The 56,987-nt window shown below is 52.2% G+C and carries 62 protein-coding genes and 1 riboswitch (1 of these 63 running past the window's edge); of the genes, 21 read left to right on the top strand and 41 right to left on the bottom strand.

Annotation, left to right across the window (positions count from 1 at the left end):
* On the top strand, nt 1-46 hold the 3' portion of the coding sequence (locus tag AB1598_14190; GenBank protein MEW6146158.1) for a hypothetical protein. The gene continues 644 nt to the left of window position 1, outside the view; 46 of the gene's 690 nt are visible here — the last part of the coding sequence; the start codon falls outside the window, past its left edge; it ends in the stop codon at nt 44-46.
* Nucleotides 47-120: 74 nt separating this feature from the next.
* On the opposite strand, the gene AB1598_14185 is transcribed toward AB1598_14190, so the two are convergent.
* Together AB1598_14185 and AB1598_14180 are read right to left on the bottom strand one after the other, a co-directional pair.
* Nucleotides 121-840: a GH25 family lysozyme gene (locus AB1598_14185; protein ID MEW6146157.1), complete on the bottom strand. Its 720-nt coding sequence runs from the start codon at nt 838-840 to the stop codon at nt 121-123.
* 132 nt (nt 841-972) lie between these two features.
* Nucleotides 973-1,548, bottom strand: a complete 576-nt coding sequence (locus AB1598_14180; protein MEW6146156.1) for a TMEM175 family protein — start codon at nt 1,546-1,548, stop codon at nt 973-975.
* A gap of 1,017 nt (nt 1,549-2,565) precedes the next feature.
* Between AB1598_14180 and AB1598_14175 the strand changes: the two genes are divergently transcribed.
* Nucleotides 2,566-2,901 (top strand): DUF1801 domain-containing protein, encoded by a 336-nt coding sequence (locus AB1598_14175; protein MEW6146155.1) that lies wholly within the window; start codon nt 2,566-2,568, stop codon nt 2,899-2,901.
* A 77-nt stretch (nt 2,902-2,978) separates the two neighbouring features.
* Here AB1598_14175 and AB1598_14170 read toward each other — a convergent pair whose 3' ends face one another.
* From AB1598_14170 to AB1598_14160, 3 genes are all read right to left on the bottom strand, one after another.
* Nucleotides 2,979-3,641 (bottom strand): response regulator transcription factor, encoded by a 663-nt coding sequence (locus AB1598_14170; protein MEW6146154.1) that lies wholly within the window; start codon nt 3,639-3,641, stop codon nt 2,979-2,981.
* A 94-nt stretch (nt 3,642-3,735) separates the two neighbouring features.
* A riboswitch (cyclic di-GMP riboswitch) is annotated at nt 3,736-3,821 on the bottom strand.
* A gap of 305 nt (nt 3,822-4,126) precedes the next feature.
* Nucleotides 4,127-4,858 carry a hypothetical protein gene (locus AB1598_14165; GenBank protein ID MEW6146153.1) on the bottom strand — a complete coding sequence of 244 codons (732 nt, stop codon included), beginning with the start codon at nt 4,856-4,858 and terminating at the stop codon, nt 4,127-4,129.
* A 32-nt stretch (nt 4,859-4,890) separates the two neighbouring features.
* A complete protein-coding gene (locus AB1598_14160) occupies nt 4,891-5,241 on the bottom strand; it encodes a hypothetical protein (protein MEW6146152.1) in 351 nt (116 codons plus the stop codon).
* Between the two features lie 497 nt (nt 5,242-5,738).
* Here AB1598_14160 and AB1598_14155 point away from each other — a divergent pair, with 497 nt between their 5' ends.
* Together AB1598_14155 and AB1598_14150 are read left to right on the top strand one after the other, a co-directional pair.
* A complete protein-coding gene (locus AB1598_14155) occupies nt 5,739-6,008 on the top strand; it encodes a hypothetical protein (GenBank protein MEW6146151.1) in 270 nt (89 codons plus the stop codon).
* A gap of 10 nt (nt 6,009-6,018) precedes the next feature.
* Nucleotides 6,019-6,612 (top strand): hypothetical protein, encoded by a 594-nt coding sequence (locus tag AB1598_14150; GenBank protein ID MEW6146150.1) that lies wholly within the window; start codon nt 6,019-6,021, stop codon nt 6,610-6,612.
* Nucleotides 6,613-6,673: 61 nt separating this feature from the next.
* Here the strand turns inward: AB1598_14150 and pafA are convergent, their stop codons facing one another.
* Nucleotides 6,674-8,545 (bottom strand): alkaline phosphatase PafA, encoded by a 1,872-nt coding sequence (gene pafA, locus AB1598_14145; GenBank protein MEW6146149.1) that lies wholly within the window; start codon nt 8,543-8,545, stop codon nt 6,674-6,676.
* Nucleotides 8,546-8,757: 212 nt separating this feature from the next.
* Here pafA and AB1598_14140 point away from each other — a divergent pair, with 212 nt between their 5' ends.
* The 3 genes from AB1598_14140 to AB1598_14130 all read left to right on the top strand — a co-directional run bounded on the left by AB1598_14140 (nt 8,758) and on the right by AB1598_14130 (nt 10,567).
* Nucleotides 8,758-9,228 (top strand): IPTL-CTERM sorting domain-containing protein, encoded by a 471-nt coding sequence (locus tag AB1598_14140; GenBank protein MEW6146148.1) that lies wholly within the window; start codon nt 8,758-8,760, stop codon nt 9,226-9,228.
* Between the two features lie 148 nt (nt 9,229-9,376).
* The gene (locus tag AB1598_14135; protein ID MEW6146147.1) at nt 9,377-9,943 is read left to right on the top strand and encodes an OmpA family protein; all 567 of its coding nucleotides are present in this window, start codon (nt 9,377-9,379) and stop codon (nt 9,941-9,943) included.
* Between the two features lie 246 nt (nt 9,944-10,189).
* Complete coding sequence (locus AB1598_14130) at nt 10,190-10,567, top strand: hypothetical protein (GenBank protein MEW6146146.1); 378 nt, start codon at nt 10,190-10,192, stop codon at nt 10,565-10,567.
* Nucleotides 10,568-10,579: 12 nt separating this feature from the next.
* Here the strand turns inward: AB1598_14130 and AB1598_14125 are convergent, their stop codons facing one another.
* Nucleotides 10,580-11,095, bottom strand: coding sequence for a hypothetical protein (locus AB1598_14125; protein ID MEW6146145.1), 516 nt, complete (start codon nt 11,093-11,095; stop codon nt 10,580-10,582).
* 180 nt (nt 11,096-11,275) lie between these two features.
* Between AB1598_14125 and AB1598_14120 the strand changes: the two genes are divergently transcribed.
* Complete coding sequence (locus AB1598_14120; protein ID MEW6146144.1) at nt 11,276-13,135, top strand: bifunctional metallophosphatase/5'-nucleotidase; 1,860 nt, start codon at nt 11,276-11,278, stop codon at nt 13,133-13,135.
* 240 nt (nt 13,136-13,375) lie between these two features.
* Here AB1598_14120 and AB1598_14115 read toward each other — a convergent pair whose 3' ends face one another.
* The 3 genes from AB1598_14115 to AB1598_14105 are packed head-to-tail and all read right to left on the bottom strand — an operon-like array spanning nt 13,376 to nt 15,235.
* Entirely contained in the window at nt 13,376-14,161 is a 786-nt protein-coding gene (locus AB1598_14115; protein ID MEW6146143.1) for a DNA-binding domain-containing protein, read from the bottom strand.
* Entirely contained in the window at nt 14,149-15,054 is a 906-nt protein-coding gene (locus AB1598_14110; GenBank protein MEW6146142.1) for a DUF692 domain-containing protein, read from the bottom strand. The genes AB1598_14115 and AB1598_14110 overlap by 13 nt, the downstream gene beginning before the upstream one ends.
* On the bottom strand, nt 15,005-15,235 hold the full coding sequence (locus AB1598_14105; protein ID MEW6146141.1) for a DUF2282 domain-containing protein: 231 nt from the start codon (nt 15,233-15,235) through the stop codon (nt 15,005-15,007). The genes AB1598_14110 and AB1598_14105 overlap by 50 nt, the downstream gene beginning before the upstream one ends.
* A 263-nt stretch (nt 15,236-15,498) precedes the next feature.
* On the opposite strand from AB1598_14105, the gene AB1598_14100 reads away from it, so the two are divergent.
* The 4 genes from AB1598_14100 (at nt 15,499) to AB1598_14085 (ending at nt 18,187) form a co-directional block, all read left to right on the top strand.
* Entirely contained in the window at nt 15,499-15,918 is a 420-nt protein-coding gene (locus tag AB1598_14100) for a hypothetical protein (protein ID MEW6146140.1), read from the top strand.
* A gap of 166 nt (nt 15,919-16,084) precedes the next feature.
* Complete coding sequence (locus AB1598_14095; protein MEW6146139.1) at nt 16,085-16,846, top strand: SDR family oxidoreductase; 762 nt, start codon at nt 16,085-16,087, stop codon at nt 16,844-16,846.
* Nucleotides 16,847-16,883: 37 nt separating this feature from the next.
* A complete protein-coding gene (locus tag AB1598_14090) occupies nt 16,884-17,279 on the top strand; it encodes a PPOX class F420-dependent oxidoreductase (GenBank protein ID MEW6146138.1) in 396 nt (131 codons plus the stop codon).
* Between the two features lie 143 nt (nt 17,280-17,422).
* Nucleotides 17,423-18,187 carry an SDR family oxidoreductase gene (locus AB1598_14085; protein ID MEW6146137.1) on the top strand — a complete coding sequence of 255 codons (765 nt, stop codon included), beginning with the start codon at nt 17,423-17,425 and terminating at the stop codon, nt 18,185-18,187.
* Nucleotides 18,188-18,425: 238 nt separating this feature from the next.
* Here AB1598_14085 and AB1598_14080 read toward each other — a convergent pair whose 3' ends face one another.
* The 17 genes from AB1598_14080 to AB1598_14000 form a co-directional block, all read right to left on the bottom strand.
* Nucleotides 18,426-19,679, bottom strand: coding sequence for a nucleotidyltransferase family protein (locus tag AB1598_14080; protein ID MEW6146136.1), 1,254 nt, complete (start codon nt 19,677-19,679; stop codon nt 18,426-18,428).
* 194 nt (nt 19,680-19,873) lie between these two features.
* Nucleotides 19,874-20,047, bottom strand: a complete 174-nt coding sequence (locus AB1598_14075; protein MEW6146135.1) for a hypothetical protein — start codon at nt 20,045-20,047, stop codon at nt 19,874-19,876.
* A 76-nt stretch (nt 20,048-20,123) separates the two neighbouring features.
* Nucleotides 20,124-20,303, bottom strand: coding sequence for a hypothetical protein (locus AB1598_14070; GenBank protein MEW6146134.1), 180 nt, complete (start codon nt 20,301-20,303; stop codon nt 20,124-20,126).
* 75 nt (nt 20,304-20,378) lie between these two features.
* Complete coding sequence (locus tag AB1598_14065; GenBank protein ID MEW6146133.1) at nt 20,379-20,573, bottom strand: hypothetical protein; 195 nt, start codon at nt 20,571-20,573, stop codon at nt 20,379-20,381.
* 110 nt (nt 20,574-20,683) lie between these two features.
* Nucleotides 20,684-21,796: a glycosyltransferase gene (locus AB1598_14060; GenBank protein ID MEW6146132.1), complete on the bottom strand. Its 1,113-nt coding sequence runs from the start codon at nt 21,794-21,796 to the stop codon at nt 20,684-20,686.
* Nucleotides 21,797-22,040: 244 nt separating this feature from the next.
* Nucleotides 22,041-22,229 carry a hypothetical protein gene (locus AB1598_14055; protein MEW6146131.1) on the bottom strand — a complete coding sequence of 63 codons (189 nt, stop codon included), beginning with the start codon at nt 22,227-22,229 and terminating at the stop codon, nt 22,041-22,043.
* 231 nt (nt 22,230-22,460) lie between these two features.
* Nucleotides 22,461-22,622 (bottom strand): hypothetical protein, encoded by a 162-nt coding sequence (locus tag AB1598_14050; protein ID MEW6146130.1) that lies wholly within the window; start codon nt 22,620-22,622, stop codon nt 22,461-22,463.
* An 87-nt stretch (nt 22,623-22,709) separates the two neighbouring features.
* On the bottom strand, nt 22,710-22,877 hold the full coding sequence (locus tag AB1598_14045; GenBank protein ID MEW6146129.1) for a hypothetical protein: 168 nt from the start codon (nt 22,875-22,877) through the stop codon (nt 22,710-22,712).
* Between the two features lie 85 nt (nt 22,878-22,962).
* Nucleotides 22,963-23,139 (bottom strand): hypothetical protein, encoded by a 177-nt coding sequence (locus AB1598_14040; protein MEW6146128.1) that lies wholly within the window; start codon nt 23,137-23,139, stop codon nt 22,963-22,965.
* A 121-nt stretch (nt 23,140-23,260) separates the two neighbouring features.
* A complete protein-coding gene (locus tag AB1598_14035; protein MEW6146127.1) occupies nt 23,261-25,006 on the bottom strand; it encodes a glycosyltransferase in 1,746 nt (581 codons plus the stop codon).
* Nucleotides 25,007-25,029: 23 nt separating this feature from the next.
* Nucleotides 25,030-25,761, bottom strand: coding sequence for a glycosyltransferase family A protein (locus AB1598_14030; protein MEW6146126.1), 732 nt, complete (start codon nt 25,759-25,761; stop codon nt 25,030-25,032).
* Nucleotides 25,754-26,875 carry a glycosyltransferase gene (locus tag AB1598_14025; protein ID MEW6146125.1) on the bottom strand — a complete coding sequence of 374 codons (1,122 nt, stop codon included), beginning with the start codon at nt 26,873-26,875 and terminating at the stop codon, nt 25,754-25,756. The genes AB1598_14030 and AB1598_14025 overlap by 8 nt, the downstream gene beginning before the upstream one ends.
* 170 nt (nt 26,876-27,045) lie before the next feature.
* Complete coding sequence (locus AB1598_14020; protein MEW6146124.1) at nt 27,046-27,669, bottom strand: Hint domain-containing protein; 624 nt, start codon at nt 27,667-27,669, stop codon at nt 27,046-27,048.
* 39 nt (nt 27,670-27,708) lie between these two features.
* Nucleotides 27,709-28,455 (bottom strand): hypothetical protein, encoded by a 747-nt coding sequence (locus tag AB1598_14015; GenBank protein MEW6146123.1) that lies wholly within the window; start codon nt 28,453-28,455, stop codon nt 27,709-27,711.
* Nucleotides 28,456-28,541: 86 nt separating this feature from the next.
* Complete coding sequence (locus tag AB1598_14010; GenBank protein ID MEW6146122.1) at nt 28,542-28,799, bottom strand: PqqD family protein; 258 nt, start codon at nt 28,797-28,799, stop codon at nt 28,542-28,544.
* 207 nt (nt 28,800-29,006) lie between these two features.
* Nucleotides 29,007-29,159, bottom strand: a complete 153-nt coding sequence (locus AB1598_14005; GenBank protein MEW6146121.1) for a hypothetical protein — start codon at nt 29,157-29,159, stop codon at nt 29,007-29,009.
* Nucleotides 29,160-29,275: 116 nt separating this feature from the next.
* A complete protein-coding gene (locus tag AB1598_14000) occupies nt 29,276-30,112 on the bottom strand; it encodes a class I SAM-dependent methyltransferase (protein MEW6146120.1) in 837 nt (278 codons plus the stop codon).
* 478 nt (nt 30,113-30,590) lie between these two features.
* Between AB1598_14000 and AB1598_13995 the strand changes: the two genes are divergently transcribed.
* From AB1598_13995 to AB1598_13975, 5 genes are all read left to right on the top strand, one after another.
* A complete protein-coding gene (locus AB1598_13995; protein MEW6146119.1) occupies nt 30,591-31,160 on the top strand; it encodes a sigma-70 family RNA polymerase sigma factor in 570 nt (189 codons plus the stop codon).
* A 391-nt stretch (nt 31,161-31,551) separates the two neighbouring features.
* Nucleotides 31,552-31,980 (top strand): hypothetical protein, encoded by a 429-nt coding sequence (locus tag AB1598_13990; GenBank protein MEW6146118.1) that lies wholly within the window; start codon nt 31,552-31,554, stop codon nt 31,978-31,980.
* A gap of 331 nt (nt 31,981-32,311) precedes the next feature.
* Nucleotides 32,312-33,619 (top strand): M64 family metallopeptidase, encoded by a 1,308-nt coding sequence (locus tag AB1598_13985; GenBank protein ID MEW6146117.1) that lies wholly within the window; start codon nt 32,312-32,314, stop codon nt 33,617-33,619.
* 354 nt (nt 33,620-33,973) lie between these two features.
* Nucleotides 33,974-34,579 carry an HXXEE domain-containing protein gene (locus AB1598_13980; GenBank protein ID MEW6146116.1) on the top strand — a complete coding sequence of 202 codons (606 nt, stop codon included), beginning with the start codon at nt 33,974-33,976 and terminating at the stop codon, nt 34,577-34,579.
* A 364-nt stretch (nt 34,580-34,943) separates the two neighbouring features.
* Nucleotides 34,944-35,309: a hypothetical protein gene (locus tag AB1598_13975; GenBank protein MEW6146115.1), complete on the top strand. Its 366-nt coding sequence runs from the start codon at nt 34,944-34,946 to the stop codon at nt 35,307-35,309.
* 384 nt (nt 35,310-35,693) lie between these two features.
* Here the strand turns inward: AB1598_13975 and AB1598_13970 are convergent, their stop codons facing one another.
* The 13 genes from AB1598_13970 to AB1598_13910 all read right to left on the bottom strand — a co-directional run bounded on the left by AB1598_13970 (nt 35,694) and on the right by AB1598_13910 (nt 48,768).
* The gene (locus AB1598_13970; GenBank protein ID MEW6146114.1) at nt 35,694-35,894 is read right to left on the bottom strand and encodes a hypothetical protein; all 201 of its coding nucleotides are present in this window, start codon (nt 35,892-35,894) and stop codon (nt 35,694-35,696) included.
* The gene (locus AB1598_13965; GenBank protein ID MEW6146113.1) at nt 35,863-36,267 is read right to left on the bottom strand and encodes a hypothetical protein; all 405 of its coding nucleotides are present in this window, start codon (nt 36,265-36,267) and stop codon (nt 35,863-35,865) included. Before AB1598_13965 ends, AB1598_13970 begins: the two co-directional genes overlap by 32 nt.
* Complete coding sequence (locus tag AB1598_13960; GenBank protein ID MEW6146112.1) at nt 36,264-36,599, bottom strand: hypothetical protein; 336 nt, start codon at nt 36,597-36,599, stop codon at nt 36,264-36,266. The genes AB1598_13965 and AB1598_13960 overlap by 4 nt, the downstream gene beginning before the upstream one ends.
* The gene (locus AB1598_13955) at nt 36,544-36,810 is read right to left on the bottom strand and encodes a hypothetical protein (protein ID MEW6146111.1); all 267 of its coding nucleotides are present in this window, start codon (nt 36,808-36,810) and stop codon (nt 36,544-36,546) included. Before AB1598_13955 ends, AB1598_13960 begins: the two co-directional genes overlap by 56 nt.
* The gene (locus AB1598_13950) at nt 36,807-37,277 is read right to left on the bottom strand and encodes a hypothetical protein (protein ID MEW6146110.1); all 471 of its coding nucleotides are present in this window, start codon (nt 37,275-37,277) and stop codon (nt 36,807-36,809) included. Before AB1598_13950 ends, AB1598_13955 begins: the two co-directional genes overlap by 4 nt.
* Nucleotides 37,264-37,590, bottom strand: coding sequence for a hypothetical protein (locus AB1598_13945; protein MEW6146109.1), 327 nt, complete (start codon nt 37,588-37,590; stop codon nt 37,264-37,266). Before AB1598_13945 ends, AB1598_13950 begins: the two co-directional genes overlap by 14 nt.
* Before the next feature lie 284 nt (nt 37,591-37,874).
* Nucleotides 37,875-38,108, bottom strand: coding sequence for a hypothetical protein (locus AB1598_13940; protein ID MEW6146108.1), 234 nt, complete (start codon nt 38,106-38,108; stop codon nt 37,875-37,877).
* Nucleotides 38,095-38,643: a hypothetical protein gene (locus AB1598_13935; GenBank protein ID MEW6146107.1), complete on the bottom strand. Its 549-nt coding sequence runs from the start codon at nt 38,641-38,643 to the stop codon at nt 38,095-38,097. Before AB1598_13935 ends, AB1598_13940 begins: the two co-directional genes overlap by 14 nt.
* A 149-nt stretch (nt 38,644-38,792) precedes the next feature.
* Nucleotides 38,793-39,095, bottom strand: a complete 303-nt coding sequence (locus AB1598_13930) for a hypothetical protein (protein MEW6146106.1) — start codon at nt 39,093-39,095, stop codon at nt 38,793-38,795.
* Between the two features lie 86 nt (nt 39,096-39,181).
* Nucleotides 39,182-42,751 carry a fibronectin type III domain-containing protein gene (locus tag AB1598_13925; protein ID MEW6146105.1) on the bottom strand — a complete coding sequence of 1,190 codons (3,570 nt, stop codon included), beginning with the start codon at nt 42,749-42,751 and terminating at the stop codon, nt 39,182-39,184.
* Between the two features lie 165 nt (nt 42,752-42,916).
* Nucleotides 42,917-43,576: a hypothetical protein gene (locus tag AB1598_13920; protein ID MEW6146104.1), complete on the bottom strand. Its 660-nt coding sequence runs from the start codon at nt 43,574-43,576 to the stop codon at nt 42,917-42,919.
* Nucleotides 43,577-43,745: 169 nt separating this feature from the next.
* On the bottom strand, nt 43,746-44,528 hold the full coding sequence (locus tag AB1598_13915; GenBank protein MEW6146103.1) for a hypothetical protein: 783 nt from the start codon (nt 44,526-44,528) through the stop codon (nt 43,746-43,748).
* 1,159 nt (nt 44,529-45,687) lie between these two features.
* Entirely contained in the window at nt 45,688-48,768 is a 3,081-nt protein-coding gene (locus AB1598_13910; protein MEW6146102.1) for a hypothetical protein, read from the bottom strand.
* Nucleotides 48,769-49,912: 1,144 nt separating this feature from the next.
* On the opposite strand from AB1598_13910, the gene AB1598_13905 reads away from it, so the two are divergent.
* A complete protein-coding gene (locus AB1598_13905) occupies nt 49,913-50,299 on the top strand; it encodes a hypothetical protein (GenBank protein ID MEW6146101.1) in 387 nt (128 codons plus the stop codon).
* Between the two features lie 442 nt (nt 50,300-50,741).
* Here the strand turns inward: AB1598_13905 and AB1598_13900 are convergent, their stop codons facing one another.
* The gene (locus AB1598_13900; protein ID MEW6146100.1) at nt 50,742-52,994 is read right to left on the bottom strand and encodes a hypothetical protein; all 2,253 of its coding nucleotides are present in this window, start codon (nt 52,992-52,994) and stop codon (nt 50,742-50,744) included.
* A gap of 1,668 nt (nt 52,995-54,662) precedes the next feature.
* Here AB1598_13900 and AB1598_13895 point away from each other — a divergent pair.
* The 3 genes from AB1598_13895 (at nt 54,663) to AB1598_13885 (ending at nt 56,459) form a co-directional block, all read left to right on the top strand.
* Nucleotides 54,663-54,911: a hypothetical protein gene (locus tag AB1598_13895; GenBank protein MEW6146099.1), complete on the top strand. Its 249-nt coding sequence runs from the start codon at nt 54,663-54,665 to the stop codon at nt 54,909-54,911.
* 463 nt (nt 54,912-55,374) lie between these two features.
* Complete coding sequence (locus tag AB1598_13890; protein ID MEW6146098.1) at nt 55,375-55,701, top strand: hypothetical protein; 327 nt, start codon at nt 55,375-55,377, stop codon at nt 55,699-55,701.
* A 218-nt stretch (nt 55,702-55,919) separates the two neighbouring features.
* Nucleotides 55,920-56,459: a hypothetical protein gene (locus AB1598_13885; protein MEW6146097.1), complete on the top strand. Its 540-nt coding sequence runs from the start codon at nt 55,920-55,922 to the stop codon at nt 56,457-56,459.
* The last annotated feature ends 528 nt before the right edge of the window (nt 56,460-56,987 follow it).

The following is a 56,987-nucleotide window of genomic DNA, read 5'->3' as shown; positions in this document are numbered from 1 at the left end:
ACTGGCCGCTTCCGGGAAATCTGCGGGCGAGAACCTGGCGGTCTGATCCTTACCGGGCGCGACATAGCTACCGGCAGCCCGATTTTTCCTGAAGATACCCTGCGCATCACTTGTAATACCCTAGTTGCGAGAGAGGAGAACAGAGAACTCCTCGCGGGTGCCGCCGAAGACGTCGAGATCGACGAACCCCTTTATACCCCAGAGCCTCCCCCTGTCGGTATACTGCCAGAAGGTCCATTCCCTGCCGTCGGGGAGATGCGGCGTCCTGTATATGTCCCTTATCCATATCCTGTAGCCCGGAAGCCCGCCCGAGATAAAATCCCTGTAGGACTGGTTCGTCGTATAGATGAGCGGGCGGCTGCCGTATTTCCGCTCGACGATGTCCGAGAACTCGACGATCTCCCTGATCAGATCTTCCTTTGCGGGACGGGCGCTGCAGTTGCCGCCGTATTCGACGTCGATCACGGGGGGAAGGAGCCCGGCTCCGGCCGGAACGGCCGCGATATAATTCTCCGCCTGCTCCCTGCCCGACTTGCAGAAAGTGAAGAAGTGGTATGCGCCTCTCGTGAGCCCGAGCTCCCCCGCCCTCTTCCAGTACTCGCCGAACTTCGTGTCCTTGTGGTCCCCGCCCTCGGTCGCCTTTATGAACACGAAATCGAGGCCGGCTCGCTCCAGTATCCCCCAGTCTATCTCCGTCTGGTGGTGTGAAATGTCTATCCCGCGGACAGGATATTTCTCTTCGCTCGGATAGTTGAAGCGGATGTATCCCTCTTCGAAGAATATGAGTAGGAAGACTGCAAGGAGAAGGACGAATCCCAGTGTGGCGATGAGGCGGTTCATAATGCGGGCGCTTGCCCGGATAATATTATACCGAGCAGGTCGGGACAATCCCATCTTTTATTAAGTCGTCGCGGTATATTCCGCGCGCGCGGGGAAAGTACGGTATCTTACGGGGTTTGCCGGAGTAGTTTCTTATCCGGCGAGCGCTTTCTCGATGCGGCGGTCAGGGATCAGCCACATGGCAGCGACCAGGACGTACAGGGCACAGGCAAGCCACGAATTCACAAAGGAAAGCGATATTGCCGCAGCGTATAGCACAAGAGATGCTTTTCCCTTGAAGTCCCGGCCGACCGCTGTCGCTAAAATGGAGTCCGCGCCCTGGTAGATTATGAGAATGCGGGTGAGGATAACATATGCGATCGCAGCTGATAACAAGACCGCGCCATAAAGTGCGACCGGCCAGGCTGCGAAGCGGTTTTCACCCATCCACCCGGTAGCGAAAGGGATCAGCGACAGCCAGAATAACAGGTTCATATTAGCCCACAGGATACGGCCGTTAACCTGCCGGACCGCCTGCAGAAGATGATGGTGGTTGTTCCAGTATATCCCGATGAAAATAAAACTGAGCACGTAACTCAGGAATTTCGGTATCAGCGGGCGGAGCGCACCCAGACCGGCCTCATGCGGTATCGTCAGTTCCAGCACCATGATGGTGATTATTATAGCGATGACGCCATCGCTGAACGCTTCCAATCTCCCTTTACTCATTCGCAGTTACTATATTACCTAAACGGCGCGCTTTTAAGCTAGATTCTTCATAATTTTCTATGAGCCGACACGGATCGCGGGAATTCCTGCCCGGATAAAATTATACCGTCCAGGTACGTATTATCACTTTTTATATCATTTATGGAACTTTAAGCAAGCACTGGCAGGCGAGGATATTCCCGATCGTCGATCTCACGTCCGCGCGCTCGGTTCACGCGGAGCCTCTCGCGAAGGAGCTCGAATCGCGGGGGTAATGAGTTGATGAGGGTGACTAGATATCAGCCGGATTGATTACAGTGATTTAAATCCTCCCTACCCCTCCTTTACAAAGGAGGGAATGAAAACACAAAGATGAGACTCTGAAACAAGTTCGAAATGACAAGGTAGGGTGAGGGCCTTCGGATGGTCGCGGCTGGCCTGTCCTGAACCATGTCCTGAACGCCGTCCTGAACTTGTTTCAGGATTTATTTCAGGATCTATTCAGGAAAGCCGCTCCTACGAATAGGATACAGGACGCAGGATTGAAGAAGAAAAGACAAAATAAAAATCCCTCCTAACCTCCCTTTGCCAAAGGGAGGAATGAGAATGGAAAGACGAGATTCCCGATCGGTGCCTGCCCTGAACCATGTCCCGTATTACAATTTCGAGCGAGCAACTGATTCGAACAAGCAACAGTTGCGAACGAGTGAGCAACTGGTCACTGCTGGTTGATTGCAACAATGCCAATACCTGAGAGCAACCTGACGAAGCCATAACAATCCGGTCACTGCCGGCTGAATACTAGGACGTTTATGCGCTCGGGATGCTCTATCGAAGTCAAAATAAATTGGTCGCCCTTCACCAAGTGCAACAATGAATCTATTCCTCGGTCAATTGTCGTTAATCCTCAAAATACGGGATCTATTCAGGGTCGGGAATGACAGAAATAATAAGGTACACCCCCACCCTAACCCTCCCCCCCTCTAGGGGGAGGGAATTAAATAGTTATAATATATTTATTTCCGAAGGGGCATAAAAATGACCATCGACGAATACATGGCGAAGGTCCCGGCCAAGAGGCGGGGGAGGATGGAAGAAATACTGGGGAGCATACGGTCGTGGTTCCCCGGCGCCAGAATATCCATGAAATATAACATGCCCACCTTCGAGGTAGGGGACAGGTGGGTCGCGGTCGCGAACCAGAAGAGCTACGTCTCCCTGTACACGTGCTCGGAGGAGCACATAGCCCCATACGCCGAGAAACATCCCGCGGTAAGGAGCGGGAAGGGGTGCCTCAACTTCAGGGACAGGGAAGTTATCTATTTCAAGGACCTGAGGGAGGTCGTGAGCCGCGCGTTTAACGCGGAGAAGTAAACAGCGCCTCACCCGCGAAGCGCGCCCGGCTCAAGCCTCCGGGTATACCGATGACTTACCGTTCCTCTATTCAGGGTTTATTGATCGAGAAAGCTGTAAAGCGGTTTGACCTTCGTATTTATCTCCGATCTGCCGCGAATATGAAGTTTTTTATAAATATGAGTCAAATAATTCTTAACGGTTTTTTCAGTCAGGAACAAGCTAACGGCTATCTCTATGTTCGTTAAACCTACGGACGCCAGCCTTAATATCTCGATTTCTTTTGCAGACAGCCGGCTGAAGCGATTTTCAAATAATTCAAAACAGAATTCCTCGAAATACAGCGTTTTCTCGACAAATCGTTCAAGGATTTTTCTCCTGATCCACATATTCCCCTCAAGAACTTCCAGCACGGCCTTGTTAAAGAGATTAAACCCTGTATTTTCCGTTATTATTCCCCTTGCGCCTATTGAAAGCAGTTTAAGCTCCGTATCAGGATTCTCCGCTTCGATAATCGACAAGATTTTAGCACCCGGGATTTTTTCCTTGATAACCGTAATTATTTCGAGGTAATCCCGGGGTTTTCCCGTACAATCCACGATAAACAGCGATATATCCGGCTTCTTGAGAGTATTTAACAGGCATAAATAATCTTCCGCCCAGACGATATCAAGATTGATTATTTCAGGATCAAGAGTGCTTCTGATCCCGCTGTAGGTAATCTTATGCGGCGTTATAACCAGTAAGAAAGCGTTAGTCATGATCCAGTCGCCCGGGCAGACCGGTTCGGGTGACGGGGAGCAAAGGGGTAATTCAGGGAAGGCGAGAGCAGTCGTTCGACTTATTCAGGTTCACTATAGCAATCCAGCCGCCGTAAACGGGAAGTTCTTAGGCCTGTGACTTTGCGTCCCATTCTTTCAAATGGTTTGCCCTTCTAGCTAATTACCATTCTACAATACCACTTTATGTTGTCAACATTTTTCAGGGGAATATAAGATTCGCATTCTATGATTAATACTAATCATTATTAATCAGATTGGATATATCATGAGTTAAATAGATGATAATAACCGGGTAACTACCGAGTTGACCCGGCCCCGTAACAGGTCCGTGAGCCGGATTTTCGGCAAATAACACATGCGGGGTGGGGTCAGAGAAACGGGCGGGAAACGCCCCACCCCCTGAGCGGATAACCGGGCATTCAGGACATGAAGAGCAGACCAGGTTACTTTGCCGCTTCCCTCCCTTAATCACAAGTAAGCGTCAGATCAAAGGGGAAATTCACAAACGGATCGCACTTGATTACAAATCCGTTGCAATTGGCTTTCCAAACGAACTGCCAGTTCCCCACCGCTTTTAATTTTCTCGAAAAAGCTTCGGTTATGAATGGCTGTGAAATTGGAAATCCGAATACTTCTTCCACATGGAACCCGTCTAAAAACGGCGGAGTAGAACATGTGAAAGTACCTCCTCCATCTAAGTTCAAGACCGGCGCCCATAAGGCGGTGATATCCTTGGCTTTGATGCTTTCACTGATAAATTCCTTGTTTATCTCGAACTCGATTTTACTACATTTAGAATCGAATTTGCCGTCCCAGGTGCTCGGAGTATCTTCCGTAACGACATTAACCGTAACACTGGCCGAAGAGGCGCAGCTGCCGCTAGGAGGCTTGGCTACAAAATCAGTATCGGAGGTCACTGTCTGATGGGAGATTCCCGGGGAGCTCACCGAGCCTATGCCGGGCTCGATTGACGAGACAGTCCCTCCCCAGCATAGGGTCACTTCATCCCCTTTGCAGGTGAAGACTATGTCGTCGGCGTTGTCGTTGACGGAGCCTTGCAATTCCTTGCATTCGCGCTCCGAGAGATTCCCTACATATACATTCAGTACAGCCGGTTCTTCGTCGCAGCACGAGGCCAGAAACATTAATGGAGAAAGGACCACAGGAACAATTACTAACCGTATAATATATCTCATAACCCACCCCCGTTAAACGAGTCGTAATTTTATTATTGTTTTTTGTTTGCCTGTACAGTCCCCGCTATGCCCGGAGTAATCGAGAGTTCAGGACGCGAAGCGAACTCTACCGTGGATATGTAAACAGAATCAAAATATCTGGAGAACCGGTTGAGGAGAGCGGACGCTTCCTGCGGTGTCTTGCCGGCGGTTAAAACCTTTGCGCCCGAATTGGAGGATACGGCGAAACCCTGCTTCAATTCCAGAAGAACGATGTAAGTTGAATTTTTATCGTCTTTGCTGCTGAATACCTTCATGCTTCTGACTTCTTTACTATTCGCTATTACAGGCATCATCTCCTGCCTGAAGAATTTTTCGAGCTCCGCGGCCGACCCGTTTTTCACGCTTCCTTTCAGGAATAAAAACCCGGAGGGACCTTTGGGAGAAGGAAACTTCATTTTTCCGGGAGAATACGGTTTTTGTTCGACTACCTGAGCTTGACCCGGTAAAAAAATAATCGACAGCAATAACACGCCAAAGACTAAACATTGAAAAATTACTTTCATGTTACACCCCCCGTAACCAGAATGTTTTATCGCCGGTTTAAGTATCAATAACCCCTTATCGGCATATTGGGGCGATCCCTCGCGCGGCACGGGCATCCCGGGCCGCAATCCTCTATCGCGCTTAAAAATCAATGAGAAAAACCTACCTAAAACAGAGTTTTGCATTTCTCAATATGCCTAGATAGTCCTTATTTTTTATTAATTCTGTGTTAAATTTTGGGACTATACAGGGACTCCGTAATCAAGTTTCAGAAATTAAGAGGATTGATTCGAGCCGGAGCCGAAGCAGCTGCTTTACAAGCGCGCAATGACTGGAGGGGAAGACCGGTTATAACATGCTCAGGATAGAGATATGGTCGAAGGGGGCGATCGAGTGGTCGCTCGAAGGGGAAGGTGACTGGCTCCAGTACCGGCAGGCCGCGATAAAGCTGCGCTCGCTCTTCCCGGAAGCGGACGAGGTGGAGATCGTGCTCGACAAGGACAACGTCAGGACGGTCCCCATCAAGGACGCGATAGAAGAGGTGAAATCTCTGGGGGGCGGACGAAACCTGATGCTTTGCGACAAGAAATATGAGAAAATGATGATGTTCGTCTACGGCGGGTGAGCGTGGTAACATGAGGGACCTCAAATACGTGCTTATCTTCGGCGCGCTTCTCATTTTGCCCGCAGTCCTGTGCCCGGCCGCCGGCGAGGACGAGGGCGCGAAGAAGCCTCCGCAGAACGAGACCTACAAGAGCAGGCACGGGTTTTCGATCGAGTACCCGGAGGGCTGGCAGCTCGTGACGTACATGGAGGAATACGAGACCCTCGGGGAGTCGGAGAAGGACGCGGGGAACTACTTTTCGATCCAGAGTTACAGGGACGACGACCCGCGCATAAGGAGCTACCACTACTTCCCGGCGGACACGCTCAAGATAGAGGCCAGGATATTTCCCGGTTACGGCGGCACGCTCGCAGAGCTCATCACGCGGACCAAGGACATAACGAAGATCGACGACTTCACGATAGGCGGCAAGAAGGCGAAGAAGGTATGGCAGAAGGTCGGGGAAGGGATGGACGAGGGGGACGAGATATACTCGATCTATTTCGTCGACGACGGCAAGAGGGCTATATTCACGTGCTATCCCGTGTATTCGAGCTTAACAAACAAGTTCGAGGAGATAGTCGGGAGCTTCAGGTTCGACGGGAGCGAGGCGAGGAAGAAATAATCCGGGCAACCGCCATACCGCCTCACTTTTTTATTGATAGCGACATCGGACAAGGGGTTTTCTACTCGAACAACTCAGTGAGCGGGTTCCCGGTCGCGCCGTTCGGGTAGGGTATTTTGAGGAGCGCCGAGACAGTGGGCGCGATGTCGGTTACGTACACGGGCCTCATCGACTCCCCAGTCTTTATGTGACGCCCGTAGAATATTATCGGCACGTGCGTGTCGTAATCGTAAGGCGCGCCGTGCGTAGCGCCTTTCTTCCCGAACCTTTCCTTGTATTCGATCCACGCGGGCTCCATTATAACAATGACGTCGCCCGACCGCTTCCTGTTGTAGCCGTTCTCGACGAGCATCCTCGCGCCTGAAGTAAAGTCCTCGGAGTTAAGCTCTGAAGACGTCACGACATCCGCGACCCCGTCGAGCTTCATGAGATAGGACGCGGCCTTGCTTTCGACGTCCGCGAGAGGGAGCCCGAGCTTCTCTTCTATCAGGTCGCGGTCGAGGTAGACCTGCTGGTTGCTGTACGAGAGGACGAACCTGATGCCTCCCAGCCTGAACTCTTTCCCGAGGTAGCTGTTGAGCCTGTCCCTTACCTGGTCGTCGTCGATGAAATATCCGGCGGGGATCCCGGCATCCTCCAGATAAAGGGGCACGTCCCCTACCCCGTGGTCGGCTGTGAGGAAGACGAGGTAGTTGTCCTCGCCGACCTCGGTGTCGAGAGTATTCAGGAGGTCCGCGATGTCGAGATCGAGCCTGAGATACGCGTCCTCGACCTCCACGGACCTCGGGCCGTAGTAATGCCCGATTATATCGGTCGACGAGAAGCTCACCGCGAGAAAATCAGTGACGTCGTCCTGTCCGAGCTGTTCCCCCTTTATCGCGGCCGCGGCGAAGTCCTTGGTGATCGAGTTCCCGAAAGGCGTCGCCTTTATGAGCCTCCCGTACTGTCCCTTCGTCTCGTCAGGATTCTCGGCGAGCACGTCCTCCAATACGTACGGGAAGACGGGCTTCCTGTACTCCCCCGTTTTTTCGTCCCTGCCTCTTAATGATTTCTCGTATGCGTTGTCGTCGGGCAGGCTCTCGGTGTATGTCGATATATCGTAGAGGGTGTTCCAGACGCCGTCCCTGCCGGGCATGTCCGCGTATTTCCCGGCCGGATATTTTTCATTGAAATCGGCGACCCAGCCGGGGAGCTCGGGCTTCGCGCCCCGGGACATTTTTTCATCGCGGTAATAATAAGTGCTCGTGACCCACCCGCCGCTCTCGTCGTCGAGCCAGTAAGCGGCGTTCCCGAGATGCCCTGCGGGCATTATGGCAGCCCTGTCCTTGAGCCCTATGCCTATTACTTTCGATTTCATTCCGGTCGCGAGCCTCAGCTCGTCTGTGACAGTCGAGGAAAGCATTTTCCGGGGGGATAGCTGCCCCGCTTTTTCGTCTTCGTCCCCGCCGCCCCCTACGAGACTCACCGACGCGTCGCGCGCGCAGTAGACCTCGTCGTTTTCGGGCGCCCGGACGAACCAGTGGTTCCCGATTATGCCGTGCACGGAAGGGGGAGCGCCCGCGTATATGGACGCGTGCCCTGGGCAGGTCGTCGTAGGCACGAAGTTGAATTTCGCGTTCCTGAAGATGAACCCGTCGCCGGCGAGCCTCCTGAAGCCGTCCTCGCCGTATTTGCCTGCGAACCTTTCCAGGAAATCGTACGCCATCTGGTCGACTATTATGCCAACCACGAGCTTCGGCGGGGAATCCCCGGCCGCCTCGGTCTCGGGCTCGGGAGCTAACGCCTCAGGTTCGGGCGCAGGGGAAGGGACGGTCTCCCGAGCGGCCTCCAAAGCCTCCTCCTCGTCCTCGGGCTGGCCGCAGGAAAACGCGAAAGACAAAGCCAAGGTTATCAGGAGAACAACGGCAATTCGGGTATTGGCTGAAAATTTCATATCAACGCTTATCCGATAATATCCGATGAATGTTAACAAACAATGAAGACCCGTCTTACGTTGATAATATAGTATAGTCTAAATCTCCGTTTCCATAGTGACGCATTGATTTGTCCCCTAACGGGGCGCTCTTGATTTATATTTCAAAACTGTGTTAAAATCGAAGCATTTTAACAATATCGTCAAGCAATTATATTCACGGAGGATACACAATGAGAAGTTATTTCTTGATGTTATTACTGACTGTATCGTTTCTTCCTTTTTATGCGTCCGCTCAGGAGCCGGTTTGTCCGTGCGACATATCGACCCTGCAAAACGGATTAAGCGGCAGCGATATCATTGATTTATTATGTCCCGGCGGGAGTCTCGGCAGCGACAGCGAATTTTTTCTAAACCCGACTACTGTGTTGATATCTCTGAACGGTCCCCCGAATACAGATTACGAGGTTGAGGAGGTCAATGCGGGCGAGTTCTTCTGCGCTATCAATACCGATGGCCAAGATCCCGTAGAGCTGCAGCTGCTTCCGGAAGATTACATTAGCTGCAGACAGCAGCTGATCGACAGATGCAGCCTGTTAACCCGCGGCATCCCGACGCTCTCGGAGTGGGGATTGATCGCGACGGCTGGCACATTGGGAATCGCCGGACTAATCGCCGCGAGAAGAAGAAAAGCAGCGGCTTGAATCAAGACGGCATTACGATGAAATCATCTGAGGGGGCTCCGGCCCCCTTTTTCTCACCCCGATAATAAAACACCGTTCACATAGAGCTTGTAACGAAAAAGGTTTTGGGTTTATAATTCCGTTTAACAACGCATATCAGGAGGGAGAAATGAAGAAGGCAAAACTAATATTCGTATTCGCGCTCGCGCTCGCGGCTGGCTGCGTCTCGCAGAGCACGTACGACCAGCAGGTCGCCGAGACACAGCAGCTCGCATACCTCAACTCGGTATATCAGCAGCTGAATACCGTGCTCGCGGCTCAGGTCGCGGCTGACCAGGTGGAGATACAGCAGCTCCAGGACCAGCTACAGGTTACGCTCGTGAACGAGATACTGTTCAAAGAGGGCGGGTGGGAGCTTCACTCAGAGGGACGCCAGACGCTCGACCAGATCGTGCCCGCGCTTCAGCAGGCTCAGGGCAAATATATCGTAATACAGGGATTTACGGATGACCTTCCTATATTGGAGCCGCTCGCGGGCCGCTTCCCGACCAACTGGGACCTCGCTGCGGGGCGCGCGATCTCAGTCGTGCGCTATCTGGCGGAACAGGGGATAGACCCGAACTATCTCGCCGCGGTGTCGTTCGGGCCGTACCACCCGGTAGCCGACAACAGCACGCCCGCGGGACGCGCACAGAACAGGCGCATCGAGATCGATATACAGGACCAGATGCCGTAGCATCGTCACAATAACGGGGAAAATTCTTTTAATCCCCTCCTTTGAAAAAGGAGGGTTAGGGAGGATTTAGCATTATTAAATCTCCGTTGCCCTTCGACAGGCTCAGGGCGAACGGGATGGATTAAATTACGGGTAACGAATCCCCCACTGGAAAAATCCCGCAGGTCGTTTATATTCTTCCCTCTATGGGGTTACCCGGCTCGCCCGGCCGGGGAGCAAACACACAAATTAAGGCAGAAAAGGGAATTGTCACGGAAGAAGGGGATTGCGCTCGCTCTCTCGTTCGGGGTCATAATCACGGGGCTATACGCGTTCCGGTATTTAAGCGGGACTCATACGGAGTACTGCCCTCTTTCCCACAAGCTCAGCGACACCGCGGACTGCATCGTCCTTCACGTCTCCCGCGGCAGGGTGCTCGTACGCCACAGGGACAGCTACACGAGAGAGGCCTACTTCGAGATAATAGAGAACGGCCGCTCTCAAAAGTTTGACATCCCGGAATTGAGCCTGAACGGCAGCGGGCCCAAACGGTTCAGGGTAAGGCTCATCGTCGATGAGCCGGGCGCGGTAACCATAAACGGCGCGCGCTACGACCTCGTCCCGCTCGTGAACGGGAGCAGGTGATACAGCCGACCTCTAATCGACGACTATGACGTCGAAGCACTGGGGCGGCGTGGAGTTGGCGCAGAAACCGCATACGGCTTCTTCGGATCTCACGCCCGGTATGTCGATGAAGAGGGAGAGCTTGTCTATCTGGAACGCGTCGATATCTCCGAGAGTCCCCGCGAAATCCCCCTTGACGAACCTTCCGAACTCGTTCTGGAACGTATCGAAGAGAGTGAGCGTCCCGCAGTCGGTGAATTCGGCTATCCACAGCTCGGGCTCGTTCAGGAACGAGAATATCGTGCCGGGGTTGGGAGTGCCCGCGAGGAGGCCTTTCTGCCACGCAAGGTTGAAGAATTCGCCCGACTCCTGCCCCTCGCAGTTGAAGCAGGCAAGCCCGTCCTCCTGCCCTATCGCTAGTATGTCCTCGGCGACGCAGAAAGACCCTTCGAGGTTCACCCCGAAGCAATCGCCTACGCCGTCGTCGTCACAGGATATGAACGCAAGCCCGGCCGCAATGATCAAAACCAGAGATATCAGCGCTTTCATGCATCTACACGCCATAACAAATAAATTATAGCAAATATTTTTAGGATTGGTCTATATACCGATACAGACGTGTGCCGAGCAGTACCGCCGGTCTTAACGCGCCGTTAAAACCCGCTTAACCGGGAATTAAATCCCGGCTGATAGTCTCAATAAAAAATTTTCCATAGGGGGAATATGGTCATGAACAGCTTAAGGGAAGCATTGAGAGGATTTACGTATTTAGGCGCCATACTTGCAGTGTGTTTGTTAATTGTATCTGCAAGCTGGGCTGAAGAGGCAGTCGTAGATGCACGCCACGGCTCGCATCACGGAGGAAACGACAACAAGGTAGATTTCTGGCTGACGATACTCCACAACAACGACGGGGAATCGCAGCTTATTAACGCCGGCGTGGGCCTCGAGGATTTCGGCGGCGTTGCCAGGTTCGCAACTCTCGTTAAGAAGCTCCGGAAGGAGGGGGACAAGAATTTCGCCAAAAAGAGGATAGTTCTGACGCTCAATTCGGGCGACAATTTCCTGGCTGGGCCCGAATTCAACGCGAGCCAGCAGAAAGGAGTCCCCTACTACGATTCGATCGCGCTAAACAAGATAGGTTACGACGCGATGGCGCTCGGCAACCACGAGTTCGACTTCGGCCCGGACACGCTCGAGGACTTCATACTCGGGTTCAAGAACCCTCCGCCCTTCGTATCGGCGAACCTCGATTTCTCCGAGGAGCCGGGGCTCGACGCGCTCGTTGACGACGGAATCATAGTGAAGAGGACGGTGGTGTTCAGGGAAGGCGAGGCGTTCGGCATAGTCGGCGCGACTACTCCGGAGCTGCCTTTCATATCGAGCCCGAGAGACGTCATAGTGCTCGAGAACGTAGCCGAGCTAGTGCAGAAAGAGATAGACAAGCTCACTAAATTCAAGATTAATAAAATCATCTTCATAAGCCACCTGCAGGACGTGAACGAAGACCTCGCCCTCGCATCCGAGCTCAGGAACGTCGACATAATGATCGCAGGCGGGGGAGACGAGCTTCTGGCGGAAGAAGGAGACCTGCTCGTGCCGGGAGACGACCCGGCGAACGCGTTCGGCCCCTACCCCCTGACCGCGACCGGAGCGGACGGCGCGGAGATACCTGTCGTTACCACGGCGGGGGACTACAAATATGTGGGAAGACTGATAGTCGCATTCAATAAAAAAGGGAAAGTCATAAAGGTAGACGAAAATAGCGGACTCGTGAGGGTGGCGGGAGGGGCCAATCCCGACGCCGTTTCGCCCGACCCCTTCATACAGGCGAACGTGGTAGACCCCGTGCAGGATTACGTCGACGGCCTCGCGGCTAACGTGATCGCGACGAGCGAAGTGGCGCTCGAAGGAAGACGCGACCCCGGCGTAAGGACTATGGAGACGAACGAGGGGAACCTGGTAGCTGACGCCCTGCTCTACCAGGCGACGCTCCTCGCACCGGCTTTCGGGATGCCCCTTCCGGACGTCGCTCTCCAGAACGGGGGCGGAATAAGGAACAATACGCTCATACCCGCAGGCCCTATAACGGAGCTCACGACGTTCGATATATTTCCGTTCACGAACTTCGTATCGATCGTGCCTGCGATCCCCAGGGACCAGTTTAAGGAGATAATGGAAAATGCGGTCTCCGCCACCCCTGTCGCGGACGGACGCTTCGCGCAGATCGCTGGGTTCTCCATGGTCTACGACCCCGCGGGCACGGCGCAGGTGCTGGATGCTGACCTGAACGTCGTAACCCCGGGAACGAAGGTGAAAGAAATCGTGCTCGACGACGGCACGGTGATTGTTACAGGCGGAGTCGTACAGCCGGGCGGTCCGATAGACATAGCTACTATCGACTTCTCCGCGAGGGGCGGGGACATGTATCCTTTCAGGGGAGCGCCATTTACCACATTGGGCGTCGTATATCAGAAGGCTTTGTTCAACTATATTGTCGATCCTGTAGCCCAGGGCGGACTCGGCGGAGTAATTTCGGCTGCGCAGTATCCCGAAGGCGGAGAGGGAAGGATTACGACTGTGCCGTAGAAGGATTATAATGAGGGAATGAAAATACGGGATTGCCGCGGTCGCTTTGAATCGTTTTGCAGTTAGCGTTCAGCTAAGAACAGTCACTTCTTCGCAATTTGCCTAAAGTGACCGATTCCTTACTCGCTCGGAATCGTCCTCGCAATGACACCATTCTTTGTCTTCGCGAGGCTGCAAGGTAGCCGTGGCGATCTCTCTTTTTATTTTCGTCTTTCGCAAATGAGAACTGAAGGGCTGCCTTTACCGGACCGCGTCCTCGACATCCACAATCCAGCCGCTTGATATCGACAGCGCGATGAGGCGTTCGAGCTCCTGCTCCCGGTCCTTGTAAATTCTGTTCAGCTCGCAGAACGACACGCCCTCCCGAATGCGCCTCAGCAATCCGTAAGCATCGTCATCCACGGTTTTATAAAGAACGTCCCCGTTACCGTTCCATACGACGACATACTCCCTTGCTTCATCGAGCGCGATCCCGCCGACTTCCTCGCGGCGGTTCTCTTCCCAGATACGTACGACGGGGCAGCCGAATTCCATAAGGGAGAGGGACGGGTTCAGGCGGAAGAAGACCGTGTCCCTGTCTCCGAAGTTCGTCAGTTTGGAAACCATTTCCTCGAGCGGGACGGCGGCCGCACCTTTACGGGACGCCGCATACAGGCCCCATTCGAACCGCGAGACTTGGGGCAGGTAGCCGAGACCTTTAAGCTCGTCCCGCACCCGGGCTTCGTGCTCCAGGAAATCCGGAAAATCGTGGCCGTAGCGGTTGAGATCGGGGTCGTTCGTCGGCCTGTCCTTCAAATAATTCCAGGCCAGGAACGAGAAATAGCCCTCCCCCAGGAGCCTCAGGCAAACGGGGTATACGTCCTTAAGCGCGTTCAGGTGGTTGGTTGCGACGAGGTCCCTGTAGGGCGCGGCAGAAAACTTTCCGCCTCCGGAAGAGCCGGACGGCGTGTGCGGCCCCGCAGTCCCGGTATCGCCGCCCAGGATACTGTCTAAAAATTCCTTTTGTATGCCAGCTAGGTCCCGCATATCGACTCGATGATTCTATTCGCCTTATCCGCTTCGTCGAGCAGCACTTCGAGGCCGGGGATGTCGTTGTCCCACTCTATCAGAGTCGGCACCGCGCCTAAGCGTGAGACTGCGCGCCCGTAAAGGTCCCACACCTCGTCCCATATCCTCGAGTTATGGGCGTCCAGTATATAGCCGTCCCTCTGCTCTCCGCCGCCGAGGTGGATCTCGCCCACGAGATCGCCGGGGATATTTTCCACGTATTCCAATGCGTCGAGGCCGAAATTATAGGAGTTGATGAAGATGTTGTTGACGTCGAGCAGGATGCCGCTCCCGCTCGTCCTCGCAATGCGCGTGATGAACTCGGGCTCGCTCATCTCGGACTCTTCGAACTCGGTATAAGCCGAAACGTTCTCGATCAATATCCTCCGCCCGAAGAAATCCTGTATCCGCTCTATGCGTCCGGCTACGTGCCTTACGGTCTCTTCGGTCATCGGGAGGGGGAACAGGTCGTGGAGATGTACCCCGTGCGCGCCCGACCAGCATAGGTGCTCGGAGACGGAAAACGGGTCGAGCCTGTCTATGAGCCTTTTCAGGCTCTTCAGGTAATCGAAGTTGAGCGGGTCCACGGACCCGATCGAGGTGCCTACGCTGTGGAGGCTAAGCGCGTAGTCGCGCCTCAGCTCATCCAGCCTCGAAAGCGTCGTCTCGTCCGCATCGATGATGTTGTCCGCGATTATCTCGAGCCAGTCTATGCCGGGCTTGTCCTCCATGATCCGCCTCAAATGAGGCTCGCGGAGACCTATGCCCGCCCTGAGATTACCAGCGCGCGAGCTTCCGTTCGTTTCGAGCATTGCCTGGCCGTTATTTCGCGGGCTCAGTGCCTGCGACTTTGCCGCCGGTGATTTTTTCACATGTGCCCGCCGGGACATAAACCCATTCGTTCGGGCTCGAGTCCGACGCCGCTTTGCCCGCGCAGTCGTGCTTGCCGTCGAGAGAGCCGCAGTCGTTCTTACCCGCTTTCGCTATACCCGCGCATTTCTCCCACGACGCCGGCTGCGCCGGGACGTCAGCGCTCGCGCTGACTCCGACCATAAATAACGCAGAAGCGATACCTGCCAGGGTAGCGCCTTTTTTGATATTGTTGATTACGCTCATAACGCCCTCCTTTACTTTTATTTACCTCCGGTCCGCACGGAGCCGGATTTATGATAAAAAGATAAACAAAAAACATTAATAAACAACAATTTTTCACAAGACCGCGACACATGATATTATGGCTGGTACACGAATGAGGACCGGCGGGCTTATAATTTACCGGGGGTTCGGAGCCTGCGTTTTGCTGTTAGACTTTATACGTGGGCACGAGGAAACGAGGGGTATCGTCCGCGCTTGCGGTATTTCTGCTTGCGCTTGCCGCTTTCAGCTGCGGGGATTCCGCGGATATAGGGTCTCAAATCGGCGGGACATGGGAAAGGCACATAATGAGCGAAGAAGGCTCGTTCGAGGGCTCGCTAACCTTCGGGCCGGGTTATACATTCGAATTCACCTTTAACGGAGAAGTCAGGGGACACGAGAGGTCGGCGGGTAAATACAAGATTTCAGGACGGGATATAACGTTCGAGGACCCCTCGTGCGGAGGCGCGGGCAGGTACAGGTTCCTCGTAAAGCACGACGTCCTCTCGTTCATCCCGCTCGGCGACGGGTGCGGGAAGAGAAAGACTGTGCTGACGGGGGAGTGGAAGAGGCGGGGCGTCCCGCAGCCGGATACGGATTGAAACCTCCACCATGAACCGGCACGCTTTTCAAACCGGTACGCAGTTCATGACCGTATATATTCCGGAACCGTAAAAATTTATGCAACTATCCCAAAAAATGAGATATTATATTGCATATGCATATGACTGTATATAAATGATGATAAACATAGATAATCAGAGATAAATGAGATTTAAAGGAAAGAGCGTTATTGTCACGGGGGGCGGAACGGGGATAGGAAAGGAAACGGCGCTGCTGTTCGCGGAGGAAGGGGCGGACGTCCTCATTACGGGCAGGAGGGAGGAAAAGCTGAGGGAGGCGAAATCCGAGGCTGCGGGGAAGGGACTGGATATAGACTACATAACGTCCGACGTATCCAGGGAAGAGGACTGCAGGGCGGCTGTCGATTACGCTGCGGTCAAGTTCGGGAAGGTGGACGTGCTGTTTAATAACGCGGGCGTGCTTTATCCGGGTACGACGCACGAGACTCCCGCCCACGTATGGGAGAAGACGTTCGACATTAACGTGAGGGGCGCATGGCTCATGAGCAAATTCGCGCTCGCGCACATGCTCGGGAGGAGGGAGGGACGCATAGTGAACAACGCATCGATCGTGGGTATGAAAGGGTTCCCGGCCCTGGCCGCTTACACGGCGTCGAAGGGCGCCCTCGTGCAGCTAACGAAGAGCATGGCGCTTGAGTACGCGGACAAGGGGATCACGGTGAACGCCGTTTGTCCCGGCACGACTATGACGCCGCTCGTTACGGAGGGTTATCTGAAGAGGGTCGGCGAGGAGGAGGGCATGAGGTTCATGAGGTCGCTTCATCCCATGGGGCGTCTCGCCAAAGCGAGCGAGGTCGCGCACGCCGTGCTTTTCCTTGCGGGGGAGAAGGCGGGGTTCATCACGGGCCAGATGCTCACCATAGACGGCGGCTGGTGCGCTAAATAAAAGGGGAGATAAAGAGAAATAGAAAAGGAGTGTCACGATGAAGATCGACGAATTCGTTTACAAGCTATCTACGGATGGGAAGAATTTTGCGTCCCTCGCCACTCTCATGCCGGACGGGTCGCCTCAGGTGAGCGTCACGTGGGTGGATTCGGACGGGGAGCATATACTCATCAACACCGCAGAGGGGCGCGTGAAAGCCGACAACATGAGAAGGGACCCCCGCGTCGCCGTAACCATATCGGATGCGGGAAACCCTTACAGGCAGGTCATGATAAGGGGGAGAGTGGAGGGGGTGACTCGTGAAGGAGCCGAGGAGCACATAAACAGGATGGCGAAGAAATATCTCAATCTCGACGCGTACCCGCGCACGCGGAAGGACGAGAAGCGGATCATATTCAAGATCAAGCCCGAGCACGTATACAAGCTCACGTGAGCCGTCACGTACAATCTTGCTTGCGTGCGCCGATCCCGGACGGCTAATTTCAAGACATTTCGGCAACCGGAAAAATCCCTGCATCCAATTCCACAGCACTTCATCTAATCCTTTATAACAAAAAAATCAAGGAGAGTGACGCCATGAAGCTCGCAAATAAAACCGCACTCATCACCGGCGGAGGGACCGGCATAGGAAAGGAAACCGCGCTCCTCTTCGCGCGTGAGGGCGCAAACGTAGTCATCACGGGAAGGAGAGAAGCGAAGTTAAAAGAGACCGCGGAAGAGGCCAGGAGAGAAGGGCTCGCGATAGACTACGTCGTATGCGACGTATCGAACGAGGACGACTGCAAGGCTGCGGTCGATTACACGGTCGGAAAATACGGAAGCGTAGACATACTGTTCAACAACGCGGGAGTGCTCTATCCGGGCACGACTCACGAGACGGATACGGAGACCTGGGAAAAGATATTCGATACGAACGTGAAGGGGACGTACTTCATGTCCAAATACGCTATACCGAATATGTTAGAGAACGGTGGCGGCTCAATAGTGAATAACTCCTCCGTAGGCGGACTGAACGGGTTCCCGGGACTCGCCGCATATACGGCGTCCAAGGGGGCTGTTACCAACCTGACGAAGACCATGGCGCTCGAGTATGCCGACAAGGGGATAAAGGTGAACGCGGTGTGCCCGGGGACGATAGAAACGCCGATGGTGGTGGACGAGTTTCTGGGTAAGGTCGACGACAGGCAGGCTGCGGAGAGCTTCCTCCTGTCCCTCCACCCGATAGGTAGGTTCGGCAAGCCCGACGAAGTCGCCCGCACGGTGCTCTTTCTCTGCGACGACAACGTGGGGTTCATGACCGGGAACATGATATCGATCGACGGCGGATGGAACGCGAAGTAGGCTTGCCGTCATCGACTAGCAGGGATGAACAGCTGTTATTTGATTTATTGAATTAGGTACACCCCCATCCTTCGCTTGATTTGGTTTAAGCGGCATTGAGCCTGAAGCTGATTAGCTACATAAGTTTCGTTGTAAGTCCGACCGGTTCCTGCGCACGCTCAGAACCGTCCCTCAAGGGGGAAGGAATCATTGTTAGAATGGCGGCGGGATTACTCTTGATCGGTATGTATAGCTCGGTTCAGTCAGACGCGCGCTTTCCCAGGACCCTCTCCGCAGCAGAGCCGATAATCTTCCCCGTTCGGCGCACCAATTCATACCCTGAATAGAGGACGAGGTGCCAGGCGCTCCCCATGCCGAAAACGTGCTCCAGGAATTCGGGGAATCCGTAAATCCTCGCAAATATATTCTTACCGCCGTTCTCGCTCGAATAGGCCCTCCAGAGGAACCTGAGCTCGACCAGCCCGTCGAGCACTCCCGGGGGCCTCGTCCTCACGAGGTATTCGAAACGCCCGGCCCCGGATACGGGCAGGGAGCCGAGCTCCCCGAGGACGACGTCCGGCAGGGGCTTATCGAGGAAGCGGCCGAGATAACCGAGCGCTTCCCTCACGGGGAGGACCTTTCCGTGCCTCACCGCTGCGTGAATGAGCCTCTCCCAGTCGAGCCCCTCCCCTTCTTTACGAATAATCGCAGCCGCGTCGGCCACCCACCTTATCGGCGGCACGGTGTTCCACGCGACCCCGTGCGAGCATACCTGGAGAAGCTGGTCGGCGGGGTCGAGCGCGAGCGCCGGAACTCCTTCCACGCTGATATTCCGCGCCCCTTTCCAGAAAAGGTCGTCGGCGTCGGGACGGTTGTACCCGTGGAGGAGGTGCCAGTGGAGGTCAATCGTGAACCGCGCGGGGTTCGTGAAGTCCTGCCCGTGCCTGACCGAGAAGTATTCCTCCGTGTAATCCCTGACGTCCCTTTCCCCCGGAGTCCATCCGAGCCTCGAGAGGAGCCTCGCATCGGAAATGCCCTTGAGCGGGGTTACGGACGACCGCCACCCGAGGGCCGTGATCATATCTATCGCCTCGCGCACCCTCCGGGCGGGCACGAGGATGTCGGCGTCCATCATCGGGCGGAGGCCGGGGTCGCCGTAATACAGGAGCGCGAGAGCGGAGCCTTTGACGAGAACGGCCGGCATCCCGCGGGCGTTGAATTCGGAGAGCAGTCCCGCGAGCCTTTCGTAGAGCGTACCGTTGTTGGAGAGCGTCCTCTCATAGACCCACCTGAAAATGTTCATGAGCGGGTCGTCTACACCGTGCGATAAGAGATTCTTGTACAAAAGAGGGAAGAGCCTGTAGGAGCCGGGGTCCACGGTATCGATGTCGGACGTGGCCTTCCACTCACGGAAAGCGCCTACAGCCCCAGAGCCATCGAGCAGGGAGGCCCTGAGAAGGAGCTCCTGCTCCGGTGTGGGCCAGCACCCTCCGTAGCCTTTCCCTTTTTTCATGAGGGGATTACACCGCGCATACTCGTATTGTGATTATTATCTCCAATACGGGAGGCAGTAACAAGCTTGAATATTTCGAGTGAGATGTATAGATCGGGAATTACGCAGTTTTGTGAGATAAAACGAACGATATGCCGGACGGAAAGGTCCGACAGAAAGCAGTTAATCCAGCTGCCAGAAACGCGGATGAAAAATCAGCCAGGAGTTACGGCGTCGTTGCTCTGGGCGTTGGCAGTCGTGAGGTTGAGCTTCTGGTCGAGCATCATCACGGATATGACGGCCGGGACGACGAACGCGCCCTTGGTCACCTTTTCCAGGAACTCGCGCCTGTCGGGATTTATATCGTCGAGGAATTTTTTGTCGCTCATCTTTCAGCTCCTCACACAATGTTTTTACTCGAATTGGTATTCTATTGAAACCGTTGCAATAAACCTTCGAAATACGTTAATTCGAAGTTGGAGACATCTCATCCGTACTCTGCGCGTTCGCGGTCGATATATTGAGCTTCTGATTTAGCATCATTACCGACAGCACAGTGGGTATCAGAAATGCGCCTTTGGTAATCTTCTCTATGAACTCGCGCCTGTCGGGATTTATATCGTCGAGGAATTTTTTGTTGCTCATCTTTCAGCTCCTCACACAATGTTTTTACTCGAATTAGTATTCTATGCAGCCGTCGCCGCAAACAATTGAAATACATTAATTCGAGGTCGGAGACATCCCATCCGTACTCTGCGCGTTCGCGGTCGATATATTGAGCTTCTGGTTTAGCATCATCACGGATATGACCGTCGGGATGATGAACGCGCCCTTGGTCAGCTTTTCCAGGAAATCGCGCCTGTCGGGACTTATATCGTCGAAGAATCTTTTTGAAGACTTCTTATTCTTGTCCATCAGTTGAGCCTCTTTAGGAATTTGTTGGATACAATGATAAATAAAACTTCGCCTGATTGCAACTGAATTATCAGCAATTCCGGATTCATAAGGAAATCCGGTCAAGCCGGCTATCCGGTTTTTTTCCCGAGCAGCGCGGATACGAGCCTGTGCTTCGTCCGATATTCCAGGTTTGCAGGGTCGCGCTCCAGAGCAAGGGAATAACAGCGCTCGCTCTCGGCAAGCCTGCCCAGCTTGAAAAAGCAAGTCCCCATGGGCTCGTACGAGAACTCGCTGAATATCCTCCTGTCGTACGAGATCCTGCCGGGGTCGAGTTTATCCGGGTCGATGGACGTGAGCCGACCGAAGATAGAGACCGCCTCATCAAACCTCCCCCCGTGCATGAGCACCATCCCCTTTGCCCACATTATCAGGTAATTGTCCGGGAAAAGCGCCTCGGCCTCTTCAAGGAGCGGGGTAACGTCCTCACCCTTATCGAGGAGGAGACGTATCAGGTCGTAATACGACATGCTGTCCCTGGGTATGAGATTATCGCTACGGCGGACGGTCTCGATCGCCCTCCGCCATTCCCTCTCCGCCCCTTCGGTATCGCCTAACCCCTTGAGCACCGCCCCCAGCCTGTATCTCAGGAATATGTTTTCCGGGAGGTTAGCGACATGCCTCTGGAGCAGCGGCAGATTCCGCCTGTGCTTGCGTCCCAGATCGCCGTCGTAGCCTATGTGGTCTACTACCAAGACCGAGTCCCCTATCGCAAGCCCGTCCTCCTCGCAGACCTTCATAACAGACGGGACCACGGTCTCGTGAATTATCCCTTCAAACCTTATCCTGGGGTCGTTCCTGAATATCCTGTATTCCCTGAATGTAGTGAACCACGAAATTGGACGGTATTTCACGGTAAACGCTGCGAACCCCGGACGCGAGAGGTCGGCCCTGACCGCTTCTTTATCGATTGGACCGAGCCTTTCGTCGGCGTCGATGTAGATTATCCATTCCCCGCGGCAATGTTCGAGCGATTCGTTCCGTGCGGCCGAGAAGTCGTCTATCCACGGGAAATCGAATACCCTGGCGCCGTAACCGGCAGCGATCTCCTTAGTCCTGTCGGTCGATCCCGTATCGACTACGACTATTTCATCCGCAACGCCTTTGAGCGATTTCAGGCAGTCTTCGACGAAACGCTCCTCGTTTCGCACTATCATGGCGGCTGAAAGGAATAAATTGCTCAATTGTGCTTAACCCGGAAAATAATTATAACCGGTAGGGACTGATTAAAAAGAGGACGGGCGGGATGGATTCGGTGGGATACCCAGGGGTGACCGGGCGGCTTCTCTCATGTATAAGGAGTTTTTGCCTGCCCTGCGGTTTTGATTAGCATTGGGAAGAACATTGCGGGGTAAAGACCTACACCTCACGAGTGCACTTTGGCACTTGAGAGGGTGCAATTAAAGCCTCGGTAAAAGTACAAAACTATTAAGGCGGACTCGTTAGATCTTGGCTCTGCGCGTTCGCGGTATTCAGGTTGAGCTTCTGGTTAAGCATCATAACGGACAGCACGGTCGGGATGACGAACGCGCCTTTCGTGAGTTTCTCCAAGAACTCACGCCTTTCGGGGTTCATATCATCGAGGTATCTTTTAGAAGACTTCTTGCTCTCGTCCATCGTTTTAACCTCATTGGGGAATTGACTCTATGCTCTATGATATATAAAATGGCGCCGGATTGCAACCTTTGACGCATCCATTACAAATTAATGCGTGGGGTCAATAAGACAAGGTCATACCGGCCGACGGTTAAGGGTTTCTTGAGGAGCGCGGATACGAACCTCGGCTTCGTCCGGTATTCCCGGTTTACAGGTTAGCGCTTGAGCGCAAAAGGATAACAATGACCGGGATCAGGTATCGTTGCTCTGGGCGTTGGCCGTCGTGAGGTTTAGCCTCTGGTTGAGCATCATCACGGAGATCACCGTAGGGATGATGAACGCGCCCTTGGTCACTTTTTCGAGGAACTCGCGTCTCTCGGGGTTGACGCCGTCTAGGTATTTCTTCTGGCTCATCGGACACCCTCCTTTCTGAGATTCGAATTACAGCGCGCGGGCAGCTGGGGTAATAGCAGATACAACTTTTAGCCCCGGCAGCGCCGTTTACGGAACAGTCATATTGCTCTGGGCGTTGGCCGTCGTGAGGTTGAGTTTCTGGTTGAGCATCATCACGGAAATCACTGTCGGGATGATGAACGCGCCCTTGGTCACTTTTTCGAGGAACTCGCGCCTTTCGGGGTTAACGCCGTCTAGGAATTTCTTATCGTCCATGCGTGATTCTCCTTCAACTCCAGTATTAAATATCAATCATATGCATTAGCAGCTATAACGTAAAACACACGGATGGAACAGGACTCTATCCCCCGCCTACGCCGCCGTCGTTGCTCTGGGCGTTGGCCGTCGTGAGGTTGAGCCTCTGGTTGAGCATCATCACGGAGATCACCGTAGGGATGATGAACGCGCCTTTGGTCACTTTTTCGAGGAACTCGCGCCTTTCGGGGTTGACGCCGTCGAATATTTTCTTTTCGCTCATGGACCATCCTCCATAGTCAGGTTTTCCGAAAATATATCATATTTTGGATTAATAAACAAGCAATATTCGTACAATTCCGGACTAGTTAAGCGGATTATATTTTCCTGCTGTTATCGGCCGCTTAGAGGGAGCGCATGAATTCGAGAAGCATCTGCTGAGAGCTCTCGTTCGTCCATTTATTCTCTATCCACCTGCCCCCTTGCAAGGCGCGTATGAGGTAGCTCCCGTAATTCCGGTATACGTCCCATATCGCTTCCTCGATATCGTTCACGCTGACCCTGTCCCACTGGCCGTAGGTGTTCCCTTCGTATTTCGCCTCCTCCTTTCCGCTCACGGGTATGGCCCTGCAGAATCCGGACTCGATAATCTCCTTATGCACGGGTATATCGGACAATAACGTCGGTATGCCGAGATAAAGGCTCTCGCGGGGCGTGAACGACCATCCCTCCCCGCTCGAAGGGAAGATGTAACAGGAGAGCCGGCTGAGCCATTCCGAAGTCCATTCCTCGTCCTTTGCGCCCCATGTCCACTCGACGAAGGGGGAATTCTCCATGAGGTAGACTTCCGGTGTGTATATACCGGAATACTTTAACGCGGAATGAACAACGAGCCTGAGCCCCGGTATCGATCCAAGGAGATTCACACACGCCTGATATACTTTAAATAAATTTTTCCTGTTATAGGGCACGCCGAGGAACCCAATACGGAAGACACCGCTCTGCGGTTTGATTCGGACATTCCTCCGGTACCTCGTAAAACCCTGCTGTATGACCGTGACAGGTATCCGCACCCCCGATGCGATGAATACCTCCTTTATATATTCGTGTGGGACTATGCATCGGGCGTAGTCGGCATTAAGCGATTCGACCCAGAAACTGGGGATTGCATTTGACTCAAACGTCGTATACGCGACATTAACATTCTGCCTGGAAAGCCTGTAGACGTAGCAGTGCGGGACGCCGCAGACCAATACCTTCTTGCCGGATAGACTCTTAGTGTCCTTTACCACGATCCCGACAGGACTGGAACGGCTGAATACATTAGTCAAGCCGTCGTAAGCCTTGTCGTCATACGTCCGCAGCACATATATATCATCGGATACTTGCGCTCCATTGAGTTTAGAATCTATATACCGGAATAATCGCTCGACGTCGGCTTCAGCCGGTTTCACCCTTATAGCGTCGGCATACTGGGGCGAGCCGTTTTTATGCTCCCACCTCCAGGACGCCATGTGGTGGTGTCTGGCGTAGTATCCGAAATGACAGGCGACGTGTCCCGTCACCGGGCACGCGCGGTCCAGGTTGCGCAGCAGCACCACGTCCCTTAGCTTATCCTTCCAGTCGTGATATACAGTGGTGACGAGCCCGGGACCCGTCGATTCGAGGACGTCGTTCTCCGCGAGTATGTCGCGGCGTGACTCCCCGGCCATCTTCCTCAGTATGCGGAGCAGGAAAGGGTGGCCGGGCTCGCTGCCGAACATATAGTTCGCGACACGGAGCCTGTCCCTGTGCCCGAGCCTGAGGGCGTATTCCCCGGAAAGAGTAGACTCCTCACCGAAAACGCACCTGAATTCGCACAGCGGATCAAGCGGGTTAAGGCACTCCATGTCCATATCGAGGTAAAATCCGCCCTCCCCGTAAACGACTATGACGCGGAAGATATCGCTCTTCTGTATCACGGACGCCCGGTCGTATACGGGCAGGAACGCGGGGAAGAATTTTTCGACCGCGCCCCTGCACGCCTCGTCGTCGTAGAATTTATACTCCCATCCGGGGTGCAGGGATATAAGGTGCTCCCTGAACCGGCCGAATTTACCGGGTATATCGCCGCTCCTGAACGTCTGGTGAATTATTCTTGGTATGGCCATGTTCTCAAAATGTCTTGGCTGTCTTATTTCTCGATTCCGTCCAGCAGGCGCGACGCCTCCTCCCCCGTATATTTTCCATCGAGTATGCCTTTGATTATCGATGTAGAGTCGGCGGAGAGTTCCGTTGAAGCCCTGAATATTTTCTCCCAATGCTCTCTCGTGCATAAGTTGTCACCGTGATAAACGTATATGTAGAGCTTGGGCATCATCACAGGGAAAACAAGGCTCCGCTTGAAGAGCTCGGTAACCAGATACGTATCCTCATGCTTCACTACTTCCTCGTATCTCAGATCGTCGCCGAGTATCGATTTCTTACAGAGAAGCGACCCCTCCCACGGTCTCCTGTTGGACAGATACGATTTACCCGTTCGCTCGTCGTACATAAGCCAGTGAAACAGGAGGCATGCCGGCAACCCGCTCGATTCGATGACGTCCATCTGGAAAGAAAGCCTGTCGCGGTGAGACCAGTCGTCGTCGTCCCACTGGCAGAAATAATCCCCGCGGCACTCGCTAATGGAGCGGTTTCTAAATCTCCCCAGATTAAATTTTTCGGAAGAGGGCACCTCGACCAGCATGAGATTATTGTCTTCCATCGATCGCACGTATTCCGCCGTCTCTTCGTCGTCGGTCTGGTAGAGGAGCAGGAGCTCTTTGTTGGGATATGTCTGATCCCTGAAGGACTGAACCGCCCTTTCGAGGAGCTTCGTCCTTCCGCGCGTGATGCAGAGGCATGATATGAGAGGCTTGTCATCCATGTCGGGTCCGGGATTTTTCGAGCAGCGCGCGCAGGAACTTGAGCTTCGTCCGGTATTCGAGGTTGTCCGGGTCGCATCCCGAAGCGAGCGCGTAGTACCTTTCGCTCTCGCCGTACCTGCCGAGCTTGAAAAAGCAGGCCGCTAAAGGCTCGTACGAAAGCTCCCTGAATATGGCTGTGTTGTAAGAAAGTGGACCGTCGACGAGCGCGTCGGGGTCGACCGAGACGAGCTTTTCGAAAAGCGGAACGGCTTCATCGAATCGCCCTCCCTGCGCAAGCTTGACCGCCTTCGTCCAGATCAGGAGATAATTATCGGGGAATAGCGTCAGGGCCTCGTCGAGAATGCACGAGGGGTCTCCACCTCTCTCGTTAATGAGACATATCATTTCATAGTAGGCGTGGCTGTCCTCGTGGGTGACGGCTTCCTTGCCGCGCGTCATCTCTATGGCTTCCATCCACGTCTTTTCGGCCGCATCCCTGTCGCCGAGCCCTTTTTGAGCGACCCCGAGCTGCCACCTGAGGTACATCCTCCGGGGCTCCCGCTCGATCTGCTTCACGAGCATGGAGAGGTTCCGCCTGTGCTTGTGCATGAGGTCGCCGTCGTAACCCGTATGGTGGATCGCGAGCGGGCTCTCGCCTATTCCAAGCCCTTCTTCGTAACCCATCGCCATGACGGAGGAAAGCATCGACTCGTGTATCACGCCCTGGAAACGTATCCGTGGGTCGTTCCTGAATATGCGGTATTCCTTGTAGGCGGTGTAGCCGCCTATCGGGTGGAACCTGACCGTGTAGACGACTTTCTGCTTGTCCGACAGCAGCCGCCTGACCTCATCCCTGCTCACGGGCCCGAGCCTCTCGTCGGCGTCTATGTATAGGATCCATTCGCCCCGGCAGCGGTCAAGCGCGTAGTTGCGGGCGGCGGAGAAATCGCCCGTCCAGGGGAAATCGAACAGCCTGGCCCCGAACCGGGCGGCGATCTCCTTCGTGGCGTCCTTCGACCCGGTGTCGACTACGACTATTTCGTCGACGACGTCCTTTATGGATTCGAGGCAGCCTTCGAGGAATTTCTCCTCGTTCCTGACTATCATGGATGCTGAAAAGACAATATCGCTCAAGTCCGCTTCACCTCCGCTTAATAATAACCGGAGAGGCGGGACACATAAACCGTCCGAAACTATAATTTATAAAATCATTACGGAAGACCGGGCGTGCATACGGAGAAATCCGTAATGCCGCTGCGGCCGGGCAATGGATAATTGAATATTCGGATGCGCCGGTATCGCGCTCAGGCGGAAACGCGCGGCTCTTCCCGCCGACCGGGCCTCCGGACGATGAATCCGAAGCCTGGCGAAAGTGTGCTTGCCATAAGGACGCCGTCGGCCCAGTAATAGCCCGTATCCCCGGAAGGGAGCAGGTCGTACGTGAAGCCAGCAGAGTAAAGGACCTTTTCGGCAGATATGACGACCGAGCCGTCGATGATATCCCCGGGAACGAGATCGCCGATTTTCCTTTTGTCAGCGGTAGGATGCCCGGCCGACACGCGCACTTCCCTGCCGTCGTCGAGGACAAGGCGGCAAAGCGTATGGCTTGCGGGAACCAATGCCTTCGATACGAGCTCGAGCGGCATTGCCGTCCTGACGCCGTCCGCATCAAGCGTATATACGAGCATTCCGGGTTTTAGTGTGAATACCGGCAATTTGCCGAGCGGTGTAGAAATCAGAGTCTCGAAAGACAAACAAGGACCTGGAGCAAAGTCGTTGCTCTGTGCGTTGGCAGTCGTGAGGTTGAGCTTCTGGTCAAGCATCATCACGGAGATCACGGTCGGGATGATGAAAGCTCCTTTGGTTACTTTTTCCAGGAACTCCCGCCTTTCGGGGTTAATACCGTCCAGAAATTTTTTGTCGCTCATCGTGCGCCCACCCGCTATTTTGATAACCTCTTATCCCCATTATATCACGGACATTTTTTCCTGTAAACCGGAGACCGCGCCTTCCAGGCCGCCTATATAAATGGTATAGCACTCGGCGTTGTCTATCATCCTGCATAAGTGCCCGATCTTCATGTGGTCGTCCTCCTCCGAGAGGAAGCTCATCGGCATGACCCTGTTCACCATCATGTACTTCGGGCACTCCTCGATGCGCGTTTCCCCGCCGTGGTTGGGCACGAGATAGAATACGGCGCGCACCTCGCCCTCGTCGATCTTCCATTCGCGGCCGACGTCGTGAGGGGAGAGGGAATACATCCTGTGGTTATAGTAGGTCATGTTGTAGGGGAGCGTCTCGAAGAGCGGTTTCAGCTGCGTGAGGAGGCGCGTGCTCTCTTCCTTTATGTTGAACCGCCGAGGGAACGGCAAGGCCTTCCCGTCCCTGACGAGCGCGAGCTCGTCCCCTACCACGCGGAAACCAGCCAGCAGCAGAGTGACCATGAGAGTGGTCTTCCCCGCCCCCTTGTCCCCGACGACGAGGAACCTCTTCCCCTCCCATTCCCCGCAGCCTGCGTGAATGCGGATACGGTCCGTTATCCCGGCGAGAGCCTCCTTGTGCATGAGCCACTGGAGGTTGAATATCGACTTGTGGATGTCGTCCGAGGAATGCGCGAGCTCGCCGTTTTTCAGGATTTCACACCCGCCGTCCCTGAGGTTCAAATCGTACACCGACTCTTTCGTGACGGGAAAGTCCTGCTCGGCTTCGTGCACTACGAAATCAAGAAGCCGCGCCGCCTCCTCGCCGTCCGTACGTATGGTGAATGCGGTGTCTAGGAGCGTGTATCCGCGTTCGTAAATTATTTAACGAGCCCTTCCTGAATTAGAGTGTCGAGGCAGTCGGCGACTTCCTTTTCCGGGTCCTCCGTGAGCTGATACGCCTCCCTCACGATCGCGGTGATGTCCGCCGCAGAATTTTTCCCCGTGCATGCTTCGAGCACGAGCACCGCGGTCTTGTTGAGATAGTGCACCTTGTCCTTCTCGCTCTGGTAGATGACGTAGCCGTCTTCGACCTCGTTTATGTCTATGCCTTCGGCGATTTTCGGATATTCGCTCATTTGAGTACGCCCCGCTATTGGATTAATTTCAGAACAGACAGGTTATTATCCCGAATTCCGGGCCCCGTTTCAAGGCCGGGGGAGCCTCAACCGCCGCCCGGAGAAAATTTCGGTTAGCCGCCATCATAAACAAAAAAACCCGGAACGCCCGCGAGGGCGCTCCGGGGTATTCTGCATATTTGATTATTTCTTCCGGTCAGACAGGGCTCAGGACTGGGTCGAATCACCCGAATCCGTCGGCTGCTCGGACGTCGTGCCCTTGTCCTTTCCGCCGCAGGCGAGCACGTTTGAAGTCGTCAATACGATCCCGCCGAGCGCGATCCCCAGTGTAATAGTCAACGCAAACAGTACCTTTTTCATGTTGCCTACCTCCTGCTTTTTTGTATTTAAAGTCTATCTCATGATCGGCGGAATTGCCAGTTTTTTTATATCAGCGCCGGAGCTCCATCACCGCGTGCGTAATTTTCTTCAATGATTCATGGCTTCCTCGTCCACGCGCTTATCCACGTGTTCGACATCCCGAGCCAGTCGGAGGTACCGCTCCCGGCGGCCTCGGCTATGAGCCTCTCCTTTAGCGTATCGATTCCGACCTCGCCTGCGGTCGCCACGCCCAGCTTCTCCATCATGGGCACGAGGCTCTTTATCGTGCTCACGAACCAGTCGAGTCCGGCAGACCCCGGCCCGCCCACGAAGGCGTCCATGTGCATCGCAGGCTCGGGCAGCCCCGCCTCCTTGAACACCGGAAGGAGCTTGAACCCCATCTGCATCTCCGTCCCGGACTTTTCCATAGCAGCGTAGAGCAGGTCCCAGCACTTCATGAAGAGCGGCAGCGGCGGTATTGCCACGGGACGTATGGTGAAATCCACCTCCTGAAAGACGACCACGCCCCCGGGCCTCACGTGACGGAGCAGCGACTTGAGCACCCCGGCAGGCCCGGGCACGTACATAAGCACGGCGCGCCCGGCAAGAGCGTCGAACACGCCCTCGGGCTCGGCCGCGCTCACGTCGCCGCTGATGAATCTGATGTTCTTGTATCCTCCCCGCTCGGCGCGCTTTTTTGCGGTCTCCAGTATCTCGGGGTTCCTCTCTATGCTCACGACCTCCCCTACGGGCCCCACCATCTCCGCGAGCAGGAGCGCCACGTCCCCCGCACCGGTGCCGAGCTCGAGCACCCTCATCCCGCGCGCGATCCCCGCAAGGTCGAATATACGCCTGGTCGTCTGGATGATTATGCGCGACTGCTGCTCGAGCCTCTTCTTCTCGTTCTCGGTGTCGCTGAGCGCATATTCTTTCTTTAACTCCGTTTCTGCCATGTACGGCCTCCCGGAATTAGTATAACCGTAGCGCGTAGGAGTAAAGACGTAAGAGGGCAGGAACACGGCAAATTTTATTGATTTTGCGTCTTTTCGCACCCCTCCCCGTCTATAATGGTAGAAAATACAAAAAGGAGGCCCGACATGGCTGAGAAGGAAGTAAAGAAAGAGGATACCGAGAAAGTTGAATGCAGGTGCGGAGAAAATACGTGCTGCAAGGTCGTATTCGAATGCACATGCACCGGATGCGAGTGCGGCTGATCCTCATTGGAATTAGACCGCAGGCGCATGCCTTTCAGATGGCATATAATATAAGGTATGCGTCCGTCCCTTACGGTTCCTTCCCCCCACGATGGGGGGAACTGCTTCGAGCAAGTGAGAAGCAGGACGCGCTGTCGTTGTAGCAAATCAGGTACTGATATACGAAGCGCCATACATATGAGAAGGATGGGGGGGATTGTTACCCAATTCAACTATTATGGATAACACACGAGAAAGCGCTCAGATATGGGAGGAATTTTCGGGGAGGATAAGGTCACATCTCCTGAGAAAGCTGCGCAACAAGGCAGACGCAGAGGACCTCATGCAGGACATATTCATGAAGATCCACGCCCACCTGTCGCACCTCCGCGAGAGTAAGAAGCTCTCCTCGTGGCTATACAGGATAACGGAGAACACGCTCAACGATTACTACAGAAAGAAACGGCTCCCGGACAAGGAGTTCGATGAAGATACGACTGTCCCGGAAACGGGCGGCGTAGACGACCCGCTTTCGGGGATAGAAAAATGTCTCGGAGCGTTCATAGAGAGGCTGCCGGAGAAATACAGGGAGCCCCTCGTGATGAGCGACGTGGAGGGGAAGAGCCAGAAGGAGATCGCGGAAGAGATGGACATCTCGTACTCGGGACTCAAGTCAAGGATTCAGAGGGGGCGGGAGATGATAAAGGAGATGTTCATCGAGTGCTGCAAACTCTCCTTAGGGAAGGACGGGAAGCTCAGGGGCGAGGTCGGGATGATGGACGAATGCACCTTGTGCGGGAAGGGTTAAGTCGCCTTCATATTCCGTAGGAGCGGCATCTTGCCGCGATTCCTTGACTCTTTTAATTCCCTCCGCCTGTCCTGAACCATGTCCTGAACTGGTTTCAGGATTGTTTCAGGGCTGGGGTGAGGGTGTTACTTTTCACTAACTAACCATCCAAACCCCTTCGTCCTGAGGCGCAGAATCTGCGTACGCAGTAACTCTTCCGCAAATACCGATAACGCAACCCAACCCGTTCGTACTGAGCTTGTCGAAGTATGAATGGGTTGGACTTCCAATGACCCATACGTTCGCCCTGCGAAGTATTAACGAAGACGGAAGCCTATCGAGGGACGTAACGCCGAGGAATACCTCCGCCAACAGTTGTATTACAGGCTCCAACTCACATATAATTAGTTATATGAGAAGGGTTCCACTATTCCCCAGCTCAATAAAAAAACTCGGCGTTATACTAATCGCCGCCCTCCTCATTTCCGCCTGCGACGGAGGTGGCAGTGACGACTGCGTGCGCTTGCAGGACGACCCGGACATCCTCTTCGGCTTCCTGGACTGCCCGACGGACGGGCTTCAGATGGTCTGCAACAGGTTCGACTGCGTGCTGTCGTTCCCGATCGACGACCCCGTCCCGCCGCCCGAGCAGCTGGTAAGGATCAATCCCCGGAAATGCGAGGCGATAGACTGCTTCGCCATGGACTGCGTGATGAGGAACCCGTTTAACGGGGAAAACCTGGGGAGCGAAGTTTTTACAATTGAGGAATACCCCGGCGACGGCAATTTCTCAGGCACGGCGGGCAATCTGGACTTCGCCTGCTCGCCGGTCGTTGAGTGAGTCTGATCCCAATCAATTCGTCATTCCGGATTCAATCCGGAATCCCATCCGATTCTTTGTAGGAGCGGCTTCCAGCCGCGATTCCTTGACTCTTTTAATTCCCTCCGCCTGTCCTGAACCATGTCCTGAACTGGTTTCAGGATTGTTTCAGGATGTAAAAGGAGGGCGAGGGATGATCCATCTGTCATTGCGAGCGAAGCGCGGCAATCTCGTCCGTTCCTAGCCTCCCCCTCCCCCACCACCGGCGCAGTTCACAGACGCCGCTCAGTATTTACACTTGCACATGCATATCGTATTATTGTCTTGAGAAGCGATTTCGGAAAAGGCACAGATGACCGGCAACAGGAAATGGAGGAAGAGCCTCAGGCTCGACTTCAGATACGGGAACTACAATATTATTCTCGAATCCCAGACCCGGGTCGATATACTTCCTCCCCCGTCCGATCCGATAGAAGAGATGGACGAGTATAACGGTTATTACGTCAAGTTAACCGACCGGGAAAACAACGTTTTCTATATTCAGAGACTGCAGAATCCCTTCCGCACCGAAACAGAGTCCTACGGCGACGGGGCGGAGAGCCCGATCAGTTACGAAACCCTCAAAGACCCCGACCCGACCTTCTCGGTCCTGATTCCCGACCCGGGTATCGTCTTCACGCTCGAGATCATAAACAAGCCTCTCCAGGCGGAGCTGTTTTTTAGAATAGCTAGGCAGTCGTTCACATTCACGATCGACCCCGCGGAAGTAATACTCCCGCCGATAGCTGTCGCAGCAAGAGTGGAGAACGGGACGATTCTCGGGAAGGAGAAGATCGTCGATCACGGGAGCGACAGCGAATGCTGGACTATCGCCATACTCGCCGAAGGCTACAGGGCTGAGGAGATGCCTAAGTTTATTACCGATACTGACAAATTCATAAACTTTTTCAAAAATTTCCCGCCCTTCAATGAATTCTGGCTAAAGACCAATGTTTACATCGTAAAGATTGCTTCGACCGACAGCGGAGCAGACCTGCCGGCGCAGTGCCAGGGAGGGGCGCCGCCCGTAGACGTGAGGACATATCTCAATGCGAGCTTCTGCGGCGCACTGAACAACAAGCGCCTTCTCGTCGTCGACAGGACGACCGCCAAGAAGGTCTGGAGCAACTGGATACCTGAGGCGCATGTCGCTTTCGCTATGGTCAACAGCGGGATATACGGCGGGTCGGGCGGAGAAGTAGCCGTATTCTCGACCAACCCCCAGTCCCCGCTCATCGGCATCCATGAGCTCGGGCACAGTTTTTTCAATCTTGCGGACGAGTACGAAATTCCGTATGTAGATTTTAATCCGGAAAATTATCCGAACGTGACCGCAAAAACACAGCTCTCCCAAATAAAATGGAGGGACCTGATTGCGCCGGCGACGCCTGTCCCTACGTCGAGGAATCAATGTTCAGGCGGCGGGCCTTTTAACCATCCCGTACCGGAAGGCACGGTAGGGCTGTTCGAGGGAGCGCTTTACAAGTCCTGCAGCGTGTTCAGGCCCGAGAAGAATTGTCTCATGCGCGACTTCGGGAAGAAGCGTTTCTGCGCTGTGTGCACACGGGCGATCCGAAACAAACTCACTCAGCTTCTAGGCACCGACGAGCCGAACGTTTAGACTTCAACCGTAATTAAATCAACCTGTCATTTCGAGCAACGCGAGAAATCTTTTGTTTGTCTTTGCCTTTAATTCCCTCCTTAGAAAAAGGAGGGATAGGGAGGATTTTCTTTTTTTACTCCGTCATTTCGAACGTACGTGAGAAATCTATCATTTCCCCATTAGTTCAGTCTGTCCTGTGTAGCCTTGACGAAGATGGGAGCCCGTCGAGCAATGTCACCTCCCCCTCCCCAGGCACGCATCGCGAATACCCACGCCTGAAGAACGTAATACAACCATGCAAAAAGGGATATATACTTTTTTCGGTGCGCCTGAGTTGACCGATATATAGGGACTAAAAAAGAGGTAATAACGATGAAGCGCTGGTTTTTTCACAATTGGATGTATACCGGTCTTATTGCCGGACTGTTCTTGCTTGCGCTCGTGCCGCTATTAGCGCGGACGCTCAGTCTGCCTCTGCTGCTCGTCTACTTGCAGCTGCCCGTCTACATGATCCACCAGGTCGAAGAGCACCACGGCGATCGCTTTCGAAGGTACGTGAACGGCGTCATGGCCAATGGACGGGAAGTGCTATCAACCGAGGCGGTAGTAGTAATCAACATCGGCTGCGTGTGGGTGGTTAATATGATCGCACTCTATCTCGCGCGCTTCGTCGATCTCGGTCTGGGATTGATCGCCGTCTATCTAACCCTGATCAACGCCCTGGTTCACATTCTCGGGGCCCTGGCAAAGCGCAGCTATAATCCGGGACTCGTTACAGCCGTGCTGCTCTTTCTGCCGGTTGGACTCTATGCACTGATTGTCATGTCGCGCACATCAGGTGTCACCATGGCGGACCAGATCATCGCCATCGCTTTCGCGATTCTCGTCCATATCGCGATCGTCATGTATGTGAGGTGGCGGATGGCAGCGCTTCCGGCGGAACCGGCGCAAACGCACGCCGATATGCCGTCTACTTAGAAATCTCGCGCCCGCTTCCTGCTGAATAGACCACTCCTACGACGTCACCTCCCCCTTCCAGGATGTATCATATGTTACTCGTATCATTATATTAATTCTACCTAAATCTCATTTTGAAAGATCAGTAGCGTATTCCATCAATGATCGGTATGTGTGTTACTGCAAAATCAAGCCGGAACCATTCCTAGGCAATAAACCGAAGTCATCTGATTTGTCTAATTAAAAAATAGACCTTAACCATGATTTTAAGAAATACACGATTTGCCTACAATGGACTTGATATTAATGAAGAATACAGTATTATAGAATGTATGAATGACGAAGTTCAATTTCGAATAATCGCGGAAAAATAAGAGGCGATATAATGAGTTTTGAGCAATGGTACATCCCCGGTCGTGGAACTTCTCCTAACAAAGCCCAGATACGCATATCTAAGAACCTTATATCATTGAGTAAATACACCATCGACACTTATTTTAAAGATAAGAGATACGCCCGAATTGGCCTAGATACAGAAAATAATCGGTTAATCATTAAGCCAACCACTCATAATGATGCTCTTGGGTTAAAACTCATCGGAAGAGAGGGCTCAAATTTTTACTATCTGAACGCGAAAAATTTTATATCTGATTTTAAACTTGAGCCAGACGGGAAGAGAAAAAGCAAAAAATTCGACTGTAGTTGGGATAGTGAGAACGAATATTTAGTGATAAATGAGGTAAAAAAATAAAGGGGCGTGTTCGAGCACGCCCCTATAAAAACCTCGGTCCATCTGTTGGATGGAAAAAGGTTCATGATGTATTTCTTGATTTTAACACCTTTTTCAAATTCCAACAAATCCAAAAATGGACTGAATTAGGAGACGAACCATGTCTCAGTATTTCAGACCGGGCGATATAGTCCCGGTATCCGGTCAATACCGGAACACGACGACTGGTTACGAGGTCACTTTGGTTAAAGGGGAGAAATTCCCCCCAACACCACGCCCCGGCCAGGTGTATGTTCTTGTCGACCGGACAAGACACAAGACTAGCATGTAATTGCTAGTAGAAGGATGGGGGATAGAATCATTCTATCCCCCTAATCCTTAATGAAGATCTCGGTAGACAATTCATCACCTTCCCCTCCCCCAGCACGCATCGCATATCCCCGCCGTGGGCGAGGTCATCAGAAGCGTGCGGCAAGGGATCCTGCACAAGGCGCACGGCTGCTCCCCGTATCTCGGGTCGAAGTGTATCCACATCAGATAAGGCTTCCCCGTGTGGAAGCTAAGTATCAGCTCGTTAAGACTGGGAACCGGCGACATCACTTCCATTGCTCCCCTCCTTCCTCGACTTGCTCCTGTAATACTCCTCCATCTTCTCCATGTGCCTGAGAATCTCCGTCTGTATCTCTATCTGTAGATAGATCTTCTCCCCGAGCTCCCTGATGGATTCCTCGAGCGAGCGCCTCACGTACCAGAGCGGTATTCCGTCCGCGTCCGTCTTGTTGTGCCACTCGTGGAGGTCGTCCACCTTGTCCTTTATCGCGGACACGGTCCCCTTAACGTCGTTCACGTGCTCGTTCATTATAAAGCTATGGCCCGCAGAGCCGTTCTTCTTCTTTTCGAGGAACCCCAGCACCTCGCGTATGACCATGAGAGCGGCGATGAACCCCACGCCCAGCTCTAAAAGCTTTCCGTCCATCATTTCACACCGCCTCCCATCTGAGCTGCGTCCAGTTCGGTGTCGAGAACGCGGTATGCGTTCTCCCAATGCTTCCAGACACTCCTGTAGCAGTAGAGCGCGTCCAGGATAAGGTCGTCGCTCACGATGGGACATGCCGTAAGCGGGTCCGGCAATTCGCGGGCCGCTTCGAGCGCGCCTATCTGCATCTTGCAGTCGGGCTGGGATTCCTTGAGCGCTTCGTAGCTCTCCCGGCTTATTTCGGGCGTGATCACCCTTGGCGCGGCGCACGCCGAGAGGTTAATCGCCGCCGCCAAAATCACGCTTGAGAATTTCATACTTTTTGCGAATGTCATTCTTCTCTTCCGCCTCCTCCCATTCCTTCCTAACTTCCGCTTCCTCGTCCTCAATCTCTCCTACAACACGAAGCCCGGCGTTCTCCGCCCGGAGCTCGGCGCTCTCTTTCCTCGCCTCGGCATACCTCTCCTCGATCTCGCTCTCCTTCTTTTTCCCAACTATCTTGCCGACAAGCCAGCCGAGGACGCTCGCGATAATCGAACCTATCATTCACTGCCCTCGTCAAGCATGTAGCTCCCCCCGCACGTAAGGAAGAGTCCCGATTCATGTTTCGGATCGAGGTCTCCGGTGTGCATGTAGAGCCAGTGGTGGACGCACTCGTGCGCGATGATGTCGATATCCCCCCCCTCGGGCACGATAACCAAACCGCCCCGCGCGTCGCCGTTATCCGCAGCCTCGTAGCACCCCTTCCTGAGCGTCCCTCCGCACTCGACAGCGTTCCCGCCCTTCATGCCTCGTATCTTCGGAAGCGCGTAACTGTATTCGCTTAACCCCATGCACGCCTTGGTCATGATGCATATTTCGAGCACCTTCTCCGCCGACGGGTACGTGACTGTTACGTTCCCTGTGAGATCCCCTTCGTAGACTATTTCAGTCGCAGGCGTCATATCCTTCCATGCGCACGAAGCCGCCGTCAGGACGGCGATTGCCGCAATCAGTAAGCTAATCCCCCTCATTTTGCCCCTCCTTTCCCTCCGGTATCGGAGTGAAATCGAGCTTGTCGCTCGTCCCGAACAGCCCCGTGTAATTGAACGTAGATACAATCGTATCGACGAACATCGAGACCAGGTTCAGGAACTGGAGCTGCCCCTCGGGCGTCCTGCCGAGGAAATAGTCCTTGGTATCGAGAATGTTCCCGACGATGCTCATCACCCTCGACTTCCTTATATCGCCGCGCTTGATCCCGGTGACGACCTTCTCCACGTCGATCACCGTCTGTATGATTATCGGGATCAGGTCAGGCGCAATCTTCAGCAATTCCTTCCACATAATTTCCTCCTTCCTCCATATTTATTTTGTTATTCGTTTTTTCCTTCCCCCGAGGCGGGGGAAAGCCTGTCCCGGACTCCGATCCGGGATCGGGATGAGGGGTGTACTTTAAAAAAATCTGTCATGCTGAATTTAGTTCAGCATCTCATCTTTTAAACCTGCCAACCCCGAGTAGGAGCCTGTCCTGCTTGTCTGGCAACGCATTTGGTACAGACGGAGCAAAGTCGAAGGGCATAAGGAAATACACTATATACAAGGTATGTATCCCAATTTATCTTATCCACTTACACCCGCCCGGAATCCCCCTCAGCCTCTTTCTCCCTGTTCTTCACCAGCAGCGCCGTGAGCGCCATCGCCAGGATGAGTGTCTTCGTCTGGAGCCCGGCAGATACGTCTATGTGGAACTCAGCCAGCAGCCCGAACAGGAAATCCACCGCCGCCCCCACCGCGCCCGAGTAAACGGCCTTGTTGTACTGTGAGTTCAGAATGCTTTTCGCGCTTTCCTTAACCCTTTCCAATTAACCTCATCCCCCGTAGGTACGTAGATTGAAATTCATCGAGCCCGTGCGCGCCCCCGTTGACGAGCCTCCGCGCCTTACCGTAGTCCCTGTTATGGAGCGCGGCGTTTATATCCATCTTTCTCCTGCTCAGGAACAATGCGAGCGCACGCGCCGAGACGACCGGGTTCTCTATGAGCTCGGGCTTTTCCTCGAGAGGCAGCCCCAGATCCTTCCCTATCTCGCGGTAGTTGTATCTGCCTGTGAGCTGCACGGCTCCTCCGCCCCTGTATTTATACCCGTCGGGCTTCCCTTGATTGCCGAGGTCGGTGCGTCCGTCATACATATCGAAGTAGTGCGCGGCAGCACTCGCCGCTTCGGACGTGTTATAGCGGGAGACATACTCCCTCACCGTTATGTCGAAGTCCCCGGCTTCGGCGGCGATCGTGGCGAGCGCCATGAGCATCATCTCCTCGTAGTCGAGGTCCGCTTCGTCGAGCGCCATGTAGACCGCGGGCCAGTAGCGCCTCACGTACGTCTTGTTCGCCTGCGGCATGAGCCGTATGACAAAATCACTTGTAAATTTTTCCAGACATGCTAGATTCATTGGCTATAAAAAAGGGCCGCGGCGCGTGTAAAGGAGGTAAAGGAGGATGTTGTCCTGCTTATAATGCGCCGCGACCCTGATTATTATTTTCGGATTAGCTATTTACTATTCTCTTCTATAACCCAGGGAGTTAATCTATTATCCGGGAGCACCTCCCATATTGTGCCGTCTTTTTTCTCCCTCTTAATTTTGCCATTGGGCATTTCAATATCACGTGCCCACTCGGGACGACGGTTAACAACCTCATCAACTTCAGCATCAGTCATAGCAATTATTTTTGATTCAAGCAAATCAATCTTGCATTTATGCACTAATTTTTCTTCGTCATATTCACACATTAATATTTGGTATTCTTCTTGCGTTAATAAAACCTTCTTTCGTCCAGGCGGCACTTCCAACATTACAAAGGCATTCGGATTCGTCGACGCGCCGATCTTACAATATTGACCTTCGACTTCTCCATATTCGTTAACGATAGCGTAATGTATCACTTAAAATCTCCTTGGACCGATAAAGAATTATTCAACAATCCTAAACCGATTCCGCCTGCTACCGTATTTCTTGTTTCAATTTTATATGTTTTTGTACCAGCTCCGATACTTTCCACATAGTTTAAACTCACGGGGTATTTTCCTTCGACAGAGATATTGGAAAACGTCCGCAGAACTGTCGAGCCGCGTAGAAGCCTTACAGCATAGCCGTTACCGGAGCCTGTAAACTGTCCTGTATAATGGACTTTTACTACCCCAGTCCTGTCCGTCGATATTGTAACAGATATAACTTCATACCAGACACTCTGTGTCTGATTTATTCCCGGTTGCTCACCGGGCGCCGTCGCTATTTCAATATCCATCGTGGCGTTATTGTGAAGGTCGTCTCTCCCAACATCGCCCGTGCTCGCTGCGATCAGAGGTGTTGTCCATCCGCTTTTATTGCCCGAGTGATCCACGGCTCTAATTCGTAGTGCCCTAGTTATAGGATTGGTTAAATCTCCTGTCTGGATCTCGATCTCATATCGCGGCTTGAAATCCACGTCGTTCAAGTGTGGGATAATTTCTTTTCCAAGCACTCCTCCGCTCGTCGACGTGTTTAATTCAGCCTCGTAGTAGGCGACATCTGCTTCAGGATGCTTATTCCATGTCCAGAAAAGCTTGCCAAATTTCGCCCCCCCTGTTAGATTATGCGTCCATGTTCCAGGCGCGGTCGAATCCCCTCCGGCGATATATCCCGCGCCGCCGTTGTTGACCGTGACTCCGAGCCCTTTTAATTCCCCGGTCACGTTGAGAGACTCGATCAGAAAATCATAGAGCTGCCCTGGAACTAACCCCTCTATCCTCGCCGTCGTGCCAGTGTACGTACCCACTACCCGGAATAATGTCGTCGCGTCCGAGTGCAGCTTCGTGCTTATCACCGCCCCGCCGTAGTTATCCTCCGGGGCCGTCCATGTTATCGTGGCGAAGGGATGAGCCGTAAATCCCACTATCCCCATCGACATCGTTACGGACACCCCGCTCACGGGATCGGGAATCGACTTGTCATAATCGGGCGGTATGTCGAACGACTCATCGACCGGGAGCGTCCCGCCCTCACTCGTTATCGGAACGTATGTATACGGGCTTGCCGAGTACGGTACGAGACTTACCGTGTTCTCCCCCGCCGGGGTTACGCTCGCCCCCGTTACCTCCCATGACTGGGCGTTCATGCCGAGAGTGGCTATTGTTACCGTCGCAAGGTCGCCCCTCAATATCTCCTGCCCCTCCTGACCTATGCCGAGGGATAGCCGCTTCACTGCAGCCAGTAACCGCTTGCGCTTGTAGTCAAGCCACCTGTCAGCGGTTGCATGTTCATAAATAAAGGGCAGATTGACGGTTGTATCAATACCGTTTGTACTCGATTGTCTTTCTAATTCGTGCAGATATACGTCATTCTCTTTATTATTCTTCCGGTACTTGACCTTGAGGTTCCGCACCTTTTCATTCGGATGGATATGGAATATCTCCGGGCTTCCCGTCAGTATGTTATTCCATCCCGTTTCATCCCCGAGGCCGAGGTTGATACTGCTTACCTTCGCCTGGTCTACCGCTATCCGTATCGTGTCGTCCTTCGATAAAACCATATCCCGGAATCCTAATAACTCCCGGAATACGTCAACAGCCCCCGTCGTATCGGCAATCACCCCCTCGCACAGCATCGATGATATGGCCGATAGCCCCGCCGCTGTATTAAACGAGGCCGTATCCACGTCTATGCCTAATCCCCAGTCGGGATTGCCCAGGAGGCTTTGTATCGCCCTCACGGGATTCGTCTCATCACTCAGCCCGTTCACGTCCGCATATAGGGGGTCAGTCCTTCCCGATACCCCCATTCGCTTCTTAAAGCGTATGAATGCATATCCGGCATAGGGCGATACCTGCGAGCCGTCGTAGAACCGCCATTCGGAGAGCTTGTAATCACTTCCCGTATTAGGTGTTACTGACCATGCGGAGCTTATCGTTATTCTGTTATTCGCGGAGTCATAAGCGGTGACATATCTTATTTGTCCCACACCCGTGCCTGCCGTTATTTCCACCCACCAGTACCTGTACCAGCTATCCGGACGTTTATCCGCTGTCTCAAGGGTTAGCGTAGTCGAAGTAGCCGCAGCCACATCTCCGTTTATCTCGTCGAGCGCCTGGTCATTCCTGTAGACCGTAAATACTTCCTGAAACGGATTATCGTTCAGCCCTATCCCCTCTCCGATTATATAGTCATACTCTCGGCTGGCCTCGTCTGCCTTCACATATAGCAATGGAACCTTTATCGCCCTGCCAAAGATGATAGGTACGGGCTTGCCGAGGTCGTTAGCGATAACCACGTCCTCGAACCCCGCGTCGGCGATCTTCTCCGCCTCGACTAACTCGTTGAGCGACCGTTTCGGAAAGTCCTGAGTGAGTGTTATCGCATCGACATCCTCTATATTGAGCGTTACCCTGTGAGATAGCGTCCAGTCAACGACCTGCCCCTTGAACTCCTTGTATGCCGTACCTTCGGCATTGACAAAGAACATGCGGATATACATGCCTTGCATATCCCTTGCGTTAAAATACCCGTCGGTGTTGTCAAGGACTAGCGTAGTGCGTCGAAACCCGGATATGCCGAACCGGGAATCTAATTCAACTTCCTCAAGCCGGGGTACTTCCAGTATCCGCCTTTCAAAGAACGTACCCGCCGGGAACGCCCCCGAAGGCATTGCACCGTCATTAACCTCCACGTAGACGGTTGGAAACCCGTGCGTAACCGCCGCCTCGAGATGTTCAAAAGACCATCGTGCGGAGAATAGATCGTCCGCCGCCAGCTCGCCTGTATCAGCCGAAGTCCCGGCAATGGCTTTCAGCACCTTCTTTGCCAACGCCCCTGCGTTCGCAGCCGCGCCCGCGATTGCCTGTATGCGGTTAACAAAACTCGCCAGTGAGCCTGAATTTACGGATACGCCGGTTAGAGCTTTCACCACCGAGATACGCGTGCTTAACACACCGGAGTTTGTGGAAGCGCCTGAAACTGACTTCGGTACAGCAGTAAATTCCGCGGGTCTGACGGCAATCGTATACGCTACCCAGCGCGCAGTTCCGCCACCGGAAAAATCAAATGCGTCGGGGTTATTGCTTGGTTGATTTAGCTCTCTGCGACAGGATGCTATTTGCGTGCTTGAGGTATCGAATCCCGTATGGGTAAACACGCCGTGAGTAAAATTTGCAGGATAAGAGTCCACACCGGTAACGTTCGAGTCGGACGCGCCGAAAAACGCCAGCCACAGCGTATCCTCGGCGCCCCAGAACGGGCTAACATTTGGCGGATTGGCGGTGAGCTCTTCCGTATTCGCGTCAGTCGCTACATCGCCGTTAACTCCGAGACCGATCGTACCGTGCCAGTTCGAAACGCGATAAAGGTGCACAGAGGCTTCTTCGGCGCTTGATGTGGCGAAGTTGACGTTTGTGCCGCCTTCACTGCCGTCAGCCGCTCTTAGGAACACCCCGGCACGGAACGATGTTCCATTAGAGGCAAGCTGATCATCCAGCAATACCCAGCCGGAAGGCGTGCTGATCGTAGCGCTCCCGTCAACACAAATAAAGGCTATTAAGAGCTCCCCCGCATTAACGGGGGAGGGCATAGTCACGTTATGTGTTGTTGAATCGCTCGTAAACGCATGTTGTGTAAATGATTCTACGACAGGAAAAGCCACTTATCACCCTCCCGCGTTAAGCGTCCATTCGAACGAAAATTCAATCCCCGTGCTCGTATCCACAGATATCGCCGAGAACACTATCCTGTCGAACAATGTCCCGGAACTGGATGCGGAGAACAGCCCCCACTCGACGATACTGAACGATGACCCATACGTCAGTGTCGCGACTGTTTTGTAAATATTCGCGCTGGCCCCCTCCGCTTGTGTCCCGGCAACTCTAGTGCCGACCTCCGTGCCCAGAGCCGTATTGGACGTGCCCGCGGCCGTGCTGCTCGTCCCGCTCGCGTGGTATTTCAGGTTCGCTACCGCGGCACCGCCCACCCCTTGAAATGCGTCTATTACATAGTTCACGCCGGCGCTGGTGACCACATCGACCGAGATGAGGCCCAAGTCAAGGACCGCATCCGCGGATTTTACCCTTGCGGATACTATTCCCGCCGGCCTGCTGCGGCTGCTTCGGCTTTCTCTGTTGACCCGCTCGAACCCGCGGTAAAGATATGGGAGATTATCCACCCTCCATTCTGTCTCCGGGTTATCCTTTACCCGCTTGCCGTCATGAAGCACATCGAACGCGCTCTGGAATAATTCGAGGCGTTCACCTTTCATCACGCGCTCGAGTGCCGATATTTGCCTGGCTGTCGGCATTTTTACTTTCTGCATTACTTTCCCTCCGGTCTCTTGATCTTTACTATTCTTATCCCGATTGAACCGCTGTTGCCCGCATCCACAATACACCTCTCCCGTAACCGCAGAAACCTGTCCTGATTTTATTTCAGGACGGCCCGCAGTCACTCATCGCTTTGATTTTTAATCCGTGATCCTCTCTCCCCTACACCACCACCTCGAACAGCACCGTCCCGAAATCGGCCGTCCCCACCGCCGGCGCGCTCACCGTCGCCCGCAGCTCCCCGGACTTCCTCACGAGATACGCCTGCCACGTCTCCCCCAGGTTGAAGTCGAGAAAAAGCGTACCGGTCCCGTCCCTCAGCATGTCGGCGATCTCCCCCACAGACGCCCCCTTTATGTTCTGCATCGCCCCTGTCTTGAGCGCGAACGATATCACCATCGGCTGCATCACCCCGAGCCTGATCTTCTCCGCTCCTCCGCCCGGGAACCTGTTCTCGACTATGTATGATTCAGGGAGCGCCGCGTCGAACGGGTACTCGACCGTCGTCTCCGCGTCGAGCTCGACGACGGGCGAAGGCGCGCAGAACGTGCCGATCCGGAAATAATCAGTCCCATCGACCGGAGCCTGCGCCGGGATTAGAATGCCGAGATAACGCTTCCCCGACATCGTAATATCATCCGTCCTCCGGTAAATCCCGTGCATCGGGTCCTTCTCCACGGTCAGTGCCGGAGTCACGTCCGCCCACCCCGTCGAGCCGTCAGCCGACTCCTGGTATTTGAACGAGCCGAAGTTCACCCAGTCGAGATAACACGTAACGTCCGTCTGCGCCGCTCCGAGGTCGATCACTACCCTCTGGTCCGCCGCAACCGTCGTCGACCGCCACGCCCTCTGCGGGCTCGTCCGGTCCACGATATTCTCCTTCGGGAAGCTCGCCGCCTCCGTCGTCGCCGTGAGCACCGTCACCGGCATAAATGTCCTTGCCATTCTCCTGTTCGCCATTTCATGTCCTTTATACTTTCAATTCCCTCTCCCTCTATAGGAGGGGAGAGGGGCAGGGGTGAGGGTGTACCTCATAATAATCTGTCACCCTGAATTTATTTCAGGGTCTCTTCCTTTTCCGTCATTCCCGAATGCCTTAATCGGGAATCTAAAAATCTTGTCATGCTGAATTCATTTCAGCATCTCGTATCTTAAATCCGTAGGAGCGGCTTTCCTGAAACAAGCTTGTGCTGAACTTGATTCAGTATTCAGGACAGGCCAGCCGCGACATGCACCGAACCAACATACCTCGTCATTTCGAGTCTTGTCCGAGAAATCTTTTTGCCTTTTCTGTAATCCCCTCCTTTCGTAAAGGAGGGTCAGGGTGGATTTAATACCCGTCATTCCCAACCCCGATCGGGCTTGCCGCGGCGTCGCCCTGACGGGCCGGGGATCTCATCTTTTGTCCTGCCTTACTTTTGTAGGAGCGGCTTCCAGCCGCGATACCACTAAGACCTTCCCCCGAGACAGGGGGAAGGTTTGGATGGGGGTGTCACATTTCACTCATACATCCAACAAATCCCGTTCGCCCTGCATGTCCGGCGAAGTCTCGACGAAGCCGGAAGCCCGTCGAAGGGTCTATGAACGGGTCCTTATTCCCGTCATTCCCGACCCTGTCCTGAACTTGTTTCAGGATCCGATCGGGAATCTCGTCTTTGTCCTTTCTTTATTTCCCTCCTTAGAAAAAGAACGGATGCGAACGAGCGAGCATCCGGACGCCATACCAACAAAGACGACTGAGGAAATTAACTTCCGGCTGATCGTAGCCTAAGCCAAAATAGGACAGGGAGGATTTATCAGTTTCTGTCTTTGCGAGGGAGCGCAGTATGCGACCGCGGCAATCTCATCTTTCCTTTTTTGTCCCCTCCTTTCGTAAAGGAGGGTAAGGGTGGATTTGTCTTAAATCTCCCTATTACATAAGGCAAGGGTCAAGAGGGATGATCATCCTGCATCCTGCTTGTCCCGGTGTAGCCTCTTGGCGAAGCCGGACATCCTGCACCCCCCTTGGGAAGGCGAAGCCGAAGGCGCAGCCCCCTCCCCTCTTGTCCCCCCGACTCGTCCGGCGAAGCTCGGTGAGCGGAGCTGAAAACCGTGACGGAGGGGATCATGCAATCCTCCTCGCAGCCGCCTCCTGAAGCTCCTTCCTCACCCTCCCCTGCCTTATGCTCCTCACCATCACGTTCTCTATCTCCCCCGCAAGGGACGCGATCGACGCCTGCGACCCGCCGTTCACGTTCACGTTTATGTCCACGTTCATCTCCGTCACATGGTTCTGAGGCTCGCCCGTCTCGGGCCCTGTCATATTCACGGGTATCCCCGGTATGAACCCTCCCCCGGGCCTCGTCCCGGCGAAGAAGCCCTCCCGGATAATTCCGCCCCGTCCGTCCCCCTCCCCCGCTATCCTGCCGGCGAGCCCGCTTATTCCAGCGCCGGCTATTTGGTGAAGTATCGATTCCTGTATGCCGGCGATGTCCCTCTTCGTTATCACCGCTTCAAGCCCGTGGAGCACGGCGAGCGTCCCCCTGCCGAAGTCCCTGAACCCCTCCGACCCGTGCTGGAATCCGGCAAGAGCCCCGAGCTTCTTCGCTATCTCCGAGAGGTAGCCCGTCTGGCTCACAGTCTCCTCGCCCATCCCCTTCAGCACCGTCAGGCTCTCGTCGGCGAGCCCGGCGATCACGCCTAACCCCTCCGTCTCCGTCGCAAAGCCGAACTCGCTCACTTCACCTAACTGCGCGAACCTTTCTTCTAAAATCCTCATGTACTCGGTCCTTATGAACTCGAAGAGCTCCGTCAGCTCCTGGGAAGCGTGGAAAGTATTGTCGGCCGTCGACTGCCCTATATTGGCGAGCCTCTCCTGCGCGGCCTCGATCTTCGCGTCTATGCTCTTTAACGTAGCCTCGTTCTCGGCCGTGAGCCTTTCTATCTCGGCCGATATCTCCTCGACGCTCCTCCCCCTTCCCTCGGTGAATTCCGCAAGGTTTTCCAACCCCCCGGTCACCCGGTCGAATATCGCGACGAACTCGGGCGAGTTCACGCCGAACGCGTCCCCCGCCGTATCGAACAGCGTCTTGAACGCCTCCTCCAGCCTCCCCGCTATATCGAGCTGCTTCTCCGGGTCCGTAGTGGACGCGAGCTGCGCCTGCAGAGTGGCGATGTTCGTCTTGAGCGCGCTCACCTGCTCCACCCCCGTGAGCACGCTCTCCGGGCTGAACAGTATCGAATCGAGCGTCTGCCTTATCGACTCCGTGAGCTGCGCGAAGTCCTCCGCTATCCTCAGCTCCTCGTTGAGCGCGTCTATCCTCTCCTGAAATACCTCGTTTATCTTGTCCTTCTCTTTATTCAGGTTGTCTATCCGCTTCTCTATCCTCGCCCTCTGCGCCTCTTCAGCCTTCTGCCGCGCCTCCTGCGCCCTCTGGAACGCCGCCTGCTCCTCGGCGAGCTTCGCGTTCGCTATGCCGAGCAGCTCGTCGAGGAACATCTCCTGCTCGCCTAACGACAGGTTGCCTACGTTCGTCGTATAGAAATCGACCAGCTTCGCCTGCGCCTCGTCGAGGAACGGGATGATGTTCACGGCCGAGCCGCCGAGACTCACTATGGTCGAGTTGAGCTGGCTTATCTTCCCTATGAGCCCCGTTATGGAGTTGATAATGTCCGATATGCCCTGGACTATCGCGTTCCTGAGATCGGCATACATCTGCACGGTCTCTGCGTCCAGCTCCGCATTCTGGATCAGTTCGCCGAGTTTCTCGGTCAGCTCTCCTATCGATGGCACGGCATCGAACCCGAGCTTACTCGAAAGGCTGTTAATGCTCTGTATCGTCTGCCCTATCGCGTCATTAACATTGCCGCTAACGATGTTAAACGCATCGACGAAGGCATTTATATCGGCTAACAGCTCCTGCCCCACCTTCGCCCTCGCCTCTCTCGATCCCGCGTTCTTAAACTCCTCGAACCTCTCGTCGAGGAACGCCTCCGCTGCCTCGGGCAGCACCCCGAGCGATTCGAACATGGTTTGAAGGAACCCGTCCACCGCAAAAAGGAACTTCGCCTGTATCTCCCCGTTTATGAGCTGATTGAATTTCTCGCCTATCTTCTTGCCCTTTGCGTCGAACTCGAAGAGCCTCTCCCCGGCTACCTCCGTCTCCGTATCGAGCGGGGTGTTCAGGAGTTCTTCCGTGAGCGTGTCCGCGAGGTCCGTGGGCAGTTTGTTAATTATGTCGAGCAGGTTATTCACTGCGTCCTGTATTGCATCGGCGAGCACGTCTTTTATCCCCTCGTCCCCTCCGAGCCCGAGGCCCGCCTTCCGCTTGACGGATATGTCTATGATCTCGTCCTTGAGGAAGTCGTCGTCGAGCAGCTCGCTTACTAACGCGGCCCTCCTTCCCGCTTCTGTCTTTACCGAGTCGAAATCGATGTCCAATCTGGGTGTCTTCTTAAGGAAGGGCGCGATTATTGTGAAAGCCAGCGCGGCTGCGGCTAACACGGCTCCTACTATGGTAATAGCACCCGCAACGCCACCTATACCGGCGAGGAAACCGCCTGTTTCGGGAACTACCGTAGATATTCCACCGAGTGCCCCGCCCGCTGCGCTGACATCGAGTACAGAAGTAGCTCCTACAGCCGCTCCAGTTCCTACCGAGCTTATCCCTCCGAGTCCGCTGCCAATGGCGACAGTACCTGTGCCCAGTGACGTTGCCCCACCTGCTATGGCTGTACTTCCGGCGGCTCCGCTTCCCCCTCCGAATATCCCGGCAAGATCAGCACCTATGCCCGCCGCCTGTTTCCCAAACCCGAGCACATCAGTGGCGCTCGCCCCCTTCGTATCTACTCCGAACACCCCGGCAATACTTATCACCAACTGTCTTGTTGCTATTGCAGAGACGAGATCCAGGAACGATCTGAGAATCGCCTCAAACGCTTGCTTTGCGAGGTCTTTCAAATCATCGAACTTTCCAGTAATGACGTTGAAGAACAATTCACTAAAGTTCTGTGACATCTGCGAGAGTGTACTGGCAAAAAAGTCAGCCATAAGCTCACTGTTGCTCTCCACACTCTCCACAAAATCAATAAAGCCCTGCTTTATCCCCTCGAAGAACCCTCCGGAATTTTCAACCTTCTCGAGAGTATCGCTATATGCTTCCACGCTGTCGCTTGCGTTATCAAAGGTAGTGCTACCATCACCCACCGCTTGATTCACCTGTTCTTGAGCTAGAGCTACATCTTCATTCCTCTTGGCTAAGTCTTGTAAATTCGGATCGAGATTTGTTATCCTCTCGGCTTCATTCTTTAATTGATTCGCTGTTCCTTTCGTGGATTCTGCAAATTCACTCTGTGCCCCCGCACCAGCAACCAACCCCTCACCCGCCATCGCAATTGCACCATCGAGAATCTTAAAACTCCCTCCATATTCTGATACGACTTTTTCTCCTATCTCCAATTCAGCATGATAGTCCTTGATAATACCCTTCTGCTCTTCCAGCTTATTTTGCAGGCCTTCAGGAATAATTTCATTAAATTCTATTTTCTTATTTGGTATTACCGATTCATCCGGTAGTTGTAACATCATTTCTAATGCTTTCTGTAACTCAAACTGTTGCTGCTGAATTTCGCTAATTTTCTCTTGGACTCTATTATTTATCTCATCGATATCTTGTTGATCAAACAGTATCTGGATATCTTCGGGTTTGGTTTCTAAAATTGCCTCGAATGGTAGAACAACGCCGTCATTATCTAACGCGAACTGAACTATCTCATCTACTTGTACCTCAATGGGGTTTTGCTTGAAATATTCGATTTTCCGTGTTACATGATCGTTAAGCTTTTTTAGTGATGAATCAAATTTATTTTCAAAATCTAAGTCAAGCTTAGATTGATCGACTCTCTTCATCACATCTTGACGTTCTAAAGTATCATGTATCGAATTAATAACACCATCTATTGCCATATCTAAGACCTTCTCAGTCGCATACTCAAACAATAGATAAAGTGCAGCTGTTGCAACTACACCTATAGCTACCGGATTACCCGTTCCCCCTACACTAGCAGTTGCTATTAGAAGATTGCTCTGTAATTTTTGCAACATTTTCTCAAATTCACTGTAATCCTTTTTATCGAATTCAATACCAATTACTATTGTCGGACGAGTAGCCATTGTAGTTAGATAAGCTAACGAATCAATACATAATCCATAGAATCGTTAACCATATTCTCCTTTTTTCAGTTTAGATTTCAAAAGGTCACTGCATGATTGAAAACAAGTTTTGATTCGATCTGATTATTCATTTAAGCATTAAGCTAGATTTTATTTCATGAATGGATATAATATTAATATGTCGAGACTATGCCCTATCTGCAATTATATAGGAAAGGGGAAAAACGATACACTTAGTGATTTCTTTACCGCAAATATCTATGGAGCAGCTCTGTCTATAGCGATAGGATTGGGATTTGTCGTTAGAGAGTCGATTCTAGATCTAAAGGGAGCTCTGCACCATGTTGTTGGATACTTTTTTATAATGTTCGGGGTGTTCAATCTTCTAAATTACTTCTCCAATGGCAAAACCTGCCCAAAATGCGGCCATAAAGAAATGCTCCCTCTCGATAACCCCGAAGCAATCATTTTAATCAAAAAATATGACCTTAAAGTTGGCGAAAATCCTTCTCCAATTACTCAAACCGAATCGAGCACAAATTCACTAGAAACCCCCAAGCTTTAATCCCAATATTGCAATTTGTAAATTTTCTTCCCCACAATCTTTCATTTTGTTGACTAAACACCATACTCAATCAACAAAATGCAACTCTCGCCCTCACAATTCTTCATTTTGTTGATTTCGTCTTTTGAATAATTCCACTCCCAAATTCCTCAATTTGTTGATTTTGCCCCTTCGAATCCTTCATTTTGCAATCTTTTCTCTTCCTTAATCAACAAGATGCATATTCCAATCACCAAATTCAACATTTTGTTGATTTTCCGTCATTTCGACCGCAGGGAGAAATCTATCTCTTCTTTCAATTCCCTCCACCTGTCCTGAACCGTGTCCCGGACTCCGATCCGGGATCTAATTAGGATCTAAAAGGAGGGTTTGGGAGGATTTAGGCTTTTTCTGTCATTCCTGACTCTGATCGGGAATCCATACCTTATATATATGTTTTCCCTCACGCCGCCAGTCTATACTCCTCCCCTCCCCCCGCGGCAGCCACATCAAAAACTGACGTTGCGCCAAAACCTGCCGTCCCTACTGAGCTTAAGCCGCTTGCGGCAAATCCCCCTAGTCCGGCCCCCGAAGCAATTGCTCCTCCGCCTGCACCCGCCACTGCTGCTCCGGCTCCGGCAGCAGCGCTTCCGGTGCCGAAGAAGCTTCCGGCATCTTCAAAGATACCAAACACCTGCTTGGCAAAATCAAGCCCCTGGGACGCGCTGGACTCCTTCCCAAAACCGAATACACCCGCAATGCTTATAACTATCTGCTTTGTGACTATGGCCGCAACCAGATCGAGAAACGCACGGAGAATAGCCTCGAAAGCCTGCTTCGCCAAGTCTGCCAGGTCTTTGAATTTCCCTGTCAGGACGTTAAAGAACAGATCGCTAAAGCTCTGGGACATCTGCGAGAGCGTATCGGCAAAAAAGTCAGCCATAAGCTCGCTGTTGCTCTCTACATTCTCCACAAAATCAATGAACCCCTGCTTTATCCCCTCAAAGAACCCACCGGAGGTTTGCACCTGATCGAGTGTATCCCCAAACTCCTCCGCACTCGCGCCCGCACTGTCAAACGCTACAGTTCCGTCATCAAGAGACTGATTTACCTGGTCCTGAGTTACGCCGAATACTTTGTTCAAATCATTTACATCGCCAAGGCTAATGCCGTATGTGTTAAACTTCCCCTTAACCTGCTCTACCTGTCCGCTTGCGGTCTCCATCTTGTCAGTCAATTCATCTGTCTGTCCGGCCAGTGGGTCTATACCCTTTTCCCTCAAGCTAACCACACTCGTCAATACGCCATTAGTCGCATCAGACATAACATCTTGACCACCAGCAAACTTGAGCGATGCTTCACCCGCCATCGCAAGAGCACCATTAAGAAGAGAGAGATTACTGCTCTGTTGATTTATTACGTCGTTACTCTTTCTCAATTCCTCAATCTCTTTATTAAATTGCTCCAACTCCTTTGGGTCTGTGATTATTCTGGGGTTTGTAATGTCCGGGAGTTTGATTGGTCCCTTTTCTTGAATAGTTTGGGCTTGCTCTTCGATATTATTCTTTATATCTTCTGTCGCTTTTTTACTAAACTCCGATTGCTTGTCCGCGATATTCTTATTAATCTCTATTTGTTCTGCTGCATTCTTCCTGATTAGCTCGAGGGTCTCTTGATTCTGTCTACGTTTAAAATTTTCCAGTTCCTCAATTTGTCTTTTCTGTTCTTCTAATATCTTAGGATCTATAGGTTCAAGAATTAACTTCTGCTGCGGACCAGGAGTAGGCCCCAATTCTTGAGGTAGGTTCTCTAAGTTTTTCAAAGCATCGTTTGCGTGATTAATTCCTTGTTTCAGTTCTTCTGCGTTTTTGTTTGCGTTTTGAAACAGTGGTATCACATGGTTGTTGAAAACATCCTCAGCAACTTTGCCATATTGATCCAATTTCCCGGTAATAAGCAAATATCCTGCACCCAAGAGAGCAGTTAATACAATTAACTCGGGGAGTGTAATTGTTGCAAGTCCCCCAGCAATGAATGATAATTCGGTTAAGATAGCTTGGAATAATGCCGTTGCACCAATAGTAGTTACTATTTCTTTTCCGTACCCCCTTAAAACATCAACAAATTTCTTGCTTTTATCGATAAGTGGAATAATCGCGTCTTTAGTTTCGTTAAAAACCCTATTAGTTGTTCCGATTGGATCATTCAAAAATTTCAATATAGCAATAATTGTTTTAAAACCAGATATTACTTCCTTAATGACTTGAAATATCGTAATCAATACAATTGCAAGTCTTAGAACGAAGCTATCAAAAATTCTGTCAATAATTGACTTCGATTCTTGAACATCTTCTTGTAAATTTTTGACTTCCTCTCCTGCATCCCGAGTAGATTGATTAATAGAGTTCCCAAATGTGGATCCATTCTTCATTAATGTTTCCAGACTTCGTCCGAATTCCACAGAATCATCATTCAAATTATTAAAGGTACTTTCTAACTCTAAAAACGAGCCACTTAAGGTTAATTTATTTCCATTTATAAGTTTTAGACTCCGGCTAAATTCAGATGCATTTCTATTAAGCATCATAAATGTAGAATCTAGTTCCGAAAAAGACTTATTTAAGGTTTCCGCGACCTTGACACCTTGGTCCTCAAAATCCCGCAGACCCTCATCGTTAAGGGTTATCTGTAATTCTAATTTGCTGAGTTCTGCCATTTTGTTACCTCATATTTACAACTTTATTGATATAACTTGTTTCCCAGACTAGATTTTCTCACTACAATATGATATAGTTTTGTCATGCAAAAGTTATGTACATCGTGCTATTACACAGGAAAAGGAAAATTAAATAAGAAGCTATTTGGACTTATTATTTTTAACGTTGCGCTGGCAGCGCTGTGTTTCTCATTAAGTTCCACATTTTACTTGATTCTTGGTATCATATTTACGATATTTGCATTTGGTAGTTTTCTAAGATTGTTTCAAGATGGTCAAAAATGTCCTGTCTGTAATAACGAATCTCTAATCCCCTTAGACTCCCATAAGGCTCAAGTTTTGATCAAAGAACACAACCTCACAATTCCCGAAGCAGCCCAACAACAAACCTCCAGTCCCAAAACTTCTCAATAATCAGCCCATCATTTTTCCAAGTCGAAATCCACAATTTGTAAATTCAATTCCACGTTTCGTGTATTTACTCCATCATTGATTCACAATTTGTGTATTTCCTACCCTTAAAATCCACATTTTGTGTATTCCAATCCACATTCTGTGGATTTGCCTCATAGTCGCTACATATTTTGTGAATTCTCTTCCTTTCGGTCCACAATTTGTGCATTCCAGCCCTGGTAATCCACATTTTGTGGATTACCCCCACTCCAAATCCACAATTTGTGTATTCCAGTCCACATTTTGTGGATTTTCTTGCGGCGCAATGATCCTCTTCACAATTCCAGCCAATTTAACTAGATTCCGAATTCTTTATTCTATATACTACTCATGTGCGAGTTTTATGTACTCAGTGCAAAAAAATTTATAAGCTTCCGGCTAGTTCCTTATTCCCGACTAAGCTTTTAATTGCAATAATTCTATTTTCTATTTCCATTGTATTATTACGTGATCAGGTTCTGTACTCCTTCAACATCTTCTTTACAATTATCGCCTTATTTGCTTTAATAGAGGCGGTTATACTTGGACAGAATATTTACAAAAATCAGTGGAACTGCACAAAATGTAATAGCAAGAAAACACTTATTGCGCTTGATAAACCTGAGGCGATTGAATTTATCAAAATGCATGGCTTATCAATTCCCGAAGAATTTCCGGAAGAAGACAAATTCCCCTGGGAAACCAAATCCTGACCAATTTCAACAACCCCACCATCCCGGAAGAAGCTTCCCAACTATCCACTACCCCAAAAATCTCTCAATAACCAACCCATCCTTTCCCAGTCCACATTTTGTAAATTCAATTCCATATTTCGTGGATTTACCCTATCCCCGCATCACAATTTGTGAATTTTCTCCCATATCAATCCACGTTTTGTGTACTTACCGGCTCTCAATTCACATTTTGTGGATTTCCCCCTTTCCGAATTCACTTTTTGTGTATTAGCTGGCTCTCAAATCCACGTTTTGTGTATTTTGCTTTCTCCCAGTACACATATTGGATCAACCCTCTCCCAATTCACATTTTGTTGATTCAATTCCACTTTTTGTGGATTATCACCCTTGTTAAATCACAAATTGTGTATTTCTCCTTTCAAATTTCTCATTTTGTGGATTTATCTCCTATATATAGGGTATCCCTCACCCCGCCAGCACCCTACCGCATTGCTTAACTGAGTAAGAATCCGATAGATCTTGCTAAACTGGATATTTCCACATGAATTATTATAATAATTACATGCTCAAAATTTGCACAGAATGTCACTATATAGGTTACGGTAAAAACAAGATTACAGGCTTCGCATTTGGCGGATACCCCGGAATTGTTGGTCAAGCTAAAAAATTCCCACCGGAGCAATTGGACAATGTCTGTCCCATATGTGAAAAGAAAAGCTTGATCCCCACCGACTCTCCAAGAGGCAAATTGTTAATCAAAGAACTCGATTTCAAAGTTGATGAAGAGTAATCATCTAATGACGCCCGATGAGAAAATTATGCACTCAATGTTTTCACGCCTGCGAGATAGAAGATAAAAATAGCTCAAGTACTTTTCTTGTATCGATGGGCATTTTTGTCGGAATTGTTACTTTGATATTTTGGGTTAGCTCACCCGCGACTGGTATTTTTTTTCTAATTTTCAGCACTGCCATGTTGGTCTTATATTACTATTCCAAAAAGTTTACGAGAAAAGATAAATCCACTACTTGCCCTAAATGCCTCAATGACACGATGCTGCCAATTAACCATGACCTTGCTCAAAGGATTATCAAAGACAACCACCTTAATGTAGAAGAAATAATCAGAGAAGACATAGCTATTAAAGAGGAAAAGGCCAGGTATCCTTGGCAAACATCCTGAACATAAATATTATCATGTATGTAAGCACACCGCCTTGATTTCTTCCCACCATTTAATACAATTTGTCTCTCATGAATAAACTGACGCTCGTTCTCATCATAATGCTTTTTCTAACGGCACCGGCCTTCGCCGAACCCGCCCCCTACGATAACGTCTGCAAGTACAGGGACATCCTGGAATGCACATACGTCGGCAAAAAAGCTTATCTGAAATCGGACAAGAATAAGACCGTCCTGGGCAAGATCGTCGCGGTAACGTGGAAAGATATAGGCGATCCCGTCGAAATCAACCCGACCCTCTCCTCCACCCTGAGCGGTTATTTCTACGTTATCGCCCCGTCCTCCAAAAAATCCGAACAGATCGTCATCAGCGTCAACCGCATCGCCGTCATCCAATAGCCCTCCGCAACCTGCTTCAATCCATCATGTCTTTGCGAGGTTCCGAAGGAACCGCGGCAATCTCATCCTTTTTCAGTCATCCTGAACTTGTTTCAGGATCTCATTCTTCCATTCCCCCAACATTACAGAATTTGTGCATCATTAATTTCCCTCTTTCCAGCGTGGGAGAGAGACAGGGTGAAGGGGTACTTTAATTTCTCAAATTCTGAGAAGTCTTTTTGATAAAACACACTATGTGTGTTTCATCAAGGAAAAGAAGGATAACAATAACGCTTTTCACCATTCTTTGTCCTTTATGCAATCAAAAGCGTCACAGGCTCCATCTCCTCCCATCTGTTATCCTTATCCCGATGAAAAAGCTCTGCACGTGCTGCCTCTACATCGGCTTCGAGGACCGCACCTCCCACGGCAGCGTCAAGACGGAGTCCGCCCTCTGGATGATCGCCTTCGTCCTCGCCTTCGCAGGCGTCTTCGAGCAAGACCTCTGGCTGCCGGCCACCATCGTCTTCGCGGTCGCCTTCTTCTACACTCTCACCCTCTTCAGAATCAAATTCTGCGTCTGCCCCCGCTGCGGTCGTGACGCCATGATCCCCCTCGATTCCCCCAAGGCAGACGAGATCATCGGGGAGAACCACCTTCCGGTCCCGCTCGGGCTCGCCGACCCCGCCCGCACGTTCTGGGGCTTCACGCTGCGCGACGTGCTCCTCATACTCACATCCATCCTCGTCGCCATAATCCTCTACAACGAATTCACCTAACCGTTTTCCGTCATTGCGAGCGAAGCGCGGCAATCTAGTCTTTTGCTTTATCCGTTGATTTCCCCCTTGGAAAAAGGGGGAGTAAGGGGGATTTATATTTATTGTCATTCCCGACTCGATCGGGAATCTCACCATTGTCTTTACACACTCAACAAACAGGCATCGAAATTCCGATTGACTATGCGCCTCCAAACATCTATAATATTATTTAGTTGGAGGTGATCATTATGAGTGAGAGTGACACTCCACCGGACAAGTTGGTGGAAAATTTGTGATGTCCGAAAGCGCCGAATCGATAACCGTATTCAGCGCGATTAATAGCTAAAATAGCTACTGCCGAAAAGAAGCATACAAACCAGAGGGAGTCGGTTCGGCTCCCTTTTTTATTCCCTACTTTAATATGTCACCCTTGTATCTTAAAAACAGATAAGGAATACGTCTAAAATATAAAAGACCATATTACGGGGGCGGAGAGATACTCGTGTCATCCTAAGGTTTTAAAACCGGGAGTTCAGATTAGTACCTTCG

This window comes from Thermodesulfobacteriota bacterium (genome assembly GCA_040754335.1).
Taxonomy (GTDB): Bacteria; Desulfobacterota_D; UBA1144; order Nemesobacterales; family UBA2774; genus 2-12-FULL-53-21.
The sequence above is the reverse complement of the archived record's forward strand: the minus strand, read 5'-3'. Positions and strand labels throughout refer to the sequence as shown.

Coding starts and splice junctions, on each gene's coding strand:
- AB1598_14185 (MEW6146157.1), bottom strand. CDS start 840: ATGAACCGCCTCATCGCCACACTGGGATTCGTCCTTCTCCTTGCAGTC.
- AB1598_14180 (MEW6146156.1), bottom strand. CDS start 1,548: ATGAGTAAAGGGAGATTGGAAGCGTTCAGCGATGGCGTCATCGCTATA.
- AB1598_14175 (MEW6146155.1), top strand. CDS start 2,566: ATGACCATCGACGAATACATGGCGAAGGTCCCGGCCAAGAGGCGGGGG.
- AB1598_14170 (MEW6146154.1), bottom strand. CDS start 3,641: ATGACTAACGCTTTCTTACTGGTTATAACGCCGCATAAGATTACCTAC.
- AB1598_14165 (MEW6146153.1), bottom strand. CDS start 4,858: ATGAGATATATTATACGGTTAGTAATTGTTCCTGTGGTCCTTTCTCCA.
- AB1598_14155 (MEW6146151.1), top strand. CDS start 5,739: ATGCTCAGGATAGAGATATGGTCGAAGGGGGCGATCGAGTGGTCGCTC.
- AB1598_14150 (MEW6146150.1), top strand. CDS start 6,019: ATGAGGGACCTCAAATACGTGCTTATCTTCGGCGCGCTTCTCATTTTG.
- pafA (MEW6146149.1), bottom strand. CDS start 8,545: ATGAAATTTTCAGCCAATACCCGAATTGCCGTTGTTCTCCTGATAACC.
- AB1598_14140 (MEW6146148.1), top strand. CDS start 8,758: ATGAGAAGTTATTTCTTGATGTTATTACTGACTGTATCGTTTCTTCCT.
- AB1598_14135 (MEW6146147.1), top strand. CDS start 9,377: ATGAAGAAGGCAAAACTAATATTCGTATTCGCGCTCGCGCTCGCGGCT.
- AB1598_14125 (MEW6146145.1), bottom strand. CDS start 11,095: ATGAAAGCGCTGATATCTCTGGTTTTGATCATTGCGGCCGGGCTTGCG.
- AB1598_14120 (MEW6146144.1), top strand. CDS start 11,276: ATGAACAGCTTAAGGGAAGCATTGAGAGGATTTACGTATTTAGGCGCC.
- AB1598_14115 (MEW6146143.1), bottom strand. CDS start 14,161: ATGCGGGACCTAGCTGGCATACAAAAGGAATTTTTAGACAGTATCCTG.
- AB1598_14105 (MEW6146141.1), bottom strand. CDS start 15,235: ATGGTCGGAGTCAGCGCGAGCGCTGACGTCCCGGCGCAGCCGGCGTCG.
- AB1598_14095 (MEW6146139.1), top strand. CDS start 16,085: ATGAGATTTAAAGGAAAGAGCGTTATTGTCACGGGGGGCGGAACGGGG.
- AB1598_14090 (MEW6146138.1), top strand. CDS start 16,884: ATGAAGATCGACGAATTCGTTTACAAGCTATCTACGGATGGGAAGAAT.
- AB1598_14085 (MEW6146137.1), top strand. CDS start 17,423: ATGAAGCTCGCAAATAAAACCGCACTCATCACCGGCGGAGGGACCGGC.
- AB1598_14080 (MEW6146136.1), bottom strand. CDS start 19,679: ATGAAAAAAGGGAAAGGCTACGGAGGGTGCTGGCCCACACCGGAGCAG.
- AB1598_14075 (MEW6146135.1), bottom strand. CDS start 20,047: ATGAGCGACAAAAAATTCCTCGACGATATAAATCCCGACAGGCGCGAG.
- AB1598_14070 (MEW6146134.1), bottom strand. CDS start 20,303: ATGAGCAACAAAAAATTCCTCGACGATATAAATCCCGACAGGCGCGAG.
- AB1598_14065 (MEW6146133.1), bottom strand. CDS start 20,573: ATGGACAAGAATAAGAAGTCTTCAAAAAGATTCTTCGACGATATAAGT.
- AB1598_14055 (MEW6146131.1), bottom strand. CDS start 22,229: ATGGACGAGAGCAAGAAGTCTTCTAAAAGATACCTCGATGATATGAAC.
- AB1598_14050 (MEW6146130.1), bottom strand. CDS start 22,622: ATGAGCCAGAAGAAATACCTAGACGGCGTCAACCCCGAGAGACGCGAG.
- AB1598_14045 (MEW6146129.1), bottom strand. CDS start 22,877: ATGGACGATAAGAAATTCCTAGACGGCGTTAACCCCGAAAGGCGCGAG.
- AB1598_14040 (MEW6146128.1), bottom strand. CDS start 23,139: ATGAGCGAAAAGAAAATATTCGACGGCGTCAACCCCGAAAGGCGCGAG.
- AB1598_14035 (MEW6146127.1), bottom strand. CDS start 25,006: ATGGCCATACCAAGAATAATTCACCAGACGTTCAGGAGCGGCGATATA.
- AB1598_14030 (MEW6146126.1), bottom strand. CDS start 25,761: ATGGATGACAAGCCTCTCATATCATGCCTCTGCATCACGCGCGGAAGG.
- AB1598_14020 (MEW6146124.1), bottom strand. CDS start 27,669: ATGAGCGACAAAAAATTTCTGGACGGTATTAACCCCGAAAGGCGGGAG.
- AB1598_14010 (MEW6146122.1), bottom strand. CDS start 28,799: ATGAGCGAATATCCGAAAATCGCCGAAGGCATAGACATAAACGAGGTC.
- AB1598_14005 (MEW6146121.1), bottom strand. CDS start 29,159: ATGAAAAAGGTACTGTTTGCGTTGACTATTACACTGGGGATCGCGCTC.
- AB1598_14000 (MEW6146120.1), bottom strand. CDS start 30,112: ATGGCAGAAACGGAGTTAAAGAAAGAATATGCGCTCAGCGACACCGAG.
- AB1598_13995 (MEW6146119.1), top strand. CDS start 30,591: ATGGATAACACACGAGAAAGCGCTCAGATATGGGAGGAATTTTCGGGG.
- AB1598_13990 (MEW6146118.1), top strand. CDS start 31,552: ATGAGAAGGGTTCCACTATTCCCCAGCTCAATAAAAAAACTCGGCGTT.
- AB1598_13985 (MEW6146117.1), top strand. CDS start 32,312: ATGACCGGCAACAGGAAATGGAGGAAGAGCCTCAGGCTCGACTTCAGA.
- AB1598_13980 (MEW6146116.1), top strand. CDS start 33,974: ATGAAGCGCTGGTTTTTTCACAATTGGATGTATACCGGTCTTATTGCC.
- AB1598_13975 (MEW6146115.1), top strand. CDS start 34,944: ATGAGTTTTGAGCAATGGTACATCCCCGGTCGTGGAACTTCTCCTAAC.
- AB1598_13970 (MEW6146114.1), bottom strand. CDS start 35,894: ATGGAAGTGATGTCGCCGGTTCCCAGTCTTAACGAGCTGATACTTAGC.
- AB1598_13965 (MEW6146113.1), bottom strand. CDS start 36,267: ATGATGGACGGAAAGCTTTTAGAGCTGGGCGTGGGGTTCATCGCCGCT.
- AB1598_13960 (MEW6146112.1), bottom strand. CDS start 36,599: ATGACATTCGCAAAAAGTATGAAATTCTCAAGCGTGATTTTGGCGGCG.
- AB1598_13955 (MEW6146111.1), bottom strand. CDS start 36,810: ATGATAGGTTCGATTATCGCGAGCGTCCTCGGCTGGCTTGTCGGCAAG.
- AB1598_13950 (MEW6146110.1), bottom strand. CDS start 37,277: ATGAGGGGGATTAGCTTACTGATTGCGGCAATCGCCGTCCTGACGGCG.
- AB1598_13945 (MEW6146109.1), bottom strand. CDS start 37,590: ATGTGGAAGGAATTGCTGAAGATTGCGCCTGACCTGATCCCGATAATC.
- AB1598_13935 (MEW6146107.1), bottom strand. CDS start 38,643: ATGCCGCAGGCGAACAAGACGTACGTGAGGCGCTACTGGCCCGCGGTC.
- AB1598_13930 (MEW6146106.1), bottom strand. CDS start 39,095: ATGTTGGAAGTGCCGCCTGGACGAAAGAAGGTTTTATTAACGCAAGAA.
- AB1598_13920 (MEW6146104.1), bottom strand. CDS start 43,576: ATGCAGAAAGTAAAAATGCCGACAGCCAGGCAAATATCGGCACTCGAG.
- AB1598_13915 (MEW6146103.1), bottom strand. CDS start 44,528: ATGGCAAGGACATTTATGCCGGTGACGGTGCTCACGGCGACGACGGAG.
- AB1598_13905 (MEW6146101.1), top strand. CDS start 49,913: ATGTCGAGACTATGCCCTATCTGCAATTATATAGGAAAGGGGAAAAAC.
- AB1598_13900 (MEW6146100.1), bottom strand. CDS start 52,994: ATGGCAGAACTCAGCAAATTAGAATTACAGATAACCCTTAACGATGAG.
- AB1598_13895 (MEW6146099.1), top strand. CDS start 54,663: ATGAATTATTATAATAATTACATGCTCAAAATTTGCACAGAATGTCAC.
- AB1598_13890 (MEW6146098.1), top strand. CDS start 55,375: ATGAATAAACTGACGCTCGTTCTCATCATAATGCTTTTTCTAACGGCA.